At 71.3% G+C, this 47,237-nt stretch carries 39 protein-coding genes (1 of these 39 only partly in view); 17 read left to right on the top strand and 22 right to left on the bottom strand.

Features of this window, described 5'->3' with window-relative positions:
- Positions 1–106: 106 nt before the first annotated feature.
- The gene (locus tag Sri02f_RS08495; RefSeq protein ID WP_109000490.1) at positions 107–661 is read left to right on the top strand and encodes a GNAT family N-acetyltransferase; all 555 of its coding nucleotides are present in this window, start codon (positions 107–109) and stop codon (positions 659–661) included.
- Between the two features lie 69 nt (positions 662–730).
- Here Sri02f_RS08495 and Sri02f_RS08490 read toward each other — a convergent pair whose 3' ends face one another.
- From Sri02f_RS08490 to Sri02f_RS08460, 7 genes are all read right to left on the bottom strand, one after another.
- A complete protein-coding gene (locus tag Sri02f_RS08490; RefSeq protein WP_109000462.1) occupies positions 731–2,332 on the bottom strand; it encodes a type IV secretory system conjugative DNA transfer family protein in 1,602 nt (533 codons plus the stop codon).
- A 16-nt stretch (positions 2,333–2,348) separates the two neighbouring features.
- Positions 2,349–3,779: an ATP-binding protein gene (locus tag Sri02f_RS08485; protein ID WP_109000461.1), complete on the bottom strand. Its 1,431-nt coding sequence runs from the start codon at positions 3,777–3,779 to the stop codon at positions 2,349–2,351.
- Positions 3,780–3,788: 9 nt separating this feature from the next.
- Positions 3,789–5,348 carry an SCO6880 family protein gene (locus tag Sri02f_RS08480; RefSeq protein ID WP_109000460.1) on the bottom strand — a complete coding sequence of 520 codons (1,560 nt, stop codon included), beginning with the start codon at positions 5,346–5,348 and terminating at the stop codon, positions 3,789–3,791.
- Positions 5,345–6,682: a hypothetical protein gene (locus Sri02f_RS08475; protein WP_109000459.1), complete on the bottom strand. Its 1,338-nt coding sequence runs from the start codon at positions 6,680–6,682 to the stop codon at positions 5,345–5,347. Before Sri02f_RS08475 ends, Sri02f_RS08480 begins: the two co-directional genes overlap by 4 nt.
- Positions 6,672–7,520: a DUF8175 domain-containg protein gene (locus tag Sri02f_RS08470; protein WP_109000458.1), complete on the bottom strand. Its 849-nt coding sequence runs from the start codon at positions 7,518–7,520 to the stop codon at positions 6,672–6,674. Before Sri02f_RS08470 ends, Sri02f_RS08475 begins: the two co-directional genes overlap by 11 nt.
- A 201-nt stretch (positions 7,521–7,721) precedes the next feature.
- Entirely contained in the window at positions 7,722–8,030 is a 309-nt protein-coding gene (locus tag Sri02f_RS08465; protein ID WP_003991275.1) for a DUF8827 family protein, read from the bottom strand.
- Positions 8,031–8,444: 414 nt separating this feature from the next.
- Complete coding sequence (locus Sri02f_RS08460) at positions 8,445–9,746, bottom strand: S53 family peptidase (protein ID WP_373865079.1); 1,302 nt, start codon at positions 9,744–9,746, stop codon at positions 8,445–8,447.
- Positions 9,747–10,438: 692 nt separating this feature from the next.
- Here Sri02f_RS08460 and Sri02f_RS08455 point away from each other — a divergent pair.
- Together Sri02f_RS08455 and Sri02f_RS08450 are read left to right on the top strand one after the other, a co-directional pair.
- Positions 10,439–11,677 (top strand): phospholipase D-like domain-containing protein, encoded by a 1,239-nt coding sequence (locus Sri02f_RS08455; RefSeq protein ID WP_245970522.1) that lies wholly within the window; start codon positions 10,439–10,441, stop codon positions 11,675–11,677.
- Positions 11,678–11,871: 194 nt separating this feature from the next.
- Positions 11,872–12,042, top strand: a complete 171-nt coding sequence (locus Sri02f_RS08450) for a hydrophobic protein (RefSeq protein WP_069770632.1) — start codon at positions 11,872–11,874, stop codon at positions 12,040–12,042.
- Between the two features lie 64 nt (positions 12,043–12,106).
- Here the strand turns inward: Sri02f_RS08450 and Sri02f_RS08445 are convergent, their stop codons facing one another.
- Complete coding sequence (locus Sri02f_RS08445) at positions 12,107–12,361, bottom strand: DUF397 domain-containing protein (RefSeq protein ID WP_109000456.1); 255 nt, start codon at positions 12,359–12,361, stop codon at positions 12,107–12,109.
- Between the two features lie 322 nt (positions 12,362–12,683).
- Here Sri02f_RS08445 and Sri02f_RS08440 point away from each other — a divergent pair, with 322 nt between their 5' ends.
- The 3 genes from Sri02f_RS08440 (at position 12,684) to Sri02f_RS08425 (ending at position 15,655) form a co-directional block, all read left to right on the top strand.
- On the top strand, positions 12,684–13,430 hold the full coding sequence (locus tag Sri02f_RS08440) for a trypsin-like serine peptidase (protein WP_109000455.1): 747 nt from the start codon (positions 12,684–12,686) through the stop codon (positions 13,428–13,430).
- Between the two features lie 338 nt (positions 13,431–13,768).
- Entirely contained in the window at positions 13,769–14,776 is a 1,008-nt protein-coding gene (locus tag Sri02f_RS08430; RefSeq protein WP_109000453.1) for a C40 family peptidase, read from the top strand.
- A 168-nt stretch (positions 14,777–14,944) separates the two neighbouring features.
- The gene (locus Sri02f_RS08425) at positions 14,945–15,655 is read left to right on the top strand and encodes a phosphatase PAP2 family protein (RefSeq protein ID WP_109000452.1); all 711 of its coding nucleotides are present in this window, start codon (positions 14,945–14,947) and stop codon (positions 15,653–15,655) included.
- A 137-nt stretch (positions 15,656–15,792) separates the two neighbouring features.
- Here the strand turns inward: Sri02f_RS08425 and Sri02f_RS08420 are convergent, their stop codons facing one another.
- Positions 15,793–17,361, bottom strand: coding sequence for an FAD-binding oxidoreductase (locus Sri02f_RS08420; RefSeq protein WP_109000451.1), 1,569 nt, complete (start codon positions 17,359–17,361; stop codon positions 15,793–15,795).
- A 413-nt stretch (positions 17,362–17,774) separates the two neighbouring features.
- Here Sri02f_RS08420 and Sri02f_RS08415 point away from each other — a divergent pair, with 413 nt between their 5' ends.
- Both Sri02f_RS08415 and Sri02f_RS08410 read left to right on the top strand, forming a co-directional pair.
- A complete protein-coding gene (locus Sri02f_RS08415) occupies positions 17,775–18,710 on the top strand; it encodes an SCO4651 family lipoprotein (RefSeq protein ID WP_109000450.1) in 936 nt (311 codons plus the stop codon).
- Positions 18,711–18,899: 189 nt separating this feature from the next.
- On the top strand, positions 18,900–19,088 hold the full coding sequence (locus Sri02f_RS08410; RefSeq protein ID WP_109000449.1) for a hypothetical protein: 189 nt from the start codon (positions 18,900–18,902) through the stop codon (positions 19,086–19,088).
- Here the strand turns inward: Sri02f_RS08410 and Sri02f_RS08405 are convergent.
- On the bottom strand, positions 19,074–19,460 hold the full coding sequence (locus Sri02f_RS08405; RefSeq protein WP_109000448.1) for a metal-sensitive transcriptional regulator: 387 nt from the start codon (positions 19,458–19,460) through the stop codon (positions 19,074–19,076). The genes Sri02f_RS08410 and Sri02f_RS08405 overlap by 15 nt on opposite strands.
- 215 nt (positions 19,461–19,675) lie before the next feature.
- Here Sri02f_RS08405 and Sri02f_RS08400 point away from each other — a divergent pair, with 215 nt between their 5' ends.
- Positions 19,676–20,296, top strand: a complete 621-nt coding sequence (locus Sri02f_RS08400) for a DUF47 domain-containing protein (RefSeq protein ID WP_069770624.1) — start codon at positions 19,676–19,678, stop codon at positions 20,294–20,296.
- A 7-nt stretch (positions 20,297–20,303) separates the two neighbouring features.
- The gene (locus Sri02f_RS08395) at positions 20,304–21,302 is read left to right on the top strand and encodes an inorganic phosphate transporter (protein ID WP_109000447.1); all 999 of its coding nucleotides are present in this window, start codon (positions 20,304–20,306) and stop codon (positions 21,300–21,302) included.
- A gap of 129 nt (positions 21,303–21,431) precedes the next feature.
- Here Sri02f_RS08395 and pstB read toward each other — a convergent pair whose 3' ends face one another.
- The 7 genes from pstB to Sri02f_RS08360 all read right to left on the bottom strand — a co-directional run bounded on the left by pstB (position 21,432) and on the right by Sri02f_RS08360 (position 30,178).
- Positions 21,432–22,208 carry a phosphate ABC transporter ATP-binding protein PstB gene (gene pstB, locus Sri02f_RS08390; protein ID WP_109000446.1) on the bottom strand — a complete coding sequence of 259 codons (777 nt, stop codon included), beginning with the start codon at positions 22,206–22,208 and terminating at the stop codon, positions 21,432–21,434.
- Positions 22,209–22,256: 48 nt separating this feature from the next.
- Positions 22,257–23,321: a phosphate ABC transporter permease PstA gene (gene pstA, locus Sri02f_RS08385; RefSeq protein WP_109000445.1), complete on the bottom strand. Its 1,065-nt coding sequence runs from the start codon at positions 23,319–23,321 to the stop codon at positions 22,257–22,259.
- A complete protein-coding gene (gene pstC, locus Sri02f_RS08380) occupies positions 23,318–24,334 on the bottom strand; it encodes a phosphate ABC transporter permease subunit PstC (protein ID WP_109000444.1) in 1,017 nt (338 codons plus the stop codon). The genes pstA and pstC overlap by 4 nt, the downstream gene beginning before the upstream one ends.
- A gap of 136 nt (positions 24,335–24,470) precedes the next feature.
- Positions 24,471–25,604 carry a phosphate ABC transporter substrate-binding protein PstS gene (pstS, locus tag Sri02f_RS08375; protein ID WP_109000443.1) on the bottom strand — a complete coding sequence of 378 codons (1,134 nt, stop codon included), beginning with the start codon at positions 25,602–25,604 and terminating at the stop codon, positions 24,471–24,473.
- 417 nt (positions 25,605–26,021) lie between these two features.
- Positions 26,022–26,402, bottom strand: a complete 381-nt coding sequence (locus Sri02f_RS08370; RefSeq protein ID WP_245970537.1) for an NUDIX hydrolase — start codon at positions 26,400–26,402, stop codon at positions 26,022–26,024.
- A gap of 148 nt (positions 26,403–26,550) precedes the next feature.
- A complete protein-coding gene (locus Sri02f_RS08365) occupies positions 26,551–27,840 on the bottom strand; it encodes a CHAD domain-containing protein (RefSeq protein ID WP_109000441.1) in 1,290 nt (429 codons plus the stop codon).
- Positions 27,821–30,178, bottom strand: a complete 2,358-nt coding sequence (locus Sri02f_RS08360; RefSeq protein ID WP_109000440.1) for an RNA degradosome polyphosphate kinase — start codon at positions 30,176–30,178, stop codon at positions 27,821–27,823. The genes Sri02f_RS08365 and Sri02f_RS08360 overlap by 20 nt, the downstream gene beginning before the upstream one ends.
- 312 nt (positions 30,179–30,490) lie before the next feature.
- Between Sri02f_RS08360 and Sri02f_RS08355 the strand changes: the two genes are divergently transcribed.
- The 4 genes from Sri02f_RS08355 (at position 30,491) to Sri02f_RS08340 (ending at position 34,497) form a co-directional block, all read left to right on the top strand.
- Positions 30,491–31,039 (top strand): RNA polymerase sigma factor, encoded by a 549-nt coding sequence (locus Sri02f_RS08355; protein ID WP_109000439.1) that lies wholly within the window; start codon positions 30,491–30,493, stop codon positions 31,037–31,039.
- Between the two features lie 67 nt (positions 31,040–31,106).
- On the top strand, positions 31,107–31,949 hold the full coding sequence (locus Sri02f_RS08350) for a cupin domain-containing protein (RefSeq protein WP_109000438.1): 843 nt from the start codon (positions 31,107–31,109) through the stop codon (positions 31,947–31,949).
- A 62-nt stretch (positions 31,950–32,011) separates the two neighbouring features.
- Positions 32,012–32,947 carry an ABC transporter ATP-binding protein gene (locus Sri02f_RS08345; protein WP_109000437.1) on the top strand — a complete coding sequence of 312 codons (936 nt, stop codon included), beginning with the start codon at positions 32,012–32,014 and terminating at the stop codon, positions 32,945–32,947.
- Complete coding sequence (locus tag Sri02f_RS08340) at positions 32,944–34,497, top strand: ABC transporter permease (RefSeq protein ID WP_109000436.1); 1,554 nt, start codon at positions 32,944–32,946, stop codon at positions 34,495–34,497. Before Sri02f_RS08345 ends, Sri02f_RS08340 begins: the two co-directional genes overlap by 4 nt.
- Before the next feature lie 126 nt (positions 34,498–34,623).
- Here Sri02f_RS08340 and mshD read toward each other — a convergent pair whose 3' ends face one another.
- The gene (gene mshD, locus Sri02f_RS08335) at positions 34,624–35,550 is read right to left on the bottom strand and encodes a mycothiol synthase (protein ID WP_109000435.1); all 927 of its coding nucleotides are present in this window, start codon (positions 35,548–35,550) and stop codon (positions 34,624–34,626) included.
- A 158-nt stretch (positions 35,551–35,708) separates the two neighbouring features.
- Here mshD and Sri02f_RS08330 point away from each other — a divergent pair, with 158 nt between their 5' ends.
- On the top strand, positions 35,709–37,520 hold the full coding sequence (locus tag Sri02f_RS08330) for a bifunctional metallophosphatase/5'-nucleotidase (RefSeq protein WP_109000434.1): 1,812 nt from the start codon (positions 35,709–35,711) through the stop codon (positions 37,518–37,520).
- A 120-nt stretch (positions 37,521–37,640) separates the two neighbouring features.
- Here Sri02f_RS08330 and Sri02f_RS08325 read toward each other — a convergent pair whose 3' ends face one another.
- Both Sri02f_RS08325 and Sri02f_RS08320 read right to left on the bottom strand, forming a co-directional pair.
- Positions 37,641–39,824, bottom strand: a complete 2,184-nt coding sequence (locus Sri02f_RS08325) for a trypsin-like serine protease (RefSeq protein ID WP_109000433.1) — start codon at positions 39,822–39,824, stop codon at positions 37,641–37,643.
- 28 nt (positions 39,825–39,852) lie between these two features.
- Positions 39,853–40,380 carry a hypothetical protein gene (locus Sri02f_RS08320; RefSeq protein WP_109000432.1) on the bottom strand — a complete coding sequence of 176 codons (528 nt, stop codon included), beginning with the start codon at positions 40,378–40,380 and terminating at the stop codon, positions 39,853–39,855.
- A 445-nt stretch (positions 40,381–40,825) separates the two neighbouring features.
- Between Sri02f_RS08320 and Sri02f_RS43600 the strand changes: the two genes are divergently transcribed.
- Positions 40,826–44,278 (top strand): ALF repeat-containing protein, encoded by a 3,453-nt coding sequence (locus Sri02f_RS43600; RefSeq protein WP_109000431.1) that lies wholly within the window; start codon positions 40,826–40,828, stop codon positions 44,276–44,278.
- Positions 44,279–44,297: 19 nt separating this feature from the next.
- On the top strand, positions 44,298–44,681 hold the full coding sequence (locus Sri02f_RS08310) for a hypothetical protein (protein ID WP_109000430.1): 384 nt from the start codon (positions 44,298–44,300) through the stop codon (positions 44,679–44,681).
- Between the two features lie 15 nt (positions 44,682–44,696).
- On the opposite strand, the gene Sri02f_RS08305 is transcribed toward Sri02f_RS08310, so the two are convergent.
- Both Sri02f_RS08305 and Sri02f_RS08300 read right to left on the bottom strand, forming a co-directional pair.
- On the bottom strand, positions 44,697–46,874 hold the full coding sequence (locus tag Sri02f_RS08305; protein ID WP_109000429.1) for a pectinesterase family protein: 2,178 nt from the start codon (positions 46,872–46,874) through the stop codon (positions 44,697–44,699).
- A gap of 158 nt (positions 46,875–47,032) precedes the next feature.
- On the bottom strand, positions 47,033–47,237 hold the end of the coding sequence (locus Sri02f_RS08300) for a hypothetical protein (protein ID WP_159106677.1). The gene runs 1,154 nt beyond the window's last position; 205 of the gene's 1,359 nt are visible here — the last part of the coding sequence; its start codon lies off the right edge, out of view — the gene reads right to left on this strand; its stop codon occupies positions 47,033–47,035.

The raw sequence follows: 47,237 nt of genomic DNA, 5'->3' as shown, positions 1-47,237 counted from the left end.
AAATTTTATGGGAGACCCCCGCACCTATGGTGCGGGGGTTTTCTGCGTTATGCCTCGACGGAAAAAGAGGTGGGCGGGGCCATGCTCGGCCACTACGGTGCTTTTCATGTACACGTATGTGGTTCGAGCTGTTCGGGCGGACGACTGGGCCTCCGTGAAGGCCTTGAGGCTGCTGGCTCTGCGGGATCCGGTCGCCGATCTCGCCTTCTATGAGACGTATGACGAGGCGGCCGCCCGCCCGGACGACTTCTGGCGGGAGCGGACCGCCGGCGGGGCCGAAGGTGCGGCCGGCGCCCGGCAGTTCGTCGCGGAGACGGCCGACGGGGAGTGGGCCGGGACCGTCACCGTGCTGGTCGAGGCGGCGGGCAGCGTCGACTGGGCCGGGGCGGCCGTCGAGCGGCTGCAAGGAGGCGTCGTGGGGGTGTTCGTGCGCGCCGAGCACCGGGGGACCGGGGCGATCGAGGCGCTGTTCGAGGCCGCGTTGGAGTGGGCGTGGTCGTGGGGCGCCGAGCGGGTGCGGCTCGTGGTGCACGAGGACAACGGGCGGGCCCTCGCGTGCTATCGGCGGCTGGGGTTCTCGCCGACCGGGGTCGCTTTCGAGGAGCAGCGGGAGATCGAGATGGCCGTCGAGCCGCCGGGCCGGGCCCGAGTGAGCGGATGAGCGGATGAGCGGATGAGCGGGTGGGCGAATGAGCCATGAGCCGGGGAGGGCGGTCGGGCACTGCTGCGGTCACCCGCCTTGGCGCGCCGGGAGTTCGTGGTGCGGCCAGCGGGCCTTGGCCTGTTCGCGGGAGCGGAGCAGGGCCAGAGTGCGCAGGCCGCGGTCCCGCCCGGTGGACAGCAGGTCCGGGAGCTGGGGGATCGGGGCCACGCCCGCGACGTCGTCGAGGATCAGGGTCAGTGGTGGGTCGAGGCGACCGGAGGATGACCGTTCGGCCATGCGCCGGCCGCGCTCGACCACGCTGGAGACGAGGGCCGTGAGGAGGGGCATCGCGCCGGGGCTCGTCCTGGGGTCCTCAAGGGATTCGCCGACCACATAAAGCGTTCCCCCTTCGTCCACGAAGGAATCCAAGGCGAGGGCATCACTTCGGTTTGGAGTGCATGCCTCGCGGATGTTGATCGTGGACAGGGCGGAGAGGGCCCGGGAGGTCAGTTCCTGCGCGATGTCCCGGCGTTCGGGGTGCGCGGTGAGAGCGGCTTCGAGTTCACCGGCCGCGCCCGGGGCGGCCTTGGGGTTGGTGCGGAGCGTGCGGACCGCTTCCTGGATCCCGGCGCCCTGGGACCAGCGGTGGACGTGCCGGATGGTGCGTCCGTCGACGGCCGCGGCGTGGAGATAGCTGCGGAGGAGGATTTCGGCCGTCTCGGCGACCGCCTGGTCCAGCCGCGCCGTGGGGCGGACCGGGGCCAGGAGGGCGGTCGCCCTCGCCACCGCGGTGGCCTTGTCCTCGCAGCCCGCGGTGGGGGACCAGTGGAGCCGGGCGGGGGTGTCGCAGCGGTGGGCGGGGTCGTAGAGGTGGACCGGGCCCAGTTTGCCCCGGGCGTCCTTGGTGTCCTGCCAGAGCGCGGGGTCGGAGGTGAGGACGAGGGCGGGACCCTCCGCGTCGCGCACGGCCTGCGCGGCGGTGGCGAGGCGGACGTCCGCGGGAGCGTAGTGCACCCCGCCCTCGGTGCGGCTCGCCTCCCAGCCGGTCGGCCGCTCATCCGCCGGTACGGGAGAAGCCGGCCGTTCACCCGGCACGGGCACGGGCACGGGTACGGGCACGGGCGTAGGCGCAGATACCTGCACCGGTACCGGTGCCGGAGACGCCGGCGGGCTGGGGTGTCGCGATGGGGGCTGCTGAGCGGGCTGGGATGGGAGGGGTTCCGTCGCCGTGGGAGCCGGCGGGCCGGTCTCGAGACGCTGGGTCGGCACCTCGTGGTGGGGCGGCGGGGCCTGCTCCCGGGCCGTACGCGGGGTTTCCGCGCGTCTCCTGGCCCGTACCGCCTTCCAGCGGGCGAATGTCCCTATCGCGAACACCGTCACGACGAAGAGGATCATCAGCTCACCGATGAACAGGCCCCAGAACAGACCGTAGCCCGACAGGTCCGGCGCTTCGGCGTCCGGCCAGGCGCCGGGGACGTCGTGGGGCTGTGCGACGAGGTGGCGCATGGCCTGCGGGGTGCGGGTGAAGGCGACGCCCGCGGGCCAGGAGCCGTGCGCGAACAGGGCGGCCAGCCCGGTCGCCGTCCAGACCAGCAGCGTCATGCCGAGCAGGAAGGCGAGTATGCCGACCAGCAGGCCGTCGGGGACGCCTCCCTGGCCGTCGCGCCGCTGCTCGTCACCCGGTCTCATGGCCACTCCTCCCCGCCTACGCCACCGTCGACTCGGACGAGCCGTCCAAGTCGGCCAGGTGCTGTTCCATGAAGGCCGCCGCTCGGCGTTCCTGTTCCAGTTCGGCGGCGAGCAGGGCGTCGTCGTCGGACATCGTGCGTTCGGCGGAGGATTCGGTCATCGCCCGGTCGGTGAAGACGAGCGGTCGTTCCGTCTCGGTGACCAGGTGTTTCACCACCTGCACATTGCCGTTGACGTCCCAGACCGCGATGCCGGGAGTGAGGCTCGGGATGATCTCCACCGCCCATCTCGGCAGGCCGAGCACCCGGCCCGTCGCCCTCGCCTCGTCCGCTTTCTGGGCGTAGATCGTGCGGGTCGAGGCCATCTTCAGGATGGCGGCCGCCTCCTTCGCGGCCGCTCCGTCCACCACGTCGGACAGATGGTGGACGACCGCCACGAAGGACAGGCCGAGCCGACGGCCGAACTTCAGCAGGCGCTGGAAGAGCTGGGCGACGAACGGGCTGTTGATGATGTGCCAGGCCTCTTCGACGAGGAAGATGCGCTTGACCCGGTCGGGGCGGATCCAGGTGTGCTCCAGCCAGACCCCGACGATGGCCATCAGGATCGGCATGGCGATCGAGTTGCGGTCGATGTGGGACAGGTCGAACACGATGAGCGGGGCGTCCAGGTCGATGCCGACGGTCGTCGGACCGTCGAACATGCCGCGCAGGTCGCCGTCGACCAGGCGGTCCAGGACCAGCGCCACGTCCAGGCCCCAGGCCCGCACGTCGTCTATGGCGACGTTCATCGCCTCCGCCGACTCCGGTTCCGGGTGGCGCAGTTGCTCGACGATGTCGGTGAGCACCGGCTGGCGTTCGACGATCGTCTCGTTGACGTAGGCGTGGGCGACCTTGAGCGCGAAGCCGGAGCGTTCGTCGAGGCCGTGGCCCATCGCCACCTCGATGATCGTGCGCAGCAGCGCGAGCTGGCCCGTCGTCGTGATCGACGGGTCCAGGGGGTTGAGGCGGATGCCGTGGTCGAGCGCGGCCGTCGGGTCCAGACGGATGGGAGTTATCCCCAGCGCCTGCGCGATGAGGTTCCATTCGCCGACGCCGTCCTCGCCCTGGGCGTCCAGGACGACGACCTGGCGGTCGCGGAAGCGCAGCTGGCGCATGACGTAGGTCTTCTCGAGGGCCGACTTGCCGTTGCCCGACTCGCCCAGGACGAGCCAGTGCGGGGCCGGGAGCTGCTGGCCGTAGAGCTGGAAGGGGTCGTAGATGTAGCCCTTCCCGGAGTAGACCTCGCGGCCGATGATGACGCCGGAGTCGCCGAGGCCGGGAGCGGCCGTGGGGAGGTAGACCGCCTGGGCCTGGCCGGTGGAGGTGCGGACCGGAAGGCGGGTCGTCTCCACCTTGCCGAACAGGAAGGACGTGAAGGCGTCGGTGAGGACGGACATCGGGTCCCGCATGTGCAGCCCCTACCTTCGGATTCCGGTGGCGAACGGGAGGGTGTTCACGAACGCGCGGTGGTGCTCGCGGTCGCACCACTCCAGCTTCAGGTACGACTTTCCGGCCGACGCCCTTATCGTCCGCTTGTCGCGGGCGAGCGCCTCGGGGCTGCGCGAGGAGACGGTGATGTAGCCGACCAGGTTCACCCCGGCCGCGCCGGACGCCAGGTCCTCGCCGCGCTGGTCGAGGCGGGAGTGGGCGGCCACGTCGCGGGGGTCGACGGTGCGGTTCATCTTGGCGGCGCGGCTCGCGTCCGCCTCGTCGTTCGTCTTCTCCGTCAGCATGCGTTCGATCGCGACCTCGGTGGGTTCGAGGTCCATGGTGACGGCGACCGTGCGGATGACGTCCGGGGTGTGGACGAGCAGGGGGGCCAGGAAGTTGACGCCCACCGGGGTCATCGGCCACTCCTTCACCCAGGCCGTGGCGTGGCACCAGGGCGCGCGGGTGGTCGACTCGCGGGTCTTGGCCTGGAGGTACGTGGGCTCCATGGCGTCCAGCTCGGCCGGCCAGGCGTTGCGCTTGGTCATCGCCTGGATGTGGTCGATCGGGTGGTCCGGGTCGTACATGGAGTGGACGAGGGAGGACAGCCGGCCCTGGCCCAGGGGCTGGCGGACGCGGATGTCCGCCTCCTGCAGGCGGGAGCAGATGTCGGTGAGCTCACGGGCCATGACGACGGCGAGGCCGGCGTCGCGGTCGACTCTGCGGCCTGCCTGCGGACGGGCGGCGCGGGCCATGGCGTGGGCCTCGGCGGACAGCTCGCGGGTGAAGTGCATACAGGCGACGAGGTAGGCGCGGTGCTGCTCGCTGCTCGTGGACACCATGGACTGCAGCTGGTCGTAGGAGCGGGCCAGCCAGTCGGGGGAGCGCTCGTCGCCCCGGACGGCGACGTCCTTGGCGTGGGCGTCGGGGTCGGCGGGGAGGGTGCGGGCGAGGATCTGCAGGCGGGTGACGAAGCCGTCGCCGTTGGCCACGTGCTTGAGGAGCGTGCCGAAGCGGTCGACCAAGGCCTCCTGGTCCTCACTGTCGCGCAGGCCGACGCCCGGGCCCTCGATCTCGATCGCGGCCGTCACCGTGCGGCGGTCGGCGTGCAGGAGGACGGCGATCTCGTCGGGGCCGAAGGGCGCGGCCAGCCAGCTGATGCGGCCGATGCCCGGGGGCGGCCCGATCTCGATCTCCTGCCCGTCGAGCCGGGTGCCGGCCTCGACGGCGGACGAGCGGTACGTGGTGCCCCGGCGCAGGGTGCGCTTGTAGCTGCGGTTGATCTCGAACCACTTGTAGAACGTGCGGCGCTTGTACGGCACGTAGACGGCGGCCACGGCGAGCATCGGGAAGCCGCTCAGCAGGACGATGCGCAGGGCGAGGACGGGGACGAGGAGGCCGCACATCATGCCGAGGAACGCGCCGAGGACGATGAGCGCGATCTCGCCGGACTCGCGGTTGCGGCCGACGATCGCGTTGGGCCTGGCGCGGCCGATCAGATATGTACGGCGGGGCGTGACCGCGTGGGACACGTGGGAATCAGTCGTCAACGCCCTTCACCTCCCGTGCGGTTGGTACTGCTGTTGCGGGTGTTGCCGGCGTGCGGGGTGTTGACCGGGTTGCTCGCGCGGGGCGGGGGAGCGGCGGAGGGGACAGATCCACCGCCTCCGTTCGAGGCGCGCGAGCTGTGCGCGGCCACCCCGCCGCTGGCGGGGTTCGAGGGGCGGGCGCCGGAGGATCCGGACTGGCCGCCGCCGTTGTTGTCCGCACGGGTGCTGTGGGTCTTGATGCCCTGGGCGACGAGGGTCGCCGGGGAGCTGATGACGGCCGCGGCCTTGCCCTCGGCCCCCTGCATGATGCGGTTGTTGCGGCCGTTGGCGATCTCGTCGCCGAAGCCGGGGACGAAGCGGTAGATCATCGCGCTGGCGAAGATGGCGAGCAGGATGATGGCGAGGCCGGAGACGACGGCGGAGAAGGCGTTCGGGCCGTCGCCTGCGGACAGCGCCCCGGCCAGTCCGAGGACGATCACGATCACCGGTTTGACCAGGATGACGGCGATCATGATGCCCGCCCAGCGGCGGACGTGGCTCCACAGGTTCTTGTCGACCAGGCCCGCGTAGACGACGGTGCCGAGCAGGGCGCCCACGTAGAGCAGCGCGGCGCGGATGACGAGCTCCAGCCAGAGCACTCCGGCGGCGAGGATCGACACCAGGGACACCACGATCAGCATGATCGGGCCGCCGCCGATGTTCTCGCCCTTGGCGAGGGCGGCGGAGAAGGTGCCGAAGAACGTGTCGGTCTGGTTGCCGGTGGTCTTGGCGAGGACGTCGGTGATGCCGTCCGTGGCGGAGACGACGGTGTAGAGGATCAGGGGGGTGAAGGCGGAGGCCAGGACGGTCAGCCAGAGGAAGCCGACGGCTTCGCCGATGGCGGTGGTGAGGGGGACTCCGCGCACCGCCCGCTTGGCGACGGCCAGCAGCCACAGCAGGAGCGTCAGGACGGTCGAGGCGGCGAAGACGACGGCGTACTGCTGGAGGAACTTCTCGTTGGTGAAGTCCACGTTCGCCGTGTCCTTCACGGCGGCGCTGAGCTTGTCCACGGTCCAGGACGCGGCGTCGGCACAGCCCTTGGCGAGCGAGGAGAGGGGGTCGAGGGTGTCGGAGACGTTGGGGGTGGTGGTGGAGGAGCCCGCGTTGCCCTTCTTGCAGTACTTCTTGGCCTCGCCGGAGATGAGACGGCAGTCCAGGCTGTCCGACGGCGACGGCGACGGCGAGGGCGAGGGCGACGGGGCCGCCAGAGCGCGGGAGGCCAGCAGGACGGTCGAGGTCTGAAGGGCCGTCACGACTCCGGCGAGCCGGAGCAGACGGCGCGGCTTACCGGGCATACGTGAACCCTCCGTACTCCTGGATGGCCTTGCTGATCACGTCGGAGGTGGCGGCGGGGTCGTCGCCGGGGACGGGGGCGGGGCCGTCCTGCTGGGTGTCGCGGACGATCTTCCAGTCACCGTCGGTCCACTGGAGGTCGAAGGTCCAGGTCTTCCACGACGAGGTGACCGGATCGGTCGAGGTGGTCCCGGACATGCCGATGAGGCCCAGGTACCAGACAGCGACTTTGGCGCTGCTGTCGGAGTAGGACTGGGCCGTCGTGCCGATGGGGACCACGCGGGAGACGAACGTGTTGCCCGTGGGGGCGTTGCCGTCGGCGTCGAGGCCCATCTTCCCGAGGAAGTCGGCCGAGTACGCCCGGTCCATCGCTGTCTGCAGCTTGGCCGCCATGGCGGCGGTGTAGACGGTGTCGACGAGGTCGTGCCGGCTGTCCTTCTGGAACATGCCGGTCGAGCCCAGCGCCACCGCGAAGTTGGCGGCGGCCGACTCGGCTCCCTGCCGGGTGCGTGCGAACCCCGAGGGGATGCCGCCCGTCTTCGACTGCACGGGCTTCGTGCCCGTGGCCGTCGTGCTGGTGGCGGCCGGCTTGTCGGCTTTGCCGCCGCCGGTCGACGTCGACGCGGAATCGCCTCCTCCACGGTTCGCGAAGGCGATCGCTGCGATCAGCAGGACGACGACGCCGACCACGGTGACCAGGCTGCGTGACGACGAGCGGCCGCCTCTGCGGGCTCCGCCGTAGGGGTCGTTCTCGGGGAGGCGCAGACGGGTGCCGCCGTAGCCGCGACCCCCTTCGGCGCGCGCGGGTTCGCCGTAGTCGTGTTCGTCGCCGGGAGTCATGCCGGGTACGCCCCCTCGTTGCCGTACCGGAACGCGTGGTAGTACGACGGTAGCCGTGCTGGTTCCCGCGCGGGCGCGGTGTGGTGACTCGACATCAGGGACATCAGGGAAACGCAACCTCAGCCGGTGGGCACGACAGGTGGGTGGGGGTGGCGGGCCGGGCGCGCCCGGACGGGACGGGGGTGGTACGGAGGGACGCGGCTAGACGGCCATGCCGTACACGATCGTGAACAGCGTCCCGAGGGAGCCGATGATGAAGACGCCCGTCAGTCCGGCGATGATCAGGCCCTTGCCCTGTTCCGCGCTGAAGGTGTCCCGCAGGGCGGTCGCGCCGATACGTTGCTTGGCCGCGCCCCAGATGGCGATGCCGAGGCAGAGGAGGATGGCGACCGCCATCACGACCTCGATCATCACCTTGGCCTCGTTGCCCAGGCTGCCGAAGGGCCCCCAGTCCGGCGCGATCCCGCCGATGATGGTGTTGATGTCGCCTTTGTCGGCCGCAAACAGCATGTAAGTCACCGCCCCTGGTGGGTAGTTCCGCAGAGCCTCTGCCGGTGTGCAGAGGTCGCGTCTCATTCTCGCCGACAAAGTCGCCGTCGTATGTCGACTTGACGCCATTGACGGACCGGATTCGTACGATTGGCTCGTATGGTCACTCTGTGTATCACGGCAGGTAACGCCGGGCAATGAGGTCGGTGCGGAACCTGTGGTGTGGTTCCGTCGTTAGCCCACTTCACGGCCCTGTGCCGTTTCTGACGGCCGGTCGGGTGAGCGTACGTTTCGATGTTCTCATGACGAAGATCTCACGGTCCGCACAGAGAAGGGCGAACGGGCCGCGGCTGTCGCCGCGGCCCGTTCGCCCTTCACCGCGTGTGGCCCCCACGGCCCACTGCGGCGTTTCTGTGTGACGGATGTGATGCAGGGTCAGCCGGTGAAGGCGTCGGTGCCCTCGGGGGTGCCGAGGCCGGTGGGGCCGTCGTAGCCCGACTTCGCGGTGCAGAGGTAGGCGGCGCTCGACGAGCAGGAGCCGTTGCTGCCGCTGGTGACGTCGTTCAGGGCCGAGGTGCCGGCGGCCGCGTAGGGGTAGGCGGCCGGGTAGTCGCTGCTGCCGGGGGTGCCGGCGAGGGCGTAGACCGCGGCGATGATGGGCGACGAGGCGCTGGTGCCGCCGAAGGTGTACCAGCCGGCGGTGACGCCGTAGGAGTCGTAGACCGAGACGCCGGTCGCCGGGTCGGCCACGGCCGAGACGTCGGAGATCGTGCGCTTGGCGCAGCCGGTGTCGGTCTGCCAGGTGGGCTTGGCGTCGTACGCGGAGCAGCCGGAGCCGGTGCCCTCGGTGGAACTGGTGTTCCAGACCTTCTCGGTCCAGCCGCGGCTGCTGGAGGACGTGGACAGGGCGGTGCCGCCCACGGACGTCACGTACTTGGAGGCGGCCGGGTACTCCGCGCCGTAGCCCTCGTCGCCCGCGCTGACGGTGATGGCGACGCCGGCGTGCTTGAAGTACGAGGTGTCGTACGACGTGTCCGAGGACGACTCGGAGCCGCCGTAGCTGTTGGAGACGAACTTCGCGCCCAGCGCCACGGCCTCGTTCACGGCCTTGCCGAGGTTGGCCATGGACGAGGAGGTGGCCTCCACGAGCAGGATCTTGCAGTTCGGGCAGACCGCGCTGGCCATGTCCAGGTCGAGGGACTCCTCCTCGGCCCAGCCGCTGTCGGCGGTGGGCAGGGAGGTGGTGGAGCCGCTCTGGCTCACCTTCTTGAAGCAGCCGCCGGCGACCGTGCAGGCCGGGAGGCCGTAGTAGGAGCGGTACTTGGCGAGGTCGGCGGCGGCGTTCGGGTCGTCGTAGGCGTCGACGATGGCGATGGTCTCGCCCGAGCCGCCGGTGGAGGCCGCGTCGGTCAGGCCGTAGGCGTCCTGGAGGTCGGAGGGGCCGTAACCGGTGGGGCTGGCGGCGGCGGCCTTCGGGGTGACCTGGGCGGTCTTGCCGGTCTCGGCCGCGCGTTCCTTCTGGAAGGCCGTGGTGCCGCCGGTCACGCGGAAGGAGTTGCAGGTCAGGTCGCCCTGGTGCTTGGGGGTGGCACAGGGCGTGGCCGCCCAGGTGACCTTGGCTGCAGTGGTCTTGGCGGAAGTGATTCCGGCGGTGGCGGCGGGCGCCGCGCTCGCGTGGGCCGCGGTGCCGAGTCCGGCGAGCACGAGGGCGGTGACGCCGAGGGCCGAAGCGCCCATGCGGCGCCATCTGCCAGATATGGCAGAGGAGTCGGGGGTGGTCGTACGCAACGTACACGCTCCTGGGAGTGGGGTGGCAGGGGCAGTGCGGGTGGTGGTGCTCGGTGTGGTGCTTGCCGTCGGTACGAGGTCCCGAAGGCGGGCGGCGGCCCGCGGACGACTGTTCCCTTGTTGAGTACGCGACAACAAGGCAGCCGGTGGAATCCTGACTTCCGCCTTACTCAAGGGGGTTGGGGGATTGCTGATCAATGGCGGGCGGATGGTGCGTGGATGGCCGGAACTTGACCTCGACCGCCGCGCGGCCGCGCCCGAGCGGACCCTCGACGGCTGCCCGGCTGCCCGGTTGCCCGGTTGCCCGGTTGAGTCGCTTGTCGACCGCTGCCCGACCGCGCGCCTGAGTCGTATGTCGACCGCTGCCCGACCGGCAGTCCGCCCGTCCGCCCGTCCGTCCGCCCGCGTGAGCCGACCTTCGACCGCTGTCCGCCCCCCGGATCGAGCAGTCACGCCGATCCGCCGGACGGAGGCCGGCGGGGCGCTCCGAGCCCGCATGGCAGAGCGGAGCGGCCCCGCTGTGTCGTGCGAGGCGAAAGAGGGGGCATGAGGTGAAGGCGGAGTAAAGTCCGCTCGCCGCGTCCCGCGCCGGACCGGGCCACGCGGCTGCCTGTCCCCTCTGAGCGCCGGCCGGTGAACCCATGACCAGTACGCAGGACCGGACCGAGCCGCCCGCCCCCGCCGTCGATGCGGATGCCGATGCCCCGCCGCCGGTGGCGGAGTACGCCGAGCGCGCCACGCGCATACGTCGTCGGCTGGAGCGGCTGATCGGCATCGCGGCGACCGAGGGCAACTCGCTCACCGCCCTGCGCAACGGCGACGAGATCTTTCCGGCGATGCTCGCGGCCATCCGGTCCGCCGGGCACACCGTGGACATGATGACGTTCGTGTACTGGCGCGGAGACATCGCCCGTGAGTTCGCGCGGGCGCTGGCCGACCGGGCCGAGGCGGGCGTCCGGGTGCGGCTGCTGCTGGACGGGTTCGGCAGCCGGCTGATCGAGAAGGACCTGCTGGAGGAGATGGAGCGGGCCGGCGTGCAGATCGCCTGGTTCCGCAGACCCCTGACCCTGTCGCCGTTCAAGCAGAACCACCGCTGCCACCGCAAGGTCCTCGTCGTGGACGAGCAGACGGCCTTCACCGGCGGGGTCGGCATCGCCGAGGAGTGGTGCGGCAACGCCCGCGACGAGAACGAGTGGCGCGACACACACGTCGAGGTCCGCGGGCCGGCCGTGGACGGCGTCGCCGCCGCCTTCGCGCAGAACTGGGCCGAGTGCCACGACGAACTCTTCGACGACTGCGACCGGTTCGTCCCCCACCGCCCGCAGGGCGACGCGGTGGTGCAGGTGGTGCGCGGCTCGGCCAGCTTCGGCTGGCAGGACATGCAGACCCTGATCCGGGTGATGCTGGAGTCCGCCGAGGAGCGCTTCCGGCTGGCCACCGCCTACTTCTCACCGGACGCCTTCTTCATCGACCTCCTGTGCGCCACCGCCCGGCGGGGCGTGGAGGTCGAGATCCTGCTGCCCGGCCCGCACACCGACAAGCGGGTCTGCCAGCTGGCCGGCCAGCACTATTACGAGGACCTCACCGGCTGCGGCGTGAAGATCTACCAGTACCAGCCGACGATGATGCACGCCAAGGTCATCACCGTCGACGGCGTGGCCGCGCTGGTGGGCTCGACCAACTTCAACCGCCGGTCCCTCGACCACGACGAGGAGATCATGCTGGCCGTGCTGGACCAGGAGTTCACGGCCACGCTGGACGGACACTTCGACGACGACGTGAAAGCCGCGGAGCTGATCCGGGAGGGGCGCTGGAAGCGGCGCTCCGCGCTGCAACGGGCCCGGGAGACCGCCGTCCTGCCGATCCGCCGATTCCTCTGAAGACCTGTCAGGCGATTGCGCCGCTCGGTCCCGCGGTCTGATTCCGCGGCCGTTCCGCCGCCGATTCCGCCGATTCCGCCGATTCCGCCGACGCCGGAGACCCGTATTACCCGGATGCCCGCAGACATGCGTCGAAAATTTGTGGGCGTGAAGGGGATTTCGTGGGGCACCTGACTCTGCGGAGGTTGATAATCATGGTTCCCCTGCTTCTTGTTCTGCTTCTCGCGCTGGTTCTCTTCGGTGCCGGCTTCGCCCTCAAGGCACTGTGGTGGATTGCCGTCATCGTTTTGGCGGTCTGGCTGGTGGGCTTCGTGGTCCGCCCCGCCGGACACGGTGGCCGCAAGGGCCGCTGGTACCGCTGGTAGACGGAAATCCGCTGAGAAGGGCCCTGTCGACGATCGTCGACAGGGCCCTTCGGCTTTCCGTCGTTCATTCGCCCGGATCGTTTTCCAGCACGCCTTCCACGAAGTGGTCGAATTCGCCCGCCTGCACGCCCAGGACGAATGCGTCCCACTTACGGCGGTTCGTCGTGACGACGGTCTCCGGGGCGTCGGTTCCCCTCAGATAGACGGGGGCCTCGCCGTCGTCCCCCGCGCCGAAGGCGATCTCGATCCAGGGGCCGGGGCCGGTCGCGTCCGGGGGAGCGGCTCGGGTCCACACGAGGTCGGCGGGGATGTCGGTCACGGCTGGTGTCCTTGAGGGAGGTGAGAAGGGAAGCAGAGCAAGCGTGAAGGGGCGGGAGGGCGCCGGCGGTGGGCTTTCTTCCCCAGAAGTACATCAGGGCGGTCCCGGACGGCCTCGCGGGACTCACTCCAATGGCCGAACCGCCGACCGGGCCGCCCGGAGCGCCCGCGGGCCCCGGCATCCATGGGGCGGCCCCTGCCTGCCACCGGTACCGGCCCTCGTACGCGCGTCCGGGATCGGGAAGATTGTGCGGGCCAAGTGGGGGTAGCGTCGAAAGTGGTAACTGACGTTTCTCTCACCTTCGTGGGACACAGTGAACCCGATGAAGCGAAACGCCCTGCTCGGTGCGGTCATCATGCTGGCCGTCACCTCCGCCTCCGAGGCGGCCGCGGACGGCGGGACCGGCCCCCTAGGGGTGACGGCCGTCGCTGTGGCGACGCCGCAGACCGCCCGGATCGGCGCGCTGTTCACCGCCGAGGACGCCGCGGCCGGCAGATTCGTCGGCGAGCACTTCTGCACCGCCTCCGTCGTGCGCAGCCCGCACCACAACCTCATCGCCACGGCGGCGCACTGCCTGGAGGGGGCCGGGGAGTTCGTCTTCGTCCCCGGGTACCGCGACGGGCAGGCCCCCTACGGCGTCTGGAAGCTGGACCGGGTCCTCCTGCCCGAGGGGTGGTCGAAGAACCAGGACGAGGACAGCGACGTGGCGTTCGCGACCCTCGACGAACGGCAGGCCAAGGGCGTCGAGGACGTCGTCGGCGCCAACCGGTTCGCCACCGGCGCCGCCACCGGGGCCACGCCCGTGACCATCACCGGATACCCGCACGACGCCGAGGAGCCGGTCCGCTGCACGAACCGGCCCACCCCGCACAACCCCGCCCAGCAGCGCATAGCCTGCCCCGGCCTCACCGGCGGGACGAGCGGCAGCCCGTGGGTGAACGGCAACGGCCAGGTCGTGGGCGTCCTGGGCGGTCACGAGCAGGGCGGGGACACGGACGACGTCTCGTACAGCGTCGTCCTGGGCGCGGAGGCCGCCGAGCTGTACAGCGCCGCGACCGCAGACCCCTAGGGGCCTGTCGTTTGGATCACCCCGCAGACGCGGGGGCCGGCACGCGCATCTGCGGCGTTGTCGTCGGTTGCCGACGCTCCGCGTCGACGCCCTCCTCCGCCGTGCAGCTGCACGCACCAGCCCCCGCTCACCGGCGTCGCCAGGCCCCGCCGATGCCCTGCGACCTGATCCAGACGACAGACCCCAGGGGCGACGGACCGTCGACGGGTGCGGTCCTCCCGGATCCGCTCCGGGGCGGCGGACGTCAGACGACGGCTTTCCGCCGCGGTGTGATCACCCCGTGGTGACACGGCCGCCTCTACACTGTCCGGGGCGGACTCCCGGGCGGCGAGGGGCGGTTGACGGTGCGTAGGACATGGATCGTGGTGACCGCTGTCGCCGGAGCCGGAACCGCCTTCATGATGGCGCTCGTCATCGGCGTGTACGTCATCGGCGGGAACCTCGCCAACGAGGTGAGCGGAGCGACGAGGCAACTGGCCAAGGGCGCCGTGCCCGCCGCCTATCAGACGCTCGTGGCGAAGTGGGGCAATCTCTGCCCCGCCCTCAACCCCGCACTGCTGGCCGCCCAGCTCTACCAGGAGAGCGGGTTCAACCCGAGGGCGCAGAGCGGCGCCGCCGCGCAGGGGATAGCGCAGTTCATCCCGGGCACCTGGGCCACGCACGGCGTCGACGGCGACGGGGACGGCGACCGCGACGTCTGGGACCCGAATGACGCGATTCCGTCGGCCGCGTCGTACGACTGCCAGCTCGCGTCGTACGTCAAGACCGTCCCCGGGGACACCACGAAGAACATGCTCGCGGCGTACAACGCGGGGCCGGACGCGGTCATCAGGTACGGAGGGGTCCCGCCGTACTCGGAGACCCGGAACTACGTGAAGACGATCACGACGCTGGAGGAGTCCTTCGCCGCCCCCGTGACCCGGGTGGATCCCTCGAAGCAGGCCGCAGGCGCCATCTACTTCGCCCAGAAGAAGCTCGGAACGCCCTATCTGTGGGGCGGGAACGGCACCGCCGACCAGGGCGGACGGTTCGACTGCTCGGGTTTGACCAAGGCGGCCTACGAGAGCGTCGGGATCACCCTGCCCCGGGTGGCCAACGACCAGTACAACGCCGGACCGCACCCCAAGCGCAGCGAGTTGCTGCCGGGGGATCTGGTCTTCTTCTCCACCGACCCCGCCAACTCGCGGGCCATCCACCACGTGGGGATGTACGTGGGCGGCGGGTACATGATCGACGCGCCGTACACGGGCGCCGTCATCCGCTTCGACCCGATCGACACGGGCGAGTACTTCGGGGCCACCCGGGTCACCGAAGATGGCGCGAAAGCACTCCCGACGAGGGTGTGAGGAGGGCGGGCGCCCCGGCTCTGAGCTGCGGGGATCTGTCTCTCTTCGATAACGTCTGAGTGATCATTCAGTGGAGAGTGGAACGTATCAACCGGGGCCGTGCGTTCCTGTTGGAGCGGGCGCGTGTGAGGCGTGCCGAGCGGAACACGACGAAGGGGCCGCAGCACCATGGCTGGACTCGCCGAATCCGGGTCGAACCCCGACGTCGACCTTCTCTATGACATCAACGGGCTGGCCAAGGAAGCGCCGCACTGGCTCGACCGGGTGGTCGAGTTCGTGGGCGAGTACGGGCTGCTGCTCGCCATGGTGCTGCTGATCGTGTGGTGCTGGTGGGGAGTGCGGCGGCGGCCCGGCGGGGCCGAGGAGGCCGCGTCCTCCGTCGCCGCCCTCGTGTGGGCGCCGCTCGCCGCCGGTGTGGCCGTGCTCGTGAACGTGCCCATACGCGGGTTCGTGGAGCGGCCCCGGCCCTTCCGGGACCATCAGGGGCTACAGGTGCTCGTCTCCGGCAAGACCGACTACTCCTTCGTCAGCGATCACGCCACCCTGACCATGGCCATGGCCGTCGGACTCTTCGTCGCCAACCGGAAGTTCGGGCTCGTCGGGATAGGGATCGCCCTGCTCGAAGGGTTCTGCCGGGTGTTCATGGGCGTGCACTACCCGACCGACGTGGTCGGCGGGTTCGCGCTCGGGACCGCGGTGACCCTGCTGCTGTCGCCCATCGCCTCCATGATGCTCACCCCGGTGCTGAAGGCCGTCGACCGGTCGCCGCGGGCCGGATGGCTCGTGCGCGGCCGGGCCGCACGGGCCGGGGAGCGGGACGGTCTGGTGCCCGGCCCGCGCCCCGAGCTCGCCGCCGAGGAACGGGACCTCGCCGCCTAGCGCTCGCGCCCATGACGCCCGGCAGGCGGCCCTCGGAGCACCCGAGGGCCGCCTGCCGGGCTGAAGGCTGATGGCTGAAGGGGGAGCGCTGAGGGCTGACGGGTGTCCGTCGGCCCGGAGGGGAGGGCTCAGAGGGCTCAGAGGGCCTGGGGGTAGGTGAAGAAGCCGTTGGGGTCGTACTGCTTCTTCAGTTGGGTCAGGCGGGGGAGCGCGTCGCCGTAGTAGGCCTTGCGCCAGTTCGTCAGCGTCGGGTCCGCGTAGTTCTGGTAGGCGGCGCCCGACGCGTACGGGGCCATCGCCTTGTGGGCCGTGTTCAGCCAGGACTGCGCCGCCGTCCCCGGCGTGCCCGCCCGCCATGAGGCGATGTACTGCGCCAGCATGCGCGAGCGGCGGTGGACGAACGCCGTGGCCGTGGGGGAGACCCGGTTCACGGCGCCGCCCAGCGCCGTCAGGGCGATGCTGCCCGAGCCGCCCTGGACCGACTTGATCTGCTTCAACAGGGCCTGGATGCCCGCCGCCGACAGCGAGACGTCGAAGAAGTCCGAGCGGGCCGCGTACGTCTCGCGGACGAGCTTGCCCTGCGAGGAGCGGCCCGGCGTGGAGCCCGGCAGGTGGCACTGGGCGTCGGAGGAGAAGGACGAGCAGCCGGCGTAGGCCTCCATCGCCTGCTCGTACGTGCGGCGGCGGAGGGAGACGCTCGCCGCGGGCGCGCCCACCCGGTCGGCGAGCCGGTCCACGGCGTTCTGGAGCTGGCCGTAGGTGCCGATGCAGAACGCGGCGACCGAGATGCTGGGCGTGCCGCCCGGCGCGTTCGCCACGTGCAGGGAGGACCAGATCTCGTCGGGCTGGGACGGACCCCATTCCTGCCAGGCCTTCACTACCGCGGCCGCCCTCGACCAGGGCCAGGTGAGGTAGCCCGTCACGGCCTGGGGCGCCGGATGGGTGGTGAACTGAAGTTCCGTGACGACGCCGAAGTTGCCGTTGCCGGCTCCGCGCAGGGCCCAGAAGAGGTCCTTGTTCGTCGTCGCGTCGGCGGTGAGCTGCTTGCCGTCGGCGGTGACGATCGTGGCCCGGGTGAGGCTGTCACAGGTCAGACCGTAGGCGCGGGAGACGACCCCGTGGCCGCCGCCCAGCACCAGACCGGAGACGCCGACCGTCGGGCAGGATCCCGCCGGGATCGTGACGCCCTTGGCGGCGAGCGCCCGGTAGACGTCGATCAGCTTGGCGCCCGCGCCGACCACGGCCGTCCCGCCGCTCGCCCGGACCCGGTTCAGCTTGGAGACGTCGATGATCAGACGGCCGTCGCCCGAGGACCAACCGCCGTAGGAGTGGCCGCCGTTGCGGATCGCGACCTTCGTGTGGTGCGCGCGGGCGTACGCCATGACGGTACGGATGTCGTCGGAGTGGGCGACATACGCCACGGCCGTCGGCTTGAGGCTGTCGAAGCGGGTGTTGTAGAGATGCCGGGCCGCCGCCCAGGACGCCTCGCCGGGGCGGACCAGGGTGCCGTCCAGGTCGCGGGCGAGCGCCGTCCAGGTGGCGGGGGCGGAGACACTGGTGGTCGTCAGCGCCGCTCCCGTCTCCGCGGAGCGGGTGCTTCCCGTGGCCGGGGCGGAGGCGCCCGCGCCGCCGCCGGTCGCCTTGCACGCGGTCGCCGCCGCAGCGATGGCGGCCGTGCCGCCCGCGATGAACCTTCGCCGTTCCATGTCCCTGCGCCTTCCCTCTGCCCGTCCGCTGTACCGAGCGAGACGGGGTCAGGGAACCACAGGTTCCTGACGGCTCCAGCGGTGACGGAACGGTGACGTCAGCCGCGGAGGTGGGACTCCGCGTCCGATCTCGCCAGGCTTCTCGCCCGGCGGGCCGGGCCGCGCCAGCCGCAGGTGCAGCTGGCCAGGCAGAACCGGCCTTGTTCGACGGTCGTGGTGCTGTGTTCCCCGGTGGGGTGGGAAGGGGCCGAGCCGTCCTGCTGCGTCACATGAACAACGGTACCCACTTTCGGCAAAGGACCCGCATGGCGGTCGCAAGCCTTCCGGCCCTGCGTGACGGTGGGCACTCGGCCGTCGTTAGCCGGTACGGCAGCAGGCCCGTGACGGACTTACCGGCTGGGGGTAGACAGGCCATGACGGAGCGCCAGCGCAGGCAGAGGGGCGCCGCGGTCCTTTCGGGGATCGTGGCCGGGGTGTGCGTGTGCGCCGCCGGTTGTTCCGCGACGGGGCGCGCCGCCGAGGACGGCCGGGCCGGCGACCCCGTGGAGATCCTGCACCGGGCCGCCGACGCGCTCGTCGAGGCGGGCACGTCGAAGGCCCGTACGTCGATGGAGATGGCCGCCGGCGGGACCCGGGTGACCATCCGGGGCGAGGGGGTGTACGACTACCGCCGACAGCTCGGGGAGCTGAAGGTGCTGCTGCCGCAGGACCCGTCCGGGGCCAGCGAGCACCGGCCGATCACCGAACTCCTCGCGCCCGGGGCCCTGTTCATGAAGAACCGGGGCGCGGGGGTGCCGGCCGACAAGTGGGTGCGGGTGGAGACGGCGACGCTGTCCGACGGGAATCTGGTGACCGGCGGGGCCACCGATCCGTTCGCCGCCGCCGAGGTGCTGCGGGGAACCCGGACGGCGACGTACGTGGGGAGGACCGAGGTGGCCGGGACGGCGGTACGGCACTATCGCGGGACCGCCGACCTGGCGGTGGCCGCCCGGGACGCGTCGGCGGGCGGACGGGACTCGCTGCGGGCGGCCGCGAAGGGGTTCGCCACGGCCCGGGTGCCGTTCGACGTGTATCTGGACGACGAGGGGCGCATCCGCAAGATCCGGCACCGGTTCAGCTTCCTGAACGGGCGGGGCGCGGACGACGGGCGGGGCGAGCGGGCCGCGAAGGACACGAACGACCCGAAGGACGGACACGGCGGGTCGGGCGGGCACGGCGGGCCGGGCGGGCGGCCGAGGCAGGCCGTCGCGGTCGCCTCGACGACGCTGCTGTACGACTTCGGCGCGCCCGTCGAGGTGCGGCTGCCGGCGGCCGACGACATCTACGCGGGCCGGATCGCGGAGGACTGAACGCGCTCCGGGGCCGGCTTCCACCGGCTTCAACCGGCTCCCACCTGTTTCGGCCTGCTTCGAGGGGCTTCGACCGGCTTCGAGACGATGGTTTCGGCCACGGGGACACAAGGACTAGCCCGTCCGTGCCATGCGCGCGGTGTACAGCGCTCCCTACTCTAGGAAGCCGGTGACGGCAGGGACGAGGTGATGCGCGTGGCTCCGGGCGGCGGTACGGCAGTTCAGGACCACGTGGCCCTCGCCGAGATCGAGTTGTGCGGGGAGCTGATCATCGCGGCCTCGGCGGCCGGCGGGGAACGGCTCAGCATGGAGAGCATCGACCTGGTGCTGCGGGTGGGCGAGGAACCGGACGGGTCCGGCGGCTCAGGTGCGCAGTAGGCGGGCGATCGCCTTCGTCGCCTCTTCCACCTTCGCGTCGATCTCGTCGCCGCCCCTGAGCGCCGCGTCGGCGACGCAGTGGCGCAGGTGCTCCTCCAGGAGTTGCAGGGCGAACGACTGCAGCGCCTTGGTGGAAGCCGACACCTGGGTGAGTATGTCGATGCAGTAGGTGTCCTCGTCCACCATGCGCTGCAGGCCGCGGATCTGGCCCTCGATGCGGCGCAGGCGCTTGAGGTGTTCGGCCTTCTGCTCGTGGTAGCCGTGGACCGTCGCGGCGGCGGGCCGATCGGTTTCGGCCACGGTGGTGGGTTCGGGGGTGTGACCCGCCTCCGGGGCGGAGGGGGCTTCCGTGCCGGCCTCGGTGGTCGTCATCGTGTCCTCCAGCGCTCCAGCTCCCGACATATACCCCTACTGGGTATATCCTACCGAACTTCTGCGGGCGGACGGCCCCGGACCGGACTCCGCCGGTCGCCCCCCTGCCGGTCTCCGTGCGCGATGGGCGACACTGGTGGACGGCCCATTAGCCGTGGCCGGATGATGCGCCTAGCATCAGCCTGACCGAAACCGATGCATCTTGAGGACCCCACGTGCGCTTTCGTCTGACCCCCAGGGAGACGAGCTTCTACGACATGTTCGCCGCGTCCGCGGACAACATCGTCACGGGCTCGAAACTCCTGATGGAACTCCTCGGGGCGGACACCTCCGCCCGGGCCGAGATCGCAGAGCGTATGCGGGCCGCGGAACACGCAGGTGACGACGCCACGCACGCGATCTTCCACCAGCTGAACTCCTCGTTCATCACGCCCTTCGACCGCGAGGACATCTACAACCTCGCGTCCTCCCTCGACGACATCATGGACTTCATGGAGGAGGCCGTCGACCTGGTCGTCCTCTACAACGTGGAGGAACTGCCCAAGGGCGTCGAACAGCAGATCGAGGTGCTGGCACGGGCGGCGGAGCTCACGGCCGAGGCCATGCCGAACCTGCGCACCATGCAGAACCTCACCGAGTACTGGATCGAGGTCAACCGGCTGGAGAACCAGGCCGACCAGATCCACCGCAAGCTGCTCGCGCATCTCTTCAACGGCAAGTACGAGGCCATCGAGGTGCTCAAGCTGAAGCAGATCGTGGATGTGCTGGAGGAGGCCGCCGACGCCTTCGAGCATGTGGCCAACACGGTGGAGACCATCGCGGTCAAGGAGTCCTGAACCTTTCATGGACACCTTTGCTCTGGTCGTGACCATCGGCGTCGCGCTCGGATTCACCTACACCAACGGCTTCCACGACTCGGCGAACGCCATCGCCACGTCCGTCTCCACCCGGGCGCTGACGCCGCGAGCGGCGCTGGCGATGGCCGCGGTGATGAACCTCGCCGGCGCGTTCCTCGGGAGCGGCGTCGCGCACACGGTCAGCAAGGGGCTGATCGAGACGCCCGAGGGGTCCAAGGGGATGGGGATCCTGTTCGCCGCGTTGATCGGGGCGATCGTCTGGAACCTCGTCACCTGGTACTTCGGGCTGCCTTCGTCGTCGTCGCACGCGTTGTTCGGCGGGATGGTGGGGGCCGCGCTCGCGGGCGGCACCAACGTGATCTGGTCCGGCGTGCTGGACAAGGTCGTCATCCCGATGTTCCTCTCGCCGGTGGTGGGACTCATCGTCGGCTATCTGGTGATGACGGCCATCCTGTGGCTGTTCCGGCGATCCAACCCGCACAAGGCGAAGCGGGGATTCCGGATAGCCCAGACCGTCTCCGCCGCGGGAATGGCGCTGGGGCACGGCCTGCAGGATGCCCAGAAGACGATGGGCATCGTGGTGATGGCGCTGGTCATCGGCGATGTGCAGGGGGCGGACGATCCGATCCCGGTGTGGGTGAAGATCGCTTGCGCGGTGATGCTGTCGCTGGGGACGTACGCGGGCGGATGGCGCATCATGCGGACGCTCGGGCGGAAGATCATCGAGCTCGATCCGCCGCAGGGGTTCGCCGCGGAGACGACGGGGGCGTCGATCATGTTCACGACGGCGTTCCTGTTCAAGGCGCCCATCTCGACGACGCATGTGATCACCTCGGCGATCATGGGCGTCGGGGCGACCAAGCGGATCAACGCCGTGCGGTGGGGGGTCGCCAAGAACATCGTTCTCGGGTGGTTCATCACCATGCCGGCGGCTGGAGTGGTGGCGGCCTGCGCGTTCTGGGTCGTGGACCTGGCGTTCCTGTAGGACCGCTCTCGCCCGCCCACCCCACGGTTTCCGTCCTCGGACGCTGCGAGCCCGCCCCCCGGGAGTCAGGGGGCGGGCTCTTGCGGCCTCGCGGTGGCACCGCCATGCAGCACCGCGAGGGGTTTCGGGTCAGCCGAAGCGGCCTGAGATGTAGTCCTCCGTGGCCTGGACCGACGGGTTGGAGAAGATGCGTTCCGTGTCGTCGAGCTCGATCAGGCGGCCGGGCTGGCCGACGGCGGCCAGGTTGAAGAACGCCGTGCGGTCCGAGACGCGGGCCGCCTGCTGCATGTTGTGCGTCACGATGACGATCGTGAAGCGTTCCTTCAGCTCGCCGATCAGGTCCTCGATGGCGAGGGTGGAGATCGGGTCGAGGGCCGAGCAGGGCTCGTCCATCAGCAGGACCTTCGGCTCCACCGCGATCGCCCGCGCGATGCACAGACGCTGCTGCTGGCCGCCCGACAGGCCCGATCCGGGCTTGTTCAGGCGGTCCTTGACCTCGTTCCAGAGGTTCGCGCCCTTGAGGGACTTCTCCACCACGTCCGCGAGCTGCGACTTCTTGTAGTTGCCGTTCAGGCGCAGGCCCGCCGCCACGTTGTCGAAGATCGACATCGTGGGGAAGGGGTTCGGGCGCTGGAAGACCATGCCGACCTCGCGGCGGACGGACACCGGGTCCACGCCCGCGCCGTAGAGGTCCTCGTCGTCCAGGAGCACCTTGCCCTCGACGCGGCCGCCGGAGGTCACCTCGTGCATACGGTTCAGCGTGCGCAGGAACGTGGACTTGCCGCAGCCGGAGGGGCCGATGAACGCCGTCACCGAGCGCGGCTCGACCGTCATCGAGATGTCTTCGATCGCCTTGTGGGATCCGTAGTAGGCGGTCAGTCCGCTTACGTCGATTCGCTTGGCCATGTCTTCTACTTCACTTCCCGGTCGTATAGATCAGTCGCTGTGGCCGCTTCAGCGACCGGTCTTCGGGGCCTTCCAGCGGGCGATGCCGCGAGCCACCAGGTTCAGGATCATCACGAAGGCGATCAGCGTGAGCGACGCGGCCCAGGCGCGGTCGTAGGCCGCCGTCGAGCCCGCGCTCTGCGAGTACTGCTGGTAGATGTACAGCGGCAGCGACGCCTGCGCGCCCTCGAAGGGGTTCGCGTTGATGAACGGATTGCCGAAGACCAGAAGCAGGACCGGAGCCGTCTCGCCGGCGATGCGGGCGATCGCCAGCATCACACCCGTGATGATGCCTCCGATCGACGTCGGGACGACCACCTTGAGGATCGTGCGCCACTTGGGGACGCCCAGGGCGAGCGACGCCTCGCGCAGCTCGTTCGGGACGAGCTTCAGCATCTCCTCGGTCGAGCGTACGACGACCGGCATCATCAGGATCGCCAGCGCCAGCGAGCCGGCGAAGCCGAACGGCTGCATGTCCAGCATCAGCATCAGGCTCAGGATGAACAGGCCGGCCACGATGGAGGGGATGCCGGTCATCACGTCCACGAAGAACGTGACCGCCTTGGCCAGGTTGCCGCGGCCGTACTCCACCAGGTAGATCGCCGTCAGGATGCCGATCGGGGCGCCGATCGCGGTGGCGAGCCCGACCTGCTCCAGGCTGCCGAGGATCGCGTGGTAGATGCCGCCGCCAGGCTCGCTGTCCGCCACCACGCCCATCGAGTGGGTGAGGAAGTAGAAGTCGAGGACCTTCACGCCCCGCGCGATCGTCGTCCAGAGGAGGGAGACCAGCGGGACCACCGCCAGCAGGAACGCCAACCAGACCAGGCTCGTCGCGATCCTGTCCTTGGCCTGGCGGCGGCCCTCCACCTTCGCGGCGATGCCGTAGGTGCCGAGGACGAACAGGATGCCGGCGATCAGGCCCCACTGGATCTTGCTGTCCAGGCCGCCGGCGAGGCCGATGACGACGGCGAGCGCGAGCGAGCCGGCCGCGATGGCCCAGGGGGACCAGGTCGGCAGGCTGGCGCCGCGGAGCGTGCTGGGGGTCTTGTCGGCTACTGCGCTTGCGTGGCTCATGCGTTGGCCCCCGAGTACTCCTTGCGGCGGGCGATGATCATGCGCGCCGCGCCGTTGACCAGCAGGGTGATGACGAACAGGACCAGACCGGAGGCGATGAGCGCGTCACGGCCGAACTCCGTCGCCTCGTTGAACTTGCTGGCGATGTTCTGCGCGAAGGTGCCGCCGCCGGGGTTGAGGAGGCTGGCGTGGATGTCGAAGTCCGGGGAGAGGACGGTGGCCACGGCCATCGTCTCGCCGAGGGCGCGGCCGAGTCCCAGCATGGAGGCCGAGATGACTCCGGAACGGCCGAAGGGGAGCACCGACATGCGGATGACCTCCCAGCGGGTGGCGCCCAGCGCCAGGGCCGCCTCCTCGTGCATCTGCGGGACCTGGCGGAAGACCTCGCGGCTGACGTTGGTGATGACCGGCAGGATCATCACGGCCAGCAGGATGCCCACCGTCAGCATCGAGCGCGGGGCGCCCTGGTCCCAGGAGAAGACGCCGGTCCAGCCCAGGTAGTCGTTCAGCCAGCTGAACAGGCCGTCCATGTGCGGTACGAGCACCAGGGCGCCCCAGAGGCCGTACACGATGGACGGCACGGCGGCGAGCAGGTCGATCACGTACGAGACGGGGCTGCTCATCCGGCGCGGGGCGTAGTGCGTGATGAACAGGGCGATCGACACGGCGATCGGGACCGCGATGACCATGGCGATGATCGACGAGACCACCGTGCCGAAGGCCAGCACCGCGATGCCGAACTCGGGCGGGACGAGGCTGGTGTTCCACTCGAAGGCGGTGAGGAAGTTCGCGTGGTCCTTGCTGATGGCCAGGTAGGCCCGGTAGGTGAGGAAGACCGCGATCGCGGCCATGATCACCAGCAGGAAGATGCCCGAGCCGCGGGAGAGACCGAGGAAGATCCGGTCGCCGGGCCGGGTGGCGCCGCGGGCCGCGCGCTTCTGCTCGGCCGTCGGGGCCGGGGGCGTGGGGGGTGGGGTGTCGTCCGTGTCTGTCTTATGCGTCGATATGTCCATGGGGATCTCCGGTCTGCGGAGCCGCCGGCGGGTGTGGGCGGCTCGGGTGGGGCCGGATGGCGGGTGGCCCCTGGCGGCGGTGCACCGGACGGGTGCGGTCCGGGCGGGTCACCCCGGCCGGACCGCACCTTTCAGATCAGCTCAGGCCCTCGATGGTGGTGCGGACCTTGGAGATGATGGCGTCGGGGATCGGCGCGTAGTCGATGCCCGAGAGGATGCCCTGGCCCTCCGTGCTGGCGATGTAGCGCAGGAACGCCTTGGTGGCGGGCAGGGTGTCGGCCTTGTTGCCCTTGTCGCAGGCGATCTCGTACGTGACCAGGGTGAGCGGGTAGGCACCGTCGGCCTTGGTGTTGTAGTCCAGCTTCAGCGACAGGTCGCTGCCGGTGCCGACCACCTTCGCGGCGGCGACGGCCTTGGTGGCGCCGTCGGAGGAGGGCTTGACCGGGGCCGAGGCGCCCGTGTTGACCGAGACGGTGCCCAGACCGTCCTTGGCGTAGGACAGCTCCATGTAGCCGATCGCGCCGTTGGTCTGCTTCACGCCCTGGGCGACACCGGAGGAGCCGGCCGCGGCCTGGCCGCCCTTGGCCTGCCAGGCCTTGCCGCCGGAGTACTTCCAGTCGCTCGGGGCGGCGGCGATCAGGTACTTGGTGAAGTTGTCCGTCGTGCCGGACTCGTCGGAGCGGTGGTACGGCTGGATCTTCAGGTCGGGAAGCTTCGCGCCCGCGTTGAGCTTGGCGATCGCCGGGTCGTTCCACTTGGTGATCTTGCCGTCGAAGATCTTGGCGATCGTGGAGGCGTCGAGCACCAGGTTGTCCACGCCGGAGACGTTGTAGGCGACGGCGATCGGGCCGGCCACCATCGGCAGGTCGATGCCCTGGCCGCCCTTGCAGACCGACTTGGAGGCGGCGACGGCCTCGGGCTTCAGTGCGGAGTCCGAGCCGGCGAAGGCGACCTGGCCCTGCGTGAACGCGGTGACGCCCGCGCCGGAGCCGGAGCCCTTGTAGTTGACCTGGACGCCGGAGCAGGACTGGGTGAAGTTCTTCACCCACGCGTCGATCGCGTTCTTCTGCGCGGAGGAGCCGTCGGCGAGGAGCTGGCCCTTGGCGTCGTCGCACTTGATGGAGCCGGCGGCGGCGGTGGCGGAGGAGCTGTTTCCGCCGGTCTTGCCGGAGCCGGTGTCGTCGGAGCCGCACGCCGTGAGGGCCAGGGCGCCGGAGACGGCGAGAGCACCGAGGGAGAGAGCCCGCCGGTTCATGCGCTGAAGCTTCACTTGGGGGAGGTCCTTCCAGGAGCCGCCGTCCTGAAATCCGGCGGCGTGCGGAGTGTGCGAAGTCTGTTTGGTACGGACGCGTCCCGCTTGGTCGCGAGCCGCACCGCGTAAGGCTGAAATTAGGCAGATCAGGTGAAGGCGCTTACGGGCGCGGGTGAACGGCGGGTGAACCCCTGCCGTCGGTGCGGTTAGGTCACGGAAAGCTCACGCCGAGGACACGAGGTGATTCCGGTCCCGGCACGCTCCGGACGGGGGACGGGGACCGGCTCCGGGCAGGTGCCGAGGCCTGTTCCGGCCGGGTGCCGGGGCCCGTTCCGGGGCGGGAGCCCGGCCCGTTCCCATGGACCTCGGCTGGAAGACCGGGCAGGGGAGGCGCGGGGCGGGGTGCCGGGGCCCGGGTCCGGTCCTCGGCGTTCGTCAGGCCAGGTGCAGGACGTGCAGCAGGGCGTCCAGGAGGTAGCGGTCCCTCGGCTGGGTGAGCTGGTCGCGGGCCGCCGGCGGGGGCAGCCAGAGGAGGCGGTCGACCTCGTCGTTCGGGGCGAAGACGCCGGACACGGCCTCGGCGGCCCAGTAGCGGACCTCCTTGGGGCGGCCGTTCGCCTCGTACTCGGCGGTCGGCAGGCGCGCGCCGGGGACGGCACGGTGGCCCGTCTCCTCCTCCACCTCGCGCAAGGCGCCGGCGAGCGGGTCCTCGCCGCGTTTCAGCTTGCCCTTGGGGTGCGACCAGTCGTCGTACTTGGGGCGATGTACGAGACACACCTCCAGAGTGGAGTCCACAGGGGAAAGTCGCCACAGCACACAGCCGGCCGCTCGGACGACGGTGTCGTCGGCGTTGGCGGCGTTGGCGGTGTTGGCGGTGTTGGAGTCGTTGGAGTCGTTGGGGTTTCTAGCAGTGCTCACCCGGTTCTCACCGCCTGTCGCCTCTCCGGTCAGGGTGTGCCGATAGTCAGGCCGATGGTCGGGGTGTGCCGATGGCCTGTTTCTGCCACGACCGCTGGAACGCGTACCGCGCCGCCTCCACCTCGTGGCGCTGGTCGGCGTGGAGCACGCCGAGCGCGTACGCGGTCGCGGGCGCGATCCGGGGGGTGCGGGCCGCCTGCGCCGCGGCGGACGCCGCCTCCGAGGCGTCGCGGTGCCGGTCGAGGGCCTGGCCCGCGGTGAGCAGCCGGACGTCCAGGGGGGCGTCGCTGCCGTGGACGACCTCGCAGGCGTACCGGTGCAGCCGCAGGAGCAGGCGGACCTGGTGCCAGGGCGCGTCCTGCGGGTGCGGGGCCGGATCCGAGGAGAGGCCGTGGATCAGGGCCTCCGCGTTGTACGGGCTGCCCGCGGTGCGGAGCGGAAGCGCCGTGACCGCGTCGGCGAGGCGCTCCTCCGCGGCTCGGGCCAGGGGACGCAGATCGGCGGTGGCGGCGGCGGGCGTGAGGGGGACCTCGCTGGCGAGGACGGCGACCTTGTCGGCGACGGCGTGGAACCGGGCGGAGCCGAGGGCCTGCAGCGCGGTGGAGTGGGCCCGGGTGCGGGCGAGGGTGAGCTGACGGTCCAGGAGGGCGCCGGCCTTCGCCGCGCCCACGGTGAGGTGGCCGCGGTCCGGGGCTGCCGGGTGGGCGCCGGCACGGCCGCCGCCGCCCAGGGCCTGACCGGCCGCGCCGCCCGTCTGCCTCTGCACCTGCGGCTGTACGTGTGTCTGCGTCTGTACCTGCGTCTGCGTCTGGGTCGGCGTCTGTAGCTGTGTCTGGGTCTGGAGCGGTACCGGCATCGGCATCGGCGCGGGCGCGGAGGGTGGGGCGGGCAGGGCGGGCGTCGAGCCCGACAGCCGGTTCAGCGCCAGCAGCAGTCGCTCCAGCCGGGCCCCGTACGCGTGCTCCAGCGCCAGCGTGCCCGACAGCCAGGCCAGTTCGGGCCGGATGTCCTCCGACCACGCGGGGTCCAGGAGGGGGCGGAAGGTGTGCAGGCTGCCGCTGATGCGGCGGGCCGAGCGGCGCAGGGCGCGCACCGCGTCCGTCCGGTCCTGGGGCGGTCCGCCCGCCGTGCCGTCGTCGCCCGCGCGCGGCTGCGCCCGGCCGGCGGGGCCGCCCGCGTGCGACGAGTGGTGCGCCGCGGCGCCCCCCGACTCCCGGTGCAGGCGCAGCGCGCGGAGGAACTCCGTGGCCTGGTCCCGGAGGTAGCCCGCGAGGGCGTCCCCCGTCGTCGCGGGCCCGGCCGCGGGGCCGGTCAGGTCATGGTGTCGCTGTGCCACGCCGGCGCCTCCGGGCGTCTATGAGCATCTCCTGGACGTTGCGCAGGGGGGCGCCGTCCGTGTCGGTCGAGTGCCGGGTCCATTCGCCGTCCGGGCCGAGGTGCCATGAGGCGGTCCCGTCGGACATGCCGGTCTCCAGCAGCCGGTTCAGGGACGCACGGTGGCCCGGGTCGGTGACCCTGACCAGGGCCTCGATACGGCGGTCGAGGTTGCGGTGCATCATGTCGGCACTGCCGATCCACACCTCGGGCTCTCCGCCGTTGCCGAAGCCGAAGACCCGGGAGTGCTCCAGGAAGCGGCCGAGGATGGAGCGGACCCGGATGTTGTCGGACAGGCCGGGGACGCCCGGGCGCACCGCGCAGATCCCGCGCACCCACACGTCGACCGGCACGCCCGCCTGCGACGCCCGGTAGAGGGAGTCGATGAGGGCCTCGTCGACGATCGAGTTCACCTTGATGCGTACATGCGCCGGCCGTCCCGCGCGGTGGTGCTGGATCTCCTTGTCGATGCGCGAGATCAGGCCGTCGCGCAGCGACTTGGGTGCGACCAGGAGGCGGCGGTAGGTCTCGCGGCGGGAGTAGCCGGAGAGCCGGTTGAAGAGGTCGGAGAGGTCCGCGCCGACCTGCGGGTCGGCGGTGAGCAGACCGAGGTCCTCGTAGAGCCGGGCCGTCTTCGGGTGGTAGTTGCCGGTGCCGACGTGGCAGTAGCGCCGCAGCGTGTCGCCTTCCTGGCGGACCACCAGCGACAGCTTGCAGTGCGTCTTCAGACCGACGAGGCCGTAGACGACGTGGCAGCCGGCCTCCTCGAGCTTGCGCGCCCACTTGATGTTGGCGTGCTCGTCGAACCGGGCCTTGATCTCGACCAGGACGAGGACCTGCTTGCCGGACTCGGCGGCCTCGATGAGCGCGTCGACTATCGGCGAGTCGCCCGAGGTGCGGTACAGGGTCTGCTTGATGGCGAGGACGTCCGGGTCGCCGGCCGCCTGCTCCAGGAACGCCTGCACGGACGTCGAGAAGGAGTCGTACGGGTGGTGCAGCAGGACGTCCCGGTTGCGCAGGGCGGCGAAGATGTCCGGCGGGGACGAGGACTCGACCTCGGCGAGGTCGCGGTGGGTGCCGGCGATGAACTTCTTGTACTTCAGCTCCGGCCGGTCGAGACCGTGGATGCGGAAGAGGCCGGTGAGGTCGAGCGGGCCGGGCAGCGGGTAGACCTCCGCCTCGGAGATCTTCAGCTCGCGCACCAGCAGGTCGAGGACCTCGCGGTCGATGGACTCCTCGACCTCCAGGCGCACCGGCGGCCCGAAGCGGCGCCGCATGAGCTCCTTCTCCAGGGCCTGCAGGAGGTTCTCGGCGTCGTCCTCCTCGACCTCCAGGTCCTCGTTGCGGGTGAGCCGGAAGGCGTGGTGCTCCAGCACCTCCATGCCCGGGAAGAGCTCCTCGAGGTGGGCGCCGATGACGTCCTCGATGGGGACGTAGCGGCCGGGAGAGCTCTCCAGGAAGCGGGACAGCAGCGGCGGCACCTTGACGCGCGCGAAGTGGCGGTGGCCGCTGACCGGGTTGCGCACGACGACCGCGAGGTTCAGCGAGAGACCCGAGATGTACGGGAAGGGGTGCGCGGGGTCCACGGCGAGGGGGGTCAGGACCGGGAAGATCTGGTGCCGGAAGAGGGTGAACAGGCGTGCCTGCTCCTTCTCCGTGAGCTCGCTCCAGCGGACCAGGTGGATGCCCTCCTCCGCGAGGGCGGGGGCGATGTCCTCGTGGTAGGTCGCGGCGTGCCGGGCCATGAGCTCGCGCGAGCGGGCCCAGATCATCTCCAGCACCTCGCGCGGCTGGAGGCCGGAGGCGGAGCGGGTGGCGACGCCGGTGGCGATGCGGCGCTTCAGACCGGCCACCCGGACCATGAAGAACTCGTCCAGGTTGCTGGCGAAGATCGCGAGGAAGTTGGCCCGCTCCAGGAGGGGCGTGTTCGGGTCCTCGGCGAGCTCCAGGACGCGCTCGTTGAAGGCGAGCCAGCTGCGTTCCCGGTCGAGGAAACGTCCCTGTGGGAGTTCTGGCCCGTCGTAGGGCGCCTCCTCGTAGGTGTCGAGGTCGGCGTCGATGTCGGGCTCCAGATCGGAGACGACGGCAGCCACGGTGTGCGGGCGGTGCGCGGCTATGGAGCCCACGGAGGGCTGCGCGTGCTGGACCTCGGCCTGGGTGTCTGACTGGCTCATGTACCCATTCTTCCGCGCGAAGGGCGTGACAGGCGCGTCGGAACGTGCGGGCGGGATCGCGGCGGAGCCTCCGTGGGGCTGGATTCCCTCGGGAGGCGGCGAAGGCTCGGGCACGGCGGGCTTCATTCGCCGAGCCTCGCAAGGTCGTCTTAACCGATGGTTACGGAGACATGGCGTGCGGGATATCGGGGGGCGGCTCGCGGGGGTCGGGCGGGGCCGGGGCGTGGCGGCGAAGGACGGGGCGCGGGCGGGGCGCGGAGCGGTGAGGACGGCTGGGGGCGGGGACGGGGCTTGGAGAGGTGGATGAACGGGGTGCGAGCAGGTGTGGGGAAGGGCGTGCCAGCAGGTGGAGGGGGCGCGCGGGCGGGTGGGGGCGGGTCCGAAATGGTGGTGGGCCGAATCGTGAACCGATCGACGGGGCTCGTCCGATGAGGAGATGTGAGCGAAACGAGAAGCGACGGAGAGCTGCTGCGGGCCATCGCGGCAGACCGGGACCGTCATGCCTTCGAGGAGCTGTACCGGCGGTACGCCCCATGGCTGACCGCGCGCATGCGCGGCCGGTGCGCGGACGCCGGGATAGTCGACGACGTCGTCCAGGAGACGTTTCTCGCCGTGTGGCGCGGGACCGCGCGCCACCGCGAGCAGGGCTCTGCCGATGCGGCCGGCTGGCTGTGGCGCATCGCCGCCCGTCGCCTGGTCGACGCCCTGCGGGGTGACGGCGCGCGCGGCCGGCTGCGTCAGACGCTGGCCCGGTTGCGCCACCGCGACGAGGCCTCGGCGGAGGAACGCGTGCTCGCGGGGGTGGAGCACGGTGACCTCGCCGGGGCCCTCGTCCGCCTCTCGCCGGAGCTGCGGGCCGTTCTTCAGGCCACCGTCCTCGACGGGCTCACCACGCGGGAGGCGGCCGTTCTGCTCGGCATCCCGCCCGGCACCGTCAAGACGCGGGCCCTGCGCGCCCGCAAGCAACTGCGGGAGGCGCTGGCATGAGGCGGTACGTGTGCGGAGCAGGCCTGCGCGCCCGCGTGGGCGACGAGCAGTCGAGGGAGGTCACGGCATGACGTGGCACGTGGCGGAAGACGACCTGCGGCTCTACGCGCAGGGAGAGCTGGCACCACCCCTGCTGTGGTCCGCCGACGCCCATCTCACCGGGTGCGCCCCGTGCCGGGCGCGGCTCGCCGCGGCCGCCGACCCGGTCGCGCTGGACGACGCCTGGGAACGGCTGGACGCCGAGCTGGACGCGCCGCGGCCGAGCCCGGTCGAGCGGCTGCTGGTACGGCTCGGCGTGGCCGACCACACCGCGCGGTTGCTCGCGGCCACACCGGTACTGCGTCGCTCCTGGCTGCTGTCGGTGCTGTTCCTGCTGGTCATGACGGTCCTGGCGGTGCGCGTGGCAGATCAGCCGACGCTGTTCCTCGTGCTGGCCCCGCTGCTCCCGCTCACCGGGGTCGCCCTGTCGTACGGCCCCTCCCTCGACCCGACGTACGAGATGGCGGTCGTCGCCCCCCTGCACGGATTCCGGCTGCTCATGATCCGCACGGTGGCGGTGCTCACCGCAGGTCTGGTCTGCGACGGCGCGGCGACGCTGGCCCTTCCGGGGTACGGGCTGCCGGCCCTGGCCTGGCTGCTGCCGGCGCTCGCCCTGACCGGGACGGGGCTCGCGCTGAGCACCCGGCTGGGTCCGGTCCTCGCGCCCGCCCTGGTCGGCGTGGGGTGGCTGGCGCTGCTGACCGTGGCCAAGATCCAGACGCAGGCACACGGCACACTCGCTCCCTTCACGGCGGTGGGCCAGGCGGCCGCGGCGGGGGTGGCGGTCCTCGCCGCCCTGCTGCTGTACCAGGGCCGGGACCGATTCGACGCGCGCCCCCTGGGCGGCTTCCACGACGGCGGTGTCGTATGAACCGGCGTCCCGGCGGCCTCGCGCCCGCCCCCCAACGACAACCGGATTTCCAGGAGACGCACATGACCACCGCATCCGCTTCCGGACCCGTCCCTGGACACAGCGGCCGGGTCGCCTCGGGCGCCGCCACCGTGACGGCCGCCGACCTGTCCCTGCGCTTCGGCGGGACCCGGGCCCTGGACGGGGTCTCACTGCGGCTGGGGCACGGCGTCACCGGCCTGCTCGGTCCCAACGGCGCGGGCAAGACGACCCTGCTGCGGGTGCTGGCCACGGCCGTCCCGCCCGACGGCGGGCGGGTCACCGCCCTCGGCCATGACCCCGGCACCGCCTCCGGGCGTCTCGCGCTGCGCCGCACGCTCGGCTATCTCCCGCAGAACCCCGGGTTTCATCCGGACTTCACGGCCTTCGACTTCGTCGACTACGTGGCGATCCTCAAGGAGCTGACCGACCGCGCCGCCCGGCTGCGCGAGGTGCGGCGCGTACTGGAGGCCGTCAACCTCTCGGACGTGCGCGGTAAGCGCCTCAAGCGGCTGTCCGGCGGCATGCGCCAGCGTGTCGCCCTGGCCGCCGCGCTCGTCGGCGACCCCGGCTTCCTGGTGCTCGACGAGCCGACCGTCGGCCTCGACCCCGAACAGCGCATGCACTTCCGTGAGCTGATCGCCCAGGCCGGCGAGGGCCGCACGGTGCTGCTGTCCACCCACCAGACGGAGGACGTGGCGATGCTCTGCCACCGTGTCGTGGTGCTGGATCGGGGCCACGTCCGCTTCGAGGGCGCCCCGGCCGAGCTGACCGCCCGTGCGGCGGGCCGGGTCTGGAGCAGCACGGAACGCGATCCGAGTGCACGGGCCGGCTGGCGCACCGGCACGGGCGCCTTCCGTAACGTCGGCGACCCGCCGAAGGGCGCCGATCTCCTCGAACCCTCCCTGGAGGACGGCTATCTCCTCGTCCTCGACGGCGACGGCGACGGCGACGGCGACGACGCGGCGGTGGCGGTATGAGCACGGCGACTCCGGCGATCAACGAGCCGGCGTACGCGCCCGCCGGGCCCCCTCCCGAGGGCCACCGTGCCCGAGGAGTCCTCGCCCTCGCCCGCTTCGAGGCCCGCGAACTGCTTCTGCAGGCCCCGATGCTGCTCACCTTCGCCCTCTACGTCGGCTACGTCGCCCTGCGGCTCATGGGCCGGGACGGCATGGACGACTACCCCGTCCTCAACACGGTCGACCGGCAGACCCAGATGGAACCTCTGCTGTTCGCCGTCGCGGTGTTCATCTGCTGCAACGCGGCCGTGCTGCGTTCCCGGAAGAGCAACACGGTGCAGCAGTTCGACGTCCTGGCGATGGAGCCGTGGCGGCGCACCCTGGCCCATGTGCTGTCGGTGATCCCGTACGCGGTGCTCACCGCGCTCGTCGTCGTGGGGGCGTTCGGCCGGGAGGCGTTGAAGCCGGGCGCGATCGGCCACGGTTCGGTGGGGGAGCTGGCCATCGGACCCCTGACCGTGCTGCTGGCCGGTGTCATGGGGGTGCTGCTGGCCGTTCTGCTCCCCTTCCCCTTCGTTCCCATACTGGCCACGATCCCCTTCTACCTGCTCATCGTCGTCGCTTCCGCAGCGGGGGACGAGGGCGGACGGGAGGGCTGGCTCTCGCCGGTCCTCTTCCCCGCCCAGACCGGCGGCGACCCGGTACCCACCGATCTGCTCGGCCGTCCCGCCGGCTGGCACGCGCTGTATGCGACGGGCCTGTGCGCCGTGCTGGCCTGCGTGGCACTCCTGCGGTCCGGGGGCCGCACCCGGGCCGTCAAGGCGGCTGCCGTCCTCGCGCTCGCGGTCACCGCGGCCGGCGCGGTCGGCCAGTTCTCGCTTGACACGAAGGGGCTGGATGCGGCCCGCAGGACGGCGGCCGACACTCCGCAGAAGGTCCAGTCGTGCACAAAGCACGGCCGCTCGACGTACTGCTCGTTCGACGAGTGGAGCGGTGTGCGGTCCGACTGGGCCGAGGTCGTCGGCCGCGTCCGGTCCGCGGCCGGAGGCGCGGCGGCCCAGGTCAGTCTGACGGTCCGTCAACGTATCGGCATAGGCGACCAGGTGGAGGTCGACAGCGCCCTCGACCCCTCCTCCACACCGGGCGAGGTGACCGTCGGCACGCGCTGGGGCGGCAACCGAGTCCCCGAGTTCGCCGTCGGCGCCGCCACGGTCCTGGTCGGGGGCTCGGAGGACATGACGACGCAGGAGCTGTGCGACGACGCCCGCGCGGTGACCGTCATGTGGTTGGTCCTGAGCACGGACCCCACCCCGATGGACACCTTCCGGAACGTGCGGCTGAGCGACAGCGTCAGCGGCCCGGGCCAGGTCCTGGCCCCGACGAACGGACTGAGCCTGACGGGCCCGCAGACGACGGTGATCCGGGAACTGCTGGAGCGTCCTCGTGCCGCGATGACGGCGCGCGTCAAGGCTCACTGGACGGAACTGACGTCCGCGAGGACGACGACCGCGCAGGCCGCGAGGCTGCTGGGTGTCGAGGTGCCCAAGGAGGCGGAGAAGTGCGAGGAGTAGGAGAAGCGGAACCGAGGAGGAGTCGGGGGAGCCGCCGCGGTCACCGGCGTCGCGAGCGCGGCGTTCCCTTCTCTGCCGGCCGCTGACCGTGGCCGGTGGGCCGGGGCCGCTGTCGGCGGCGGTGCATCACGTCTCCGAGCGGTACATCAGGTCCGTTTCGTGTGTGACGAAGCCCAGTCGTTCGTACACCGACACGGCCGCCTTGTTGTCGGCGTCGACGTACAGCATCGCCGTGGGCAGTTCCTGCGCCGCGAGATGGCGCAGGCCGATGGTGGTGAGGGCCTTGCCGAGGCCGCCCCCCTGGGCGCCGGGGGCGACGCCGAGGACGTACACCTCGCCGAGCTGTTCCTCGGCGTGGACCTTCGTCCAGTGGAAGCCGACGAGCTGCTCGCCGCGGTGGGCGAGGAAGAAGCCGGCGGGGTCGAACCAGGGCTGGGCCATGCGGTCGTCCAGGTCGCGCTGGGTGAGGGAGCCCTGTTCGGGGTGGTGGGCGAAGGAGGCCGCGTTGACGGCGAGCCAGGCGGAGTCGTCCTGGCCGGGCACGAAGGCGCGCACGCCGACGCCCGCGGGCAGCACCGGCTGGGGCAGTTCGAGGCCGGTCAACGGCCGCCGCATCTGCCGCAGTTCGCGGAACAGCGTCAGCCCGAGGACCTGGGCGAGGTGCCGGGCGGCGGAGTGGCCGCCGTGGGCCCACACCCGAAGCCGCTTGCCGGAGGCGGCGAGCAGGGCCGAGCCGAGCGCCCGGCCGTGCCCGTGCCCGCGGTGGGAGGGGTGGACGACCAGTTCGGCGGCGGGAGCCTCGACCGGGTCGGTGTCCTCCAGCTGGGCGTATCCGACGAGTTCGCCGTCGAAGGTGAGGACCAGATGACGGACGCCGTCACGGGGGCCTCCGCGCAGCTGCAGCCGGCCCTGTTCGGAGACCGCCTGCTGGCCGTCCGTCCGGGCGGCCGCCGCGAGCAGTTCGAGGACGGCCGCGGCCTGTGCGGGGGTGAGCTCGGAGTAGGTCTCGATGGATCGGGAGCCGGGGATCCGTGCGATGTCGTCGCTGGTCATGCGTACGAGGGTAAGGGGCGGACGCCGCAAAGTGGGGGCAAAGGAGAGGGCAAAGGGAAACCAGGATGTAACCACGAACCCCCTGTCGCGCTACGCGCGTTGACCCTAGGCTGCGCCGGACGGGAGCCACCTATTCCCAGCCGACCACAGGGGGGCGCATGCCAGCCACTGCCCAGCCGCACCGGACCGACAGACGCGGCCGAAACCGTTCGTACCGACTCGTCGCGGCCTCCGCGGTTCTCGCCACCGCCGGTGCCCTTGCCGCCGCGCTCCCGGCGGACGCCCACGACGGCAGGCACGGCAAGCCGTTGCCGAGCCGCTACCAGGACGTGCAACTGCTGTCCTTCAACGACCTGCACGGCAACCTCGAACCGCCGTCCGGTTCCTCGGGCCGTGTCACGGAGCTGCAGGCGGACGGCACGACGAAGACGATCGACGCGGGCGGTGTGGAGTACCTGGCCACGCACCTGCGTGAGGCCCGCAAGGGCAACAAGTACTCCATCACGGCGGCCGGCGGCGACATGGTCGGCGCGTCCCCGCTGATCTCGGGCCTGTTCCACGACGAGCCCACCATCGAGGCGCTGAACAAGCTCGACCTGGACGTCACCTCCGTCGGCAACCACGAGTTCGACGAGGGCGCGAAGGAACTGGCCCGGCTGCAGAACGGCGGCTGTCACCCGACGGCCGGCTGCTACACGGACAAGAAGTTCGGGGGCGCCGACTTCCCGTACCTGGCGGCCAACGTCCTGAACGAGAAGACCGGCCGGCCCATCCTGAAGCCGTACTGGGTCTGGAAGAAGAAGGACGTGAAGATCGGCTTCATCGGCGTGACGCTGGAGGACACCCCCGGCGTCGTCTCCGCCGAGGGCGTCAAGGGCCTGAAGTTCAAGGACGAGGTCGAGACGATCAACAAGTACGCCGCGGTGCTGCAGAAGCAGGGCGTGAAGTCGATCGTGGCGCTGATCCACGAGGGCGGTCTGCCGGCCTCGGGGGCGTACAACTACAACTGCGACTCGCCGGGCCCGGGCGCCGGGATCTCGGGCCCGATCGTCGACATCGCGAAGAACGTCACCCCGGCGGTGGACGCGCTGGTGACGGGCCACACGCACGCGGCCTACGCCTGCACGATCCCGGACCCCTCGGGCAAGCCGCGCACGGTCACCTCGGCCGCGTCCTTCGGCCGTCTGTACACCGACACCACGCTGACGTACGACCGCTACACCGGCGACATCGCGCGCACGGCGGTCAGGTCGGCGAACCACGTGGTCACCCGGACCGTCGCCAAGGCGCCCGACATGACCGAGCTGATCAGCAAGTGGAACACCCTGGCGGCCCCCGTCGGCAACCGGGCGATCGGCTACATCTCCGCGGACGTCCCCAACACGGGCACCGAGTCGCCCATGGGCGACCTGATCGCGGACGCCCAGCTCTGGTACGGCCGCAAGCTCGACCCGGGGACCGACCTCGCGCTGATGAACCCGGGCGGCGTGCGGGCCGGCCTCACCTACGCGGCCAAGGGCGCTGAGGGCGACGGCGTGGTGACCTACGCCGAGGGCTTCACCGTCCAGCCCTTCTCCAACACCGTGAACCTGCAGGACTTCACCGGCGCCCAGCTGGTCCAGGTCCTCAAGGAGCAGGTGAGCGGGGCGAACGCGAGCGCGCCGAAGATCCTGCAGCCGTCCGCCAACCTGACGTACACGCTGGACCTGACGAAGAGCGGCGCCGACCGCGTCGTCACGGACTCCATCAGGCTCGACGGCCTGGCGATCGACCCGGCCGCCACCTACCGCGTCTCGACCAACAGCTTCCTCGCGGGCGGCGGCGACGGCTTCACCACGCTGGGCCTGGGCACGAACGACCTGGTCGGCGCCGACGACCTGACCGCCCTGGAGCAGTACCTGACGGCCGGCTCCTCCGCCTCGGGCCCGCTGGCCCCGCCGACGGCGAACCGGATCACGATCGTGCAGTAGCACCCGCCCCCTCCGGGACGACGAGGCGGCCGCGTCACCGACGCGGCCGCCTCGTCGTGCAAGGGCCTGTGTTCCTGCCCGGTCGTGCTGTTCAGCGGGTCGGTCGTGCGGTGCGGCAGGTCACTGGATGACCCAGCCGAACGCCTTTCCGCCCGCCGGGATGCCGCCCGCGCCCGGCCGGAGCACCGTGACGTTCTCGTCCGCGTCGGCGCTGCTCGCGTGCGAGAGCACGTTGTTCCACGGCACCTGGTAGACCGATCCGCCGGCCTGCGGGCCGTTCGGCATGCCGATGGAGACATGGTTCGGGGACGCGGCGATGTACTGGCCCATGTGCTGGTTGGCGCCCGGCGTGCCCGGCACCTTGTGGTAACCGGCGTACAGGACGTCGTCGTGGTCGCCGGGCGCGCCCACCAGGGAGAAGGTCTGCACGGAGCCCGCGCCGGCCACCGTGCCCTGGGACTCGCCGGGAACGCCCACCGCGAGCTGCAGGTCCGCCCAGCCCGGCGTGGCCTTGCCGGGGGCGAGGTTGACGGCGGCGAGGCTCTCGCCGAACCGGTCGCCGGTCTCGACGCCGCCCGCGACGTTCGCCTGGTCCTGGTTGATCACCGTCTGCTGCTTCCAGTCGCTCTTGGCGGGGAAGTCGAGGACGAAGACGGTTCCGGCGTTCGCCACGTTCGTGGTGCTGCCGGACGGGACGATCGACTCGCCCGGGGCGCCCACGGCGATGATCGAGTCGTCGCTCGTGCCCTTGGGGACGATGGCGACGGACTTGCCCATCTCGTCGCCCTTCTCCGCACCGCCGGAGATCTTGTCGAGGTCCTGGTCGATGCCCGCGCGCACGATCGGCTTGCCGTTCGGGCCCAGGTTGTGGGTCAGGACGGCGAGGCCGCCCGCGTCGGCCTTGTCGCCGATGTCCTCGCCCGGTATGCCGATCACGATGTTGGTCATGTCGGCCGCGACGGCGGTGCCCACCCTGTCGCCGGCCTCGGGGGAGCCGGGTAGCCCTGCGTCCTGCGAGAGGTACACGTTGGTGTTGCCGTGCACGTACACCACGGAGCCCGCGTCGACGACGGAGCCGACGTCCTCGCCCGGGTCGCCGATCACGATGTAGGGCTCGTCGTCGCGGGTGATGCCCGCGGCCAGGGAGTAGCCGAGCGTGTCGCCCTTCTCCTTGGCCGCGCCCTTCAGCCCGCCCGTACCCTCGCCCTGGGCGTAGTTGTCGGAGGCGCGCCCGTTGCCGAGGCCGTTCGGGGAGCCGTAGATCACGGAGACCATGCCGACGTCGGCGATGGAGTCGGCGTCCTCGTACGGGCTGGAGACGGCGAGGTCGGTGTAGCCGTCCTTGTTGTAGTCGACGGTGGCCAAGGCGTAGCCGAAGCGGTCGCCGGCCTCCGCGCCGCCGGGCACCACGGCCTGGTCCTGGTCCAGTTCGGCCGTGCCCTTGCCGCCGCCGTAGACGACGTGGACCGCGCCGGCCTCGGCGTCGCCGCCGATGACGGCCTTGGGGTCGCCGACGGCCGTGTCCTCGACGCCGTCGCCGTTGAAGTCGGCGAACGGGGCGGACTCGACGGTGGACTTGACCCAGGCGGCGATGTCGTCGGTGCGGGTGACGACACCGCTGGTGGAGGTCTGCGCGGCGTCGGTGCCGAAGCAGCCGCCCTGGTTGGAGCGGGAGGCGACGCCGAGCAGGCCGGCGGAGGTGAACACGGGCCCGCCCGAGTCGCCGGCGCAGATCGCCGCGCCGGAGGCGCCGTGGACGGTGAGGTCGGTGGCGCCGACCTGGTCGACGAGGAAGCTGTCGCCGTGGAGCTTCAGCGGCGCCCACTCGTCCTTGGTGCGTCCGTAGCCGGTGATCGACACGGCGGAGTCCTTGGCCGGCGCGGTGGCGGCGAGGCCGGGCAGGGCGATGCCGGCGACGGGCGCGGACAGCCGGGCCAGGACCAGGTCGCGGTCGTCACGCGGGACGAGCTGCACCACTTCGCGGACGACGCCGGCGGTGGTGGTGAGGTCGGTGCGTCCGATGGTCGCCGTGGTCTTCTGCTTCGGCGCCCCGGCGGGGATCCTGACGGACTCGGCCGGGTTGTCGGCGAAGCAGGACGCGGAGGTGGCGAGCCACTGAGGGGCGATCAGGGCCGCGGAGCACGCCTTGGCGCCGTCGCCGATGTCGAGGCGGGCGGTGTAGGCGTGGCTGGTGTCGGTCTCGGGCTTGCCGGAGACGGCATGCGCGGAGAGGGCCGGTGCGCCGATGACGGCGGCGGTCACGAGAGCTGCGAGCGCGGTGGAGCGCCTGCCTGTTGTCGTCATGATGGTGGTCGTCTTCCCCGTTTCGGTGTTACTTGCTGGTGCGTATCTCGACCAGGACGAAGTCGCGCCCGTCCGGGTCGGCGGCCTCGCCGGCCGCCTTCCACTCGCCCTTGCCGACGTCGAGGTTCTGCGTGGCGCCGTCGGTGGTGAGCTGTACGGCGGCCTCGTGGTCGGCCTCGCCCTTCACGCCGTAGACGGAGGGGATCTCCAGGGTCAGGTGGCCGGAGGCGCCGGTGGCGCGGAAGCAGACCTTCTCGCTCCTGCGCGAGTACACCTCCATCAGGCCGGTGCCGGAGGCGCAGTCGGCGAGCGTGATGTGGCCGTCGCCGCGCTTCAGCGTGATGCCCCGCTGCGCCTTGATGGCGGCGGCGCCCGGGTAGTTGAAGTCCTCGACCAGGTAGCCGGGCGCGTCGTCGACGACCGGGGCCGCGTGGGCGGCGGAGGCGTGGCCGGCGGGCGTGTGGTGGGAGGCGCCGTGGGCCGACGTGAAGACGACCGCGCCGACGCAGGCCGCGGCGGCCGCACCGGTGGCGATGATCCGCCGTGCGTGTTTCATGGTGGTCCCCCTGATGACAGTTGCCTTGCGTGCTCTTTGCGTTCCCTTTAGGGAAGGGTGGGTCGAGCCCCTGCGCCGCCTGAGGAGCGCTGGGAGGGCGCCCGGTGTGTGACCACGGGTCAGGCGGCCCCCGGGGCCGGTGCATTCAAACAGCCGTGTGGGTGGTGCGCCATCGATTTGAACCGGCGGTTTCCGTGCGAAAGCCGACATTCGGCCGTGTGGCCTTTGTCATTCCTTCACCGCGTAACTGAGGCCTGGTCAACTTACACACGGATCACATAAGTTCACCCCTGCAACAGCCACGTGCGGCAGCGGCCGCCGCGTGCACCCGGGGCCCGCCGGCCCGTGCCGCGCCGGCACGGGCCCCGCACGGCTTCAGCCGACGACACCCGGCGGCCCGCCCCTGACCAGGGCGCAGGCCCGGGTGCATATCCATGGGGGATTCTTGGAAACCACGTACTGGAGCAGGCGCCGGCTTCTCACCGTCGCCGGTGCCGCCACCGCGGCCACCGCGGTCTCTCTCGCGGCGCCCTCCCGGGCCCTCGCGGCCGCCGCCACCGCCGCCGCGGGCTCCGCGGAGCTGCCGAGGCTCCCGCACCTCCCGGACACCGACCGCGCGAGAGTCGTCACCGCGTGGAAGATCGGCGGACGGTCCGTCAAGAGCGCGGCGAACCGGGCGCTGACCGGCTCCACCGCCGACGTCGCCCGCTTCCTGACCGCGGACCTGCCCAGCGCCACCGCCGAGGACAATCGTTTCGCCGTCCTCAAGGCGCTGCCCGCCACCGGCAAGGGCGTCGCCCGCGACGCGGCCGCCGCGCTCACCGCCGGCGACGACGCCGTCGCCGCCTTCCTGTCCGGCGGGTTCAGGACGGCCGAGCTGGAGGACCTGCGCGTCACCACGCTGACCATCCTGAACAGCGGCGGCGTCGGCGTGAAGCGCGAGGCGCAGAAGGCCCTGGACAGCGGCACCGGCGATGCCCTGACCGACTTCCTGCTGAACACCCAGATCACCGCCCGCCGGGAGGACGAGCAGGCCGAGGTCTTCAAGATCCTCGCCACCGCCTCCCCGGAGGTGAAGAAGTACGCCGAGCGCGCCCTGAACGACGGCAGCCCGTCCGCGATCCACTGGTTCCTGAACACCGGTCAGTACATCGCGCGCGCCCGTGACCAGGAGACCGCCACCATCGAGCAGCTGGTGGCGATCGTGGAACGCGAGGGCCGGCGGGCCCAGCTCACCTCGGACCGGGCCGCCGTCGCCTCCGCCAAGGCGAAGGAGGCCGCCGCCCAGGCCAGGAAGGCCGCCGAGGAGGCCGCCTCGGAAGCCGACGCGGCCCGCGACGACGTCCTCAAGTCGGGCAAGGCGGCCCGCAAGGCCGCGTCCGCCGCGCAGGGAGCCGCCGCCGCGTCGCGCACCGCCGTCCAGGCGTCCGCGGCCGCGCACTCCGCGGCCCGCCGCGCCTCGTACGCCGCCACCGCGGCCGCGCAGGCGGCGGCGACCGCCGGACGGGCCGCGTCCGCCGCCTACTCCGCCGCCGTCGCCGCGGCGAACGACGCCACCAAGGCCAAGGCCGCCCGGCTGGCCGCCGACGGGGCGAACAAGGCGGCGAGCCAGGCCCGCACGGCCGCCAAGGCGGCCGATGCCGCGGCGACCGCCTCCCACCAGGCCGCGGCCGCCGGTTCCGCCGCCGCCGGCGCGGCCCGCGACTCCGCCGCCGCGGCCCAGGCCGCCGCCACCGCCGCCGCCGCTTCGGGCGCCGCCCAGGGCGAGGCCGCCGCAGCCAGGGCGGCCGCCGCCGAGGCCGACGCGCAGGCGGCCCGCGCCACCAACGCCGCGAACACCGCGCAGTCGCTGGCCACCACCGCCGCGCAGGCGGCGGCCGCCGCCCGCGACGCGGCCAACTCCGCCGCCACGCACGCCGAGAACGCGGCGAAGGCCGCCAAGGCGGCGGCGGACGGCGCCGTCAAGGCGGCCGAGTACGCCGCCACGGCCACCAAGTGGGCCGCCGAGTCGGTCACGGCGGCCGAGGCCGCGGTGAAGGCCGTCCAGGACGCCGAGGCCGTCGAGAAGGCCGCCCGCGACTCCGAGGCGCAGAAACTGGCCCAGGACCTCGAACAGTCCCTCGCCGAGGCCCGGGAGATGGCCCGTGCGGAGACGGAGGACCGGGAGAAGGCCCGCACGGCCGCCACCCAGGCCGACGCCCTCGACACCGCGACCAAGGACCTCGTCGCCAAGGCCGAGAAGGCGTACGCGGCCGGGGACGCGGCGCAGGCCGCCTCCGTCGGCCGCCAGGCCGCGATGAACCTGATCTCCACCACGATCGGCGCCTGGAGCCGGGACGCCGCCGAGCACGCCCTCGCCGGAGCCGACGAGGACGTCCTCGCGTGGGTCGCCGCCGACCGGCAGATCGCGCAGAACCAGGACGACCGCGAAACGCTCCTGGCCGTGGTGAAGGTGTCCACCGAGAACGTCGCCAACGCCGCCGCGACGGCGCTGGACGCCGCCGACACGGGCGCGGCGGGCGCGTTCCTGACCACCGGGATCACGGCGGCCGCCGCCGAGGACAACCGCGTCTCGGTCCTGAGGATCCTCAACGGCAAGCCCGGCAAGGCGGTCTCGGCGGCGGCGCAGGCCGCGCTGGACGACGGCTCGCCCCAGGCCCTGCACGGGTTCTTCAGCACATACGCCGAGAACGTCAGGCAGGACGACGAGGTCGCCGTCTTCACCATCCTCAACACGGCGGGCCCCTACACCAAGGCGGCCGCCCAGGTGGCCCTCGAAGGCCCGACGTGGATGCGCCGCGACTTCGTCAACTCGGTGTGCCACCGCACGGCGCAGCTCGACTACGACGCCGCCACGCACGTCGCGGCCGTCCGGGCCTCCATCGCGCGCGCCGCGAAGATCGCCCAGGACGCGCAGAAGGACGCCTACCAGGCGTCCAAGGCCGCGGCCGACGCGCGCAAGGCGTCCGCGGAGGCGGCCAAGTGGGCGGACAAGGCCAACGCGTCCGCCGAAAAGGCCCGCGAGTACGCCACCCAGGCCGACGCCCACGCCGACGCCGCCGAGCAGTCCGCGAAGGACGCGCAGGCGTCCGCGGACAAGGCGAAGACCGCGGCCGCGTCCGCCCGCACCGCGGCCCGGCAGGCGAACTACTCGGCGAACCAGGCCGTGGCGTCCGCCGCTGCCGCCGCCGTGTCCGCGAGCCAGGCGCAGGAGTCGGCGAACGCGGCCCGTGCCTCCGCCGCCGCGGCGGGCAAGGACGCCGCGGCCGCCGCGAAGGCCGCCAGTGAGGCCCGCGCGACGGTGGTCGCCAAGCGCAAGGAGGAGCTCGCCGAGGCCGCGCGCAAGGCGGCCGAAGTGGCGAGGCAGAACAAGCAGAACGGTGTCGACCCCTCCGCCGGCAGCGACAGCGACAAGGTCGACAGCCCCGACGGCTGGGGCAGCAAGAAGGACTGGCAGGAGTTCGCCCAGCTGCTGAACGGCGTCAGCGCCGTCTCCGGCACCGCGGCCGCGCTCAGCCTGCTCATCCCGCCGCCCTTCGGCGAGGTGGCCTCCGGCGTGTTCGGAACCGTCTCCTGGGTCACCGGCATCGGCTCGGCCGTCATCACCGGCTTCACCGACGGCTGGACGTCCGACGCGTTCTACGGCTCCGTCGCGGGCCTGGCGGTCGGCGCCCTCACGGGCGGCTTCGTCCTCGGCAAGATCAAGGTGCCGGGCATGTCCCACATGATCGAGTGGGGTGCGGAGGGCCTGAAGAGCGCCACCGTGACGGCCACGCGGCTCGGCCATGAAATGGTGGGCCCCGCCGTCACCTACGCGACCACGGCGTGGGACGCCGCCGGTGACTCCGTGTCGGGTATCGGGGACGCCATCTCCGACGGCTGGGACTCACTCTTCTAGGACCTCTTCTAGGACGCCCATGTTCCTCTCCCTGTCCACCAGCGTCTGGATCCTCATCGCGGCGGCGGCGACCGTCGTCAACCTCGTCGCGATGCAGTGGATCATCCAGATACCGAAGTACAAGAAGAAGCAGTACTGGATGCCGGTCATCGGCATCGGCATCCTGGGCGTCCGGGGTCTGGCGCAGCACAACGCGCTGCCCGCGACCCTGTACCTCTACGCCGCGGTCATGGTCATGATGCCCCTCATGCTGGCCCCGGTCCGCTCCACGATCACCCGGGACCACTACCGGTGGGTCGAGGACCCGACGACGAAGGCCAGCAAGGGCGCGATGGTCTGGATCACCGTCTCGGCGGTGGTCATGCTGACCGCGGTCGGCGTCGGCTACGCGGCGGGCGTGTAGCCGACGCCGGTCACGTCAGGACGGGCTGGGGGTCCAGTCCCCCAGCCAGTCCGCGACCTCCTGGCCGGCGGCCTGCGCGTCGGTGAGCTGAGGGCGGTCGGTGCTCGCGGCGCCGGCCCCCGCACCCTTGTTCCGGTACTCGGCGAACCGGTCGTCCTTCCAGGAGAAGCCGCTCATGTCGGTCCAGGGCGCGGTCCTGATCGCGGCGCTCAGAGTGGTGTTGCGGACGGTCGCCTGCGGGTCGAGGCTCGCGTCGCCGCCGGCGTGCCAGGGGCGGCCGAGGAAGAAGCTGCGGTCGGACACGTCCCCGTTCACCGTGGAGTCGTTGATCAGGATGCCCTTGCGGCCGGCGGCGGTGCTGGGGGCGGTGACATACCCGGCCGAGGTGCCGTTCCAGCGCTTCTTCAGCGTGATGACCGACCTGTCGACCACCGCGGTGGCGCGGCCGAAGATGAAGTCGACGTTGCCGACGACATAGGAGTCGGCCATGTAGACGCGGCCCAGCCTGTCCTTGGACGCGGTGTCCACCAGCAGGGTGTCCTGGTCGCCGCTGACGATGACGCCGTCCAGGAACACCTTGTCGGCGGCGGTCCGCAGGGCGACCGCCTGGCCGGCGATGTCCTGGTGGGCCCCCTCGTCGAAGTCGTTGGCGATGGTCAGGTTGCGGGCCTGGAAGTCGTCCGCCTCGACGGCGACGGTGGCGCTGCCGCCGGTGCCGTACGTGCCTCCGCCGGGCTTGGGGGTGCCCGACGCGTTGTTGTAGACGATCGTGGTGTCCTTGCGGCTGCCGCCGGTGCCGCGGATGGTGACGTGCGGCTTGTCGGACGGCACCTTGACCAGCTCGCGGTACGTGCCCGGCTTGACGGCGATCACGACGCGCGAGGGGTTGTTCGCCGGGACGGCGTTCACGGCGGCCTGCACGGTCGTGTACTGCCCGCTGCCGTCCTTGGCGACGGTGAGCGTGGTCGCGGCGGCGGCCTTCGTCGTCGCCTCCGTTGTGGCCTTCGTCGTCGCCTTCGTCGTGGCCGCCGGGGCGACCGTCGAGACCGTGCCGATCGAACCGCGTGGGCCCGCGCCCGACTTGAGCAGTGCGGGGACGTCCGCCGCCTTGTCGAGGGTGTACGCGTAGTACGTCCCCGGGTCCCAGGCCGCGCCCGTGCCGCCGCTCTCGTTCCTGCCGCTCGTGCCGGAGAAGACGTTGCCGCGCTGGACGAGGGTCGCGGTGGCGTCCCGGATGACGGGGTTGGTCATGCCCTGGAAGCAGGAGTTCTCCAGGACCATGTTGGTCCGGCCGCGCGCGTAGTCGCCGTACGACGACTTGATGTCCGTCCCGGCCACGTCCTCCAGGAAGTTGTTGTACAGGTGCGCGTGGGCGACGTTGTCCGTGGAGGGGTTGCGCTGCTCGGTCTCGCGGATCCAGTTGTGGTGGATCGTGATGTCGGCGGTGACGTTGTCGGTCCAGCCGATGCCGAACGCCTTGTTCTCCTGGCTGAGCTTGTTCCAGGAGACGGTCAGGTAGGTGGTGTCCTTGCGGCTGTCGATGAGTCCGTCGGCCATGTGCCGGATGTCGTTGTGGTCGATCCAGACGTGGTGCGCGCCGTCCATCTGGATGCCGTCGAAGTCGTGCTCCTTGTCGTTCCAGACGCCCTGGTAGGCGTCCCGGATCGTCAGGTTGCGGAGGATCACGTTGTGGACGCCCTGGCCGAGGAAGAAGCCGCCGCCGACGATCTGCCCGGCGGTCCCGGAGCCGACGATCGTCTTGTCCGACTGGACCTTGATCTCCTTGCCGACCGGGTCCATGGTGATCGTCGCGGCGACGACGATGACGTACGGCTCGGCGGCCGTCGCGTACTTCTCCAGGTCGGCGAGGGTCCTCACGGTGACGGTCCTGCCGTCCCGGCCGCCGTAGGTGCCGTGCTGCCCGAGGGCGTCGACGGACGCGAAGCCGTCGGCGGAGGCGGTGGCCCAGGCGGGCGCGGTCGCGGTCGCGGCGGAGGCCGTCGCCTGCCCGGCCGCGCCGAAGAGGCCGAGGTCCGTGCCGTAGCCGAGGGCCCCGGCGGCGATCAGGGCGAGGGGGACGCCGGCCGTCAGCGCCTTCCCGCCTCGGCGGTGACGGGACCTGGCCGACCTGGCCGGCCGGGACGACTCGGTCGTCCCGGCCGGCTCGGACGATGTGCGGCGGTGCTCGCTCATGGGGCGAACCCTTCCGTGGGGGGAGGCTTTGACTGCGGGTGAGTCGCCGCCCGGCACGGGAAGGTTGCCGAACCCGGAGCACTTCTGGCACTCCGGAGAAGTGGTGTGCGGGACACGGTGCCAAGCCCTGCGAGGCGCGACATGGGCGTCCGTCAGTGTCAGCTGACGGTTCCGTCCACAGAGGAAAGGGGCACGGAGAACAGCACCCGCTGCGGAATCGCCTTGTCGGTGCCGGACCAGTGGCCCGTGCTGTCCGCCGCCCATTCGGTGAGCGTCCATATCCGGCCCGTGCTCCACCAGTAGGACATGCTCTCGGTGTGCTGGCCCCAGCAGGCATACGTGAGGTCCTGCCCGCAGTTGGCG

The sequence above is a fragment of the Streptomyces rishiriensis genome (assembly GCF_003112535.1).
In the GTDB taxonomy this organism is placed as follows: domain Bacteria; phylum Actinomycetota; class Actinomycetes; order Streptomycetales; family Streptomycetaceae; genus Streptomyces; species Streptomyces rishiriensis.
Note: the sequence above shows the minus strand (reverse complement) of the source record. Positions and strands in the feature narration are given on the sequence as shown.

Bases quoted from the DNA above. Each gene is read 5' to 3' on its own strand.
- Sri02f_RS08495 (WP_109000490.1), top strand. From the start codon at position 107: ATGTACACGTATGTGGTTCGAGCTGTTCGGGCGGACGACTGGGCCTCC.
- Sri02f_RS08490 (WP_109000462.1), bottom strand. From the start codon at position 2,332: ATGAGACCGGGTGACGAGCAGCGGCGCGACGGCCAGGGAGGCGTCCCC.
- Sri02f_RS08485 (WP_109000461.1), bottom strand. From the start codon at position 3,779: ATGCGGGACCCGATGTCCGTCCTCACCGACGCCTTCACGTCCTTCCTG.
- Sri02f_RS08475 (WP_109000459.1), bottom strand. From the start codon at position 6,682: ATGCCCGGTAAGCCGCGCCGTCTGCTCCGGCTCGCCGGAGTCGTGACG.
- Sri02f_RS08470 (WP_109000458.1), bottom strand. From the start codon at position 7,520: ATGACTCCCGGCGACGAACACGACTACGGCGAACCCGCGCGCGCCGAA.
- Sri02f_RS08465 (WP_003991275.1), bottom strand. From the start codon at position 8,030: ATGCTGTTTGCGGCCGACAAAGGCGACATCAACACCATCATCGGCGGG.
- Sri02f_RS08460 (WP_373865079.1), bottom strand. From the start codon at position 9,746: ATGGGCGCTTCGGCCCTCGGCGTCACCGCCCTCGTGCTCGCCGGACTC.
- Sri02f_RS08455 (WP_245970522.1), top strand. From the start codon at position 10,439: ATGACCAGTACGCAGGACCGGACCGAGCCGCCCGCCCCCGCCGTCGAT.
- Sri02f_RS08450 (WP_069770632.1), top strand. From the start codon at position 11,872: ATGGTTCCCCTGCTTCTTGTTCTGCTTCTCGCGCTGGTTCTCTTCGGT.
- Sri02f_RS08440 (WP_109000455.1), top strand. From the start codon at position 12,684: ATGAAGCGAAACGCCCTGCTCGGTGCGGTCATCATGCTGGCCGTCACC.
- Sri02f_RS08425 (WP_109000452.1), top strand. From the start codon at position 14,945: ATGGCTGGACTCGCCGAATCCGGGTCGAACCCCGACGTCGACCTTCTC.
- Sri02f_RS08420 (WP_109000451.1), bottom strand. From the start codon at position 17,361: ATGGAACGGCGAAGGTTCATCGCGGGCGGCACGGCCGCCATCGCTGCG.
- Sri02f_RS08415 (WP_109000450.1), top strand. From the start codon at position 17,775: ATGACGGAGCGCCAGCGCAGGCAGAGGGGCGCCGCGGTCCTTTCGGGG.
- Sri02f_RS08410 (WP_109000449.1), top strand. From the start codon at position 18,900: ATGCGCGTGGCTCCGGGCGGCGGTACGGCAGTTCAGGACCACGTGGCC.
- Sri02f_RS08405 (WP_109000448.1), bottom strand. From the start codon at position 19,460: ATGACGACCACCGAGGCCGGCACGGAAGCCCCCTCCGCCCCGGAGGCG.
- Sri02f_RS08395 (WP_109000447.1), top strand. From the start codon at position 20,304: ATGGACACCTTTGCTCTGGTCGTGACCATCGGCGTCGCGCTCGGATTC.
- pstB (WP_109000446.1), bottom strand. From the start codon at position 22,208: ATGGCCAAGCGAATCGACGTAAGCGGACTGACCGCCTACTACGGATCC.
- pstA (WP_109000445.1), bottom strand. From the start codon at position 23,321: ATGAGCCACGCAAGCGCAGTAGCCGACAAGACCCCCAGCACGCTCCGC.
- pstC (WP_109000444.1), bottom strand. From the start codon at position 24,334: ATGGACATATCGACGCATAAGACAGACACGGACGACACCCCACCCCCC.
- Sri02f_RS08360 (WP_109000440.1), bottom strand. From the start codon at position 30,178: ATGAAGCCCGCCGTGCCCGAGCCTTCGCCGCCTCCCGAGGGAATCCAG.
- Sri02f_RS08350 (WP_109000438.1), top strand. From the start codon at position 31,107: ATGACGTGGCACGTGGCGGAAGACGACCTGCGGCTCTACGCGCAGGGA.
- Sri02f_RS08345 (WP_109000437.1), top strand. From the start codon at position 32,012: ATGACCACCGCATCCGCTTCCGGACCCGTCCCTGGACACAGCGGCCGG.
- Sri02f_RS08340 (WP_109000436.1), top strand. From the start codon at position 32,944: ATGAGCACGGCGACTCCGGCGATCAACGAGCCGGCGTACGCGCCCGCC.
- mshD (WP_109000435.1), bottom strand. From the start codon at position 35,550: ATGACCAGCGACGACATCGCACGGATCCCCGGCTCCCGATCCATCGAG.
- Sri02f_RS08330 (WP_109000434.1), top strand. From the start codon at position 35,709: ATGCCAGCCACTGCCCAGCCGCACCGGACCGACAGACGCGGCCGAAAC.
- Sri02f_RS08325 (WP_109000433.1), bottom strand. From the start codon at position 39,824: ATGACGACAACAGGCAGGCGCTCCACCGCGCTCGCAGCTCTCGTGACC.
- Sri02f_RS08320 (WP_109000432.1), bottom strand. From the start codon at position 40,380: ATGAAACACGCACGGCGGATCATCGCCACCGGTGCGGCCGCCGCGGCC.
- Sri02f_RS08310 (WP_109000430.1), top strand. From the start codon at position 44,298: ATGTTCCTCTCCCTGTCCACCAGCGTCTGGATCCTCATCGCGGCGGCG.
- Sri02f_RS08305 (WP_109000429.1), bottom strand. From the start codon at position 46,874: ATGAGCGAGCACCGCCGCACATCGTCCGAGCCGGCCGGGACGACCGAG.